We start from the raw sequence: 55,883 nt of genomic DNA on the forward strand, positions 1-55,883 counted from the left end.
GGCTGGGTGGCGCAGCCGCCGGTGAGGAGGTGTGAGCCTTCGGCCGCCTGCGGGAACCGTGGGCGGTGTGAAAGCTCCTGACTCCTCACCGGCTACGAGGCCGCGGAGCCGATTGGCTCAGTCGAAGAGGTCGTGCAGGAAACCGCGCCGCCGGTAGTGGCCGTGGTGGCCGTAACCGCGCCGGTAGTGGCCGTGGTGGCCGTAAGCCGGGACCGGCGGCGGATAGCCGTGCGGTGCCGGAGCCCCGTAAGGCGGCGGGGGCGGGGGCGCGTAACCGGGCTGGTGCATCGGCGGCGCGGGAGCGTGCGGCGCGTGGGGGGCGGGCGGCGGCGGAGGAGGCGCCTGGCCGCCGGACGGGGCGCGGTTGTAGCTCGCTTCGGCAGCGAACAGCTTCTCCAGCTCGCCGCGGTCAAGGAAGATGCCGCGGCACTCGCTGCACTGGTCGATCGTGACGCCGCTGCGCTCGTAGACCCGCATCTCGCCGTGGCACTTGGGACACGTCATATGCATTTCAATGACGGTACAAGGCCGTGTCATGCCGTGGGGCCGAAGAACCTGTGTCCTTGCTGAGTGCTGGGGCGAAAAGCAGCAAAGCGGCCGGGTAGAGCAGGTATCCGAATCGTGTCGTCGGCATCAGCAGGATCGCGGTCAGGAGTCCGTAGCCGCAGAAGAGGGCGGCGGAGGTCGCGGTACGCGGAGGGCGGCGCAGGAGCAGGAACCCGATGACCGCGGCGGCGAGTATCAGCAGGCCGGAGGCGATGTAGCGGCCGGCGGGCAGGGACTGGGCGATCAGGTAGCCGGGGAACGGGGACTGCGCGGGGCTGGTGACGAGACCGTGGCCCATGGGGAAGCGGAGCACGTTTTCGATCAGGGCGTCCGCGTCGACGAGCAGTGGCGGCAGCAGAGCCAGCAGGGGCAGGCCGACCGCGCCGGGGAGGAAACGCCGCCACGTTCCGGTGACCACGGAGTACACGATCAGGACGGCCACCACCGGCAGGGCGAAGAGTTTGCAGGCGGCGGCCGCTCCGACGGCTGTGCCGGACCAACCGGGGCGGCCGGTCGCGGCCAGGGCCAGGGCCAGCAGGCACAGGGCCAGGACCGGGATGTCGTCGCCACCGGTGGCCAGCGTCAACGCGGTCACCGGAAGGACGGTGGCAGCCTGGACGGCCCGGACGAGAGCCGGCGAGACCGGCGAAACGACAAGGGGTTCGGAGGAAGGACGGTCCGGATCGGGTGCTGATGCCGGGCCTACGGGGGCGGCCGGACGGATCCAGGCGAGAAAGGTACGCGGAGCCCGTATCACCGCTGGGTTTGGCAGGGACCGCAGAAGGGTGACGGCCGCGCCGAGGGTGACCACCGTGGCGATCGCGAACCAGATCCTCGCGTCGGTGAACCAGTGATCGCCCGCCAGAGCGCGCGGAACGCCGAACACGGACATCCCTGGCTGATAGGGGCGATAGCCCAGAAGCCGCTCGTCGAGCGGAATCGCCGCGATCTCGGTACGGCTCAGGTAGGGCGTGCCACTGCGCAGCAGCGACTCGCCCATGTGCTCGACGACCAGCACCTCCTCCTGGGCCCGATCGGTCCGCCCACCGGCCCGCTGGACGGCCTGAATGACCAGCGGCAGCAGGGCCACCGCCCCCCACGTCGCCCAGGCGAGCAGGTCACGGCGTTGGACCAGGTAGACCAGCAGCGCGGCGGCCAGATAGCCCCCGGCCGCCACCGCACCCCAGGCGCGGTGCGGCAGCAACGTCGAGGTCAGTGCGGTGACCAGCGCGAAGACCGCGGATAGGGCGTAGAGGGCCAGGTCCAGCTTCTTGGTCACGCGGGCAAGTTTGGCAGACGGCGCATAGGCAGGCGGACGACCGAACCCTCGTCGTGCAGGGCCGCCGCCAGCACACCGGGCCGGCCACCGGAGCCGCGCTGCAGCATGCCCAGGAAACGTGCCGCGGAGTACGGCCGGGCGAACAGGTGCCCCTGGCCGGCGACGCAGCCGAGAGCCCAGAGCGCACGGCGCTGCGGCTCGCTCTCCACCCCCTCGGCCACCACCGTCAGGTGCAGGTTACGGGCCAGGTCGACGGTGGTCCGGACGACGGCGGCGGACTCGGCCGACGTCTCCACCCCGGCCACGAACTCGCGGTCGATCTTGAGTTGGTGCACCGGGATGCGGGAGAGCACCGACAGTGACGAGACGCCGGTGCCGAAGTCGTCGATGGCCAGTCGCACCCCGGCGTTGCGCAGCTCGGCGAGGGTGCGCTCGACCACGTCGAGCTGACTGACAGTGAGGGTCTCGGTGAGTTCGAGGACGAGCCGGTCGGCGGCGACGTCGTGCCGGGCCAGCCGGGCCAGCACCGAGCCGGGGAAGGTCGGGTCGAGCAGGCTGCGTGGTGACACGTTGACCGCGACCGGCAGGTCGAAGCCGGCGTCGCGCCAGCTCTGCCGGGCGATGAGCGACTGCTCGAGGACCGCGTCGGCGAAGGCGGGCAGCTGTCCGGACCGCTCGACGGTCTCCAGGAACCGGACCGGGCTGAGACTGCCCTGGTCGGGGTGGTGCCAGCGGGCCAGCGCCTCGGCGGCCAGCACCTCGCCGGTGCCCAGGTCGACGATCGGCTGGAAGTCGACGGTGAACTCGTGCTCGGCGACGGCCCGGCGCAGCTCGCCGGTGAGCATCAGCCGTTCGAGGTCGGCGGTGTCGCGGGCGTGCGCGTAGACGACGATCTGCTCTCCGGCGCGTTTCGCCTGGTACATCGCGATGTCGGCGCGACGCATCAGCTCCTCGACGCTGCCGGTGCCGGCGGCCAGGGCGATGCCGCCGGCCGCCTCGATGGTCAGCCGCATGCCCTCGACCTCGATGATCGTGTCGAGGGTGGCGAGCATGCCGGTGGCCCGGTGCCCGGCCAGCGCGGGCGTCGGCAGGCCGGTCAGCAGGACCGCGAACTCGTCGCCGCCGAGCCGCGCCACCAGGTCACCGGGCTCGGCAGCGTCACGCAGACGGGTGGCCACCTCGCGCAGCACCTGGTCGCCGGCGGCGTGGCCGAGGGTGTCGTTCACCTCTTTGAAGTGGTTCAGGTCGATCAGCAGCAGGGCGAACAGGCCCTGACCGGTGGACCGGAACACCTGCTCGGCCCGCTCGTAGAGGCGACGGCGGTTGGCCAGGCCGGTGAGCGGATCGTGGGTGGCGGCGTGCGCGTTCTCGGCGGCTATCCGGGCCAGCTCGGCGTACGCCTGCGCGTTGCGGATGGCCGTGCACACCGCCGATGCGAAAGTCCGCAACTTGTACTGCTCGACCTCGGTGAGCCGGACCGTCCCGCCGAACCGCAGCCGCAGCACACCGACCCGGACACTGCCGTCGTGGGCGATCAGGTCGACCGAGGTCTCGTCGGCCGGGGTGATGCCCGCGGCCGGCCGCGGACCGTCGGTGAGGACCTGGGACGCGGTGGCGCGGACCGTGCGGCCGGTCAGGTCGATCGCGGACTCGGCGGCGGAGAAGATCTGCGCCGCCCGGGTCGTCGCCGAGTGCAGGACCTGGGTGAGGTCGACCGCGTTCAGCTCATCGGTGGCCTTGGCCAGGCGCTGCCAGGACTCCCGCTCCTCGCGGGTGCGGACGCTGCGGGACTGCCACAGGTGCATGCAGAGCACAACGAGCGGGACGACCAGCAGGAGCAGGACGCTCGCCCCGGTGGCGAGCACACCGACGACCAGCAGGGCGGTGGCGAGCTCACCGAGCCAGCAGATGACCTTGCTGGGCCAGTGGTGCAGCGCCACCTGACGGATGCCGGTGCCGGTCGCGACGGACAGGACCGGGGAGAAGACGGCGTGGTCGACGATCACGAAGGTGATGAGCGCCACGATGATCGGCAGGACCGGCAGGGTGGGGTCGGTCAGATCGGGGTGCACGCCGAAGGCGAGGAAGACGGCGGCGGCGGAACCGGCGGTCAGCGCCTCCTTGGCCACGCCGAACACGGATTTCTGTAAGCCGAGATGCTTCAGGCAACGGAGGACGGCCATCGCGATCACGGCGCAGAACACCACCCACGGCGCCGGGATCAGGGTCAGCCCGACCAGGACCGGGATCTCGCCCCAGGTGGTGCTGTCGGTGTTTGCCTTGACGCGGACCAGGACCTTCACCCGGTTGGCGATGATCAGGCTGCCGCAGAGGCCGGCCAGGACCAGCGGGTGCGGCGGCGGCTCGGCGAGCGTCAGCGCGTAGGCGGCGAAGCCGGCGACGACACAGAGCCCCAACACGACGACGAGACCGACGAGCAGTCGAAGCTGCCGATCGGTCGCGTTGTCGTCACTCTCGTCCGAAGACATGTCGTCCTTGTCGTTGCCGAGCGCGATCGGATCGTCGCTCAAGGCACAAACTACCGGTTTCAGCCCCACTCTTGGTTGTTGCGCATGGCGCATTCCCTCCCGGTTTGCCCTAAGTCGTCCTGACAGGAGAGAATTTAGATCCTGATAGGTGCCGGATTCCAGTGGATCCTGTCGCTATGCGCAGAATGCGACAATAGGGCGACGCGCCGCTACGGACAGTTTCTGAATGGAAACTCATCGCAATGAGAATCGCGTCATTCAGTCGCCGGCAATTCTATTTTCCAAGCTTGCCGCAGCATCGCTGAGCAGTGTGGACGGAGCGTGAAGCGAATACTGCAACGTTGCGAACTAAGCTCCCGGTATGCCCCAGGAAAGTCAGCTCACTCACGTCGATGAGAGCGGCGCCGCGCGCATGGTCGATGTATCGGCCAAAGCGGTGAGCGACCGTCGCGCCATCGCCGCCGGGCGGGTCCGCACCACCGCCGACGTCGTCGACCTGTTGCGCCGGGACGACCTCCCGAAGGGCGACGCCCTCGCGGTCGCCCGTCTCGCCGGGATCATGGGGGCGAAACGGACACCTGACCTGATTCCGCTGTGTCATCCGATCGGGCTGCACGGCGTCAAGGTCGAACTGGACCTCACCGCCGACACCGTCGAGATCACCGCGATCACCAAGACCGCCGACCGGACCGGCGTCGAGATGGAGGCACTCACCGCCGTTGCGACGGCCGGCCTCGCGATGATTGACATGATCAAGGCGGTCGACCCCGCGGCGAGCCTGGAAAACATCCGGGTGCTGCGCAAAGAGGGCGGCAAGACCGGCGATTGGGTACGCCCGGAGGACCGGCCGTGACCATCAGAGCACGTGTCGTCGTCGCCTCGAACCGGGCGGCGGCCGGTGTCTACGCCGACACCAGCGGGCCCCGTCTCGTCGCCGGTCTCCGGGAGCTCGGTTGTGACGTGGATGCGGAGCCGGTGGTCGTACCCGATGGGGATCCTGTAGCCGAAGCCCTCCGCGCCGCCGTCGCCGATGGTGTCGACGTCGTCCTGACCAGCGGCGGAACCGGAGTCACCCCGACCGACCGCACCCCCGAGGCCACCCGCGGCCTGCTCGACTTCGAGATCCCCGGCATCGCCGAGGCGATCCGCGCGCACAGCCGCGACAAGGTGCCGGCCGCGGCCCTGTCCCGGGGGCTCGCCGGAGTCGCCGGGCGCACCCTGATCGTCAACCTGCCCGGCTCCACCGGAGGCGCCAAGGACGGCCTGGCCGTGCTCGGTCCGCTGCTTGCCCACACGGTGGACCAGATCAGGGGTGGCGACCACTGAGCGCTAGGCTTTCCCGGTGACCGAGTCGACCCCTGTGGACTGGGAATTGGCGCGCACGCTCGCCTATCGGGCGGGGCGTGACGCGGTCGGCGGCGCGGAGACGATCCCGCTGGCCGTGGCCGACGGCCGGACCCTCGCGGAGCCGTTGCGCGCCCTCACCGATCTGCCCGCGTTTCCGACGTCGAGCATCGACGGCTGGGCCGTGCGCGGGATCGGTCCGTGGCGCCCGGTCGGCCGCGTCCTCGCCGGTGGCACCCCACCACCACTCACCGCTGACGGCGACTGCGTCGAGATCGCCACCGGCGCGATGGTTCCGGACAACGCGACCGCTCTGATCCGGGTCGAGGATTCGGTCACCGGCACCGATGGCCGTGTCTCCGGCGAGCCCCGCGCGATTCCCGACTGGCGGCTGCCCGGCGAGGAGGCCCGCCGTGGCGAGGAGCTCTTCCCGGCCGGCACGGCGGTCGATCCGGCGGTCGTCGGGGTCGCCGCCACCTGCGGTTACGAGTCGCTCGCGGTCCACCCGGTGCCCCGCGCGGCGCTGCTGGTCTTCGGTGACGAGCTGCTCACCGCCGGGCCACCGGGAGCGGGCCGGGTCCGCGACTCCCTCGGTCCGCAGGTGCCCGGCTGGCTGCGGCGTTACGGCGCGACCGTCGAGTCGGTGCACGGCCCGGTCAAGGACACCCTCGTCGCCCATCTCGACGCCATCCGGAGCGCCCTGGAGACCGCCGACCTGGTCTGCACCACCGGCGGCACGATGAACGGGCCGGTCGACCACCTGCATCCGGCGCTGGCCGAGCTCGGCGCGGAGTACATCGTGAACACCGTCGCCGTGCGCCCTGGTTTCCCGATGCTGCTGGCCCGCGTCCCCGGCCCGGACGGGCGGCCCCGTTTCCTGGCCGGCCTTCCCGGTAATCCGCAGTCCGCCGTGATCGCCCTGGTCACGCTGGTCGCTCCGCTGCTCGCCGGCCTGCGGGGCCGCGCTCTGCCGCCGCTGCCGTCGGTCACCGCGGGTGCCGACGTGGCGGGCCGTGGCGGCTTCACCCACCTGGCTCTGGCCGCTCTCGACGCCACCGGACGCACCGCCACCCCGGCCGGTCACGTCGGCTCGGCGATGCTTCGCGGCCTGGCCAACTCGCACGGTTTCGTCGTCGTCCGGCCCGGCACCCAGGCCGCCGACGGCGACACGGTGCCCTTCCTGCCCCTTCCTCTGACGCCCGGGGAGCGCCCATGACCACCTCCGACGCCGTTGCCGGACTGGTGGCACTGACCGCCGTCGTCGACGAGCCCCTGGACTTGGCCGCGCACGAGGCGGCCGTCGCCGACCCGCGGGCCGGTGCCGTCGTCTCCTTCCAGGGTGTGGTCCGCGACCACGATCACGGTCGCGGCGTCACCCTTCTCGAGTACGAGGGTCACCCGACCGCCGCCGCGATCCTGCGTGAGGTGGCCGAGGAGATCGCCGCCGACCCGGCCGTCTACGCGGTGGCCGTGTCCCACCGGATCGGCACGCTGGCGATCGGTGACGTGGCCCTGGTCGCCGCGGTCAGCACGGCGCACCGGGCGGCGGCCTTCGCCGCGTGCGGCCGGCTGGTCGACGAGGCGAAAGCGCGTCTGCCGATCTGGAAACGTCAGGTCTTCCTCGACGGCACCGAGGAGTGGGTCAACTGCCCCTGACCGTCCCACCGCGGGGCAGGGGGATCGCCGCCGGGCGGTGCGGTGCCGGCCGGATGGTCGGCAGCGCGGGTGAGCCCTGACGCCACGGCAGGGTGTTGACCAGCAGGATCAGGGTCAGCGCGGGCAGGTTCCAGCGCAGCGACCAGACCGGCGTGGTGATCAGGATCAGGTAACCGGCGGCCGCCATGGTCAGGTAGGCGGTCCCGGCCCGGCGTGTCGCCCGGGGCAGCCGGCTGCTGAGGCGACGGCGCAGCCCGGCGTCGGCCAGGATCAGGACGGCGGGGAGAAGCCACAGGCTCTCGGCAGCGGTGGTGACCGGGCCGGCGACGGCGATGGTCAGGCCGACCAGCGTGAAGGCGGCGACCTCATCGCCCTCGGTGTGGGCGGAGCGGGCGCGGATCAGGCCGACGGCCACCAGCAGGATGCCGAAGGAGAACCACACCAGAACCGGCGGGGCGGGGAAGCCGTACAGGCGGGCCATCACACCGGCCAGTGACTGGTTGTCGAGGTCGCTGACCGGGGCGGGCCGGGCGAGTTCCCACATCGTCGTCCCGTACCAGGCGAAGGTCTCGGCCGGAGCCACGACCAGGACACCGAGGGTGACCATCGTCGCGGTCGCCACGGCGGTGAGTGCGGCCCGGCGTTGCCGCGTGACCAGCAGGTAGACGACGAAGAGCAGGGCTGTCGCACTGAATGCGGTGGCCAGGCCGGTGCCGATGCCGGCCCAGGAGCCACCGGCCCAGATCCGGCGGAGGGTGCCGCCGCCGGTCTGGTCGACCTCGGAGCGCTTCGACGACTGCGACAAATCGCCTATATAGTCGGCGCGACGGAACGCTCGGGTCAGGCGGACGGCGATCGGCGCCCGGCCGCGAGGCGATCGGCGCGACCGCAGCAGCGCGGCCAGGGACCGGTGGCGGACCCGGGCCGCACGGCGCAGACCGACCAGATCCGCGGCGAGCAGAGCGAAGATCAGCAGCTCCGGACGGCCGAGGCCGACGGCGGCACGGACCGGCTCGGCGAGCAGCGCCAACGCGGCCGCGGCCAGCACGAACGGGCCGCGGCGGCGACCATGGCGACGGGCCACCGGGCCGGCCATGATAAGGGTGACGAGCAGCAGTGCGGCCAGGCCGGCGAGAGCGAGCAGCCATCCGGCTGCCACGAGCGGCAACAGGGTGAGGGGCGTGAGCAGCAGCGTCAGTGCGGGTGGCTGCGCGGCTCCGGCTTCATTCTCCGGAGAGCGGTACGCGTAGAGCCCGTCCCCGGCCAGCCAGCCCCGGATCGCCTCATGTTCGACGGCGAGGGTGCTCAGGCCGTACCGCCGCAGACAGAGGGTGATGATCGCGGCCGTGACCAGGACGCCCACGGCGACCAGTCCGGACCGCATGCGCGCAGCACTGAGCGCGATGTTCCTGATTGCCGGCATGGCGCGACCCCCGTCTCGTTCCCGGGCACGGCACGTCCTGCCGGTCGGCCCGCCCGCCGGCGCGACGAGCGCAACGGCCGGGAACGGCTGGCAGGGTGTCCGAGCGGAAGCGAGCTTAGAAGGCGCTGACCGACCGCGCGGCCCCTCGTCCGCTTTAACGCAAAGGCCGCAAGAAGGTTGTTAGCCGGGCAATTTACGCACAGCAACGGCGATCTTGGCGTCCCGCCGGGCGGTCCGCACCGCCCGGCGCACCGATCGCTGGCTCCGGTCGATCGCGTGCGATGTCCGATAATGAAGACCCGGACGGCCCTGGGTGTCGACCGCCGCGAGGAGTAGCCCGCCGAGCAGTCCGAGGTTGCGCAGCAGGTGGTCGGGATCGCCCTTCTCGGTCGCGGCGTGCGGGATCAGCCCGGCCGCCAGGACCGCCGCGGCCGGCCGGGTGAACCGTCCGGTGGCCAGCGCGAGCCCGGCCGCGACGTCGGCGACCGCCTTGATCCGGATCAGGGTGCGCGGGTCGGTGGGCAGGCGTGGATCGGTCCGCTCGAGCAGCGGGGTCACCCGGTCGGTGAGCGGGCGCACCGCCTCGACGCGCGAATCCGGCCGGGCCAGGGTGCGGATGCCGTCGACGACGAAGATCGACGCGAGCATCGCGCGGGCTGCGGAGCGTACGGGCCTCATCACCCGGTTATACCCGCATTGCCGCCCTCATACCGGCTGCGTTCTGAGGTAGCGGCCGAAGTGCGGGACGGTGAACGCCACCGTGCCACGCTCGCCCGAGTAGATGAGTCCTTTTTTGATCAGGGCGTCGCGGGCCGGGGAGAGACTGGCCGGCTTGCGGCCGAGAGAGATCGCGATCTCCGAGGTCGGCACGGCGGCGTCCATGTCGTTGCCCGGATCGTCGGAGAGCGCCGCCATCGCCCGCATGTACTCCCGCTCGGCCGGGGTGGCCCGCTCGAACCGGGAGCCGAAGAAGCCGACCGCCAGCTCACCCTCCGCCTCCGGCGCGGCCACCCGCACGTCGTCCGCGGTGATCGGCGTCTGCGGCGCGTGGTCCCAGGTCGCCTTCCCATAGGCCTGGACGAAGTACGGATACCCGCCCGACTTCTCGTAGAGCAGATCCAGCGCCTCCTGGTCGTAGTCCACACCCTCCCGCTCGGCGGGGACACCCAGCGCCAGGTCGGCGGCGTCCCGGTCGAGCCGGTCGATCCGCGCGTAGCGGAACAGGCGCTCGGAATACGACTTCGCCGCCGACAGCACGGCCGGCAGGTGCGGCAGCCCGGCACCCACCACGATCAGCGGCGCACCCAGCTGGGACAACTCGTGGCAGGCCGCGCAGAGAGCCGAGACGTCGGTCGCGCTCAGGTCCTGCATCTCGTCGATGAACAGGGCGATCCCGGTGCCCACGTCGGTGGCCAGGGAAGCGGCGTCGGTGAAGAGCTCGACCAGGTCGATCTCGATGTCGCCGGAGTCGGCGCGACCCCGGGCCGCCGGGACGTCGATACCGGGCGCCCACCGGTCGCGCAGTTTCGCGTTACCGTCGTTGGCCCGCAGCGCGAACGCCTTGAGCACGCCGAGCACCTCGTCCACCCGGTCCGGGTCGCGGTGGTGCGGGGCCAGCTCGCGGATCGCCATGTGCAGCGCGCCGGAGACCGGGCGGCGCAGCGACTGATCCGGCCGGGCCTCGATCTTGCCGGTGCCCCAGAGTCGCCCGATCGCCGCCGAGCGCAGGGTGTTGAGCAGCACCGTCTTGCCGACGCCGCGCAGACCGGTCAGGACCAGGCTGCGCTCCGGACGGCCCCGGGCCACCCGCTCCAGGACGATGTCGAAAGCGTCCAGCTCGCGGCCGCGACCGGCCAGCTCGGGCGGGCGCTGACCGGCGCCCGGAGCGTACGGGTTCCGCACCGGATCCATGACGTAGCACCGTATCGGGCTCTCTAGCGTCAGCGCTAGAGTCTGCTCGATATCATCCTCTAAGTGCGTCTAGCTGTGCTGCTAGAAAGTGCTAGACGGGCTCATACTCGCGCAGGCACAGGACGAAATCGACGTCGTCATACCCGGTGTCGTAGTAGTACCACTTGGTGTATTTAGGGATCGATGCGCACTTACGGATCGCGTCCCGCTCGCCGGTCGTCTTGCCGTCGATCCGCTTCAAGATCTCGTACGTGTTGGCCGTGCACACCACGATCCGCAGCTTCGGCTCCGTGTTCGAGCCCTCATTGCGGACGCACTGGCCCTTCGTCGCGAACCGCGCGTCCGCACTGGTCTGCGGGCGCGGCCCCGGAGCGGCGGCAGTCGTGGCAGCCGTCGTGGCGCCGGTCACCGGATCCTTCTTGCCACCCAGCGTGAACCAGGCCGCCGTCGCCACGCCGCCACCGATCAGCACACTCAGCGCCGCCACCGTCGCACCCATCGCGAACCCGCGCCGAGCCGGCGGCTTCTTCCACTCCGGTTTCTGCCACTCGGGTGGAGGGGCATAGGCCGACTGCTGCGGTAGCTCGTGCGCCTGCCCGCTCCAGGGATCCGAGGGCTCCGAGTATGGCTGCTCAGGGCTGCCGCTCGGCCATGAATGGCCAGGGTACGGCCCGTTCTGAGACATCGGGGGAACCTCCAGAAGCGGTCTACGCTGCCTGCCACCGTAGCGTGCGGCGGACAATCGGATACCTTTCACCTTCGTGTCGTCACAACTAGTGATCTTGTCGATGCTCTTCGGCGCGGCGGCCGGTGCCTTCGTGCCCCGGATCGCCCACCGGCTGACCGTCCCCTTCGGAGCCCCGGCCCGCAGCGACTGTGGACGGTGCGGGCGGGCGTACCCAGCGGGAGCAGCCGGCTGGATCCACGCTGGACCGTCCTGCGGCACCGGCGGACACTGGCCGCCGGTGGCGTTCGCGGTGATCGCCGGTCTGCTGGCGGCTGCCCTCGGACCGGTACCGGCACTGCCCGTATACCTGCTCGCCGCGGTCCCGGGAATCCTGCTGGCGATGATCGACCTCGGCTGCCTGCGGCTGCCCGATCGGCTGGTCGGCCTGTTCGCGGTCGCCGGCGGAGTTCCGACGGCACTGCTCGTCCCGGACCGGATCGTCCCAGCACTGACCGCGGGCGCACTGGTCGGCGCCGCCTATCTGGCGATCGCCCTGCTGCCCGGGCGTGGACTCGGCCTCGGCGACGTGAAACTGGGGGCGGCACTGGCGTTCCTGCTCGGGTTCGCGGGCTGGCCGGCGGTGGCCGTCTGCCTCGGCACCGCCCACCTGCTCAACGGCGCGATCGCCACCTGGTTGCTGGTGACCCGGAAGGGACGACCCCTTCCGTTCGGGCCGGCCCTCCTCGCCGGGTTCCTGCCGGCCGCCTTCACAGCCTTCTAGAGCAGTCTCAGCTGCCGGTCCTTCGGACGAGCCGGCATGGCCTCACCGAGCTTCTCGAAAAGTCCGGAATCGATCACATCGAGGAACGGGGTTGGTGACTGCTCCCGCTCACTGCCGTGCCGGAACCGCTTCGCCGAACTGCTCACGTACAGCCGGTCCTGGGCACGGGTCAGGCCCACGAAGAACAGTCGCCGCTCCTCGGCGACCTCCTCCTCCGACGGCGTCGAACCCGGCCAGCGCAGCGGCAGCAGCCCGTCCTCGCACCCGACCAGGAACACCACCGGGAACTCCAGGCCCTTCGCGGCGTGCAGGGTGAGCAGGTTGACCGCCTCGGCGCGCGGGTCCAGGGCGTCCACCTCGGCGCCCGTCGCCAGCTGCTGCAGGAAGAGCGGCAGGTCGTCACCGATCCGGTCGGCCAGCGGCAGCAGCAGCTCGGCGGCGAGCCGGACGTCCTCGGGGGCGAGCTGAACGCCGTCCAGGGTCGGGGCCGCACAGCGCTGGGCCAGTGCCTGAGCGGCCGCCTTCACCCGGGCGGGCAGCGGACCGCCCGCACCGCCGGCGTGCCGAAGCTCCCGGGCGATCTCCGGGACACCGGGCCGGTCGCGGAGCCGGTTGTGGGACCGCTTCTGCACCGGGATGCCGGCACGGGACAGCGCATCCATGATCGGGCCGGACTGGGCATCGGTGCGGTAGAGCACGGCGATGTCCGAGAACGACAGATTGCCGACCGCAGCCGTACGGGAGTCGACGCGGCCCGAGTCGAGCGACCGGTGCGACAGACCGCCGACCAGCTCGTCGATCGTCCGGACCACGAAGTCGGCCTCGTCGGCGACACTGCGGGCCGAGTAACGCCCGACCAGCGACGCCTCGGGATCGAGCCGGGCCGGATCCAGCCGGCGGCCGCTGACCAACGTCGTCGGAGCGATCGCCTGCACCGCGGCGGCCAGGATCGGCGCCGACGACCGGTAGTTGCGGGTCAGCCGGACCAGCCGGGCGTCCACGAAGTCGGCGTTGAACCGGAGGAAGTACTGCACGTCCGCGCCACGGAACGAGTAGATCGCCTGGTCCGGGTCACCGATCGCGCACAGGTTGCCGTCCGGTGGGCTGAGCAGGCGCAACAGCTCGTACTGCAGCTCGTCGACATCCTGGTACTCGTCCACGAAGATCCACTGCCAGCGCCTGCGGTATCGCTCGACCAGCGCCGGGTCCTCACGCAGCAGCGCGACCGGCACGCTGATCAGGTCGTCCAGGTCCACCAGCTCCTGCTGGCGCAGCAGCTTGCGGTACGCCGCGTCGTCGTCACCGGCCTGCTCCCGGGCCTGCGCCTGTTCCTGGTCGTCGGCGATCCGCCAGCTCGAACCGAGCCCGGCCGCCTTCGCGTTCTCCTTCAGAACGGTCAGGCCCAGGGAGTGGAACGTGCCCACGGTGATGTCCTCGGCCACGTCACCCAGCAACGCCTCCAGCCGCTCCTTCAGCTCGGCGGCAGCCCGCCGGGTGAACGTGATCGCCAGGCAGCGCTCGGGGAAGACACCCAGCTCGGCGCAGAGGTACGCCATCCGGTGCGTCAGGGTACGCGTCTTGCCGGTGCCCGGGCCCGCGACGATCAGCAGCGGACCGCCCGGCGCCGATGCGGCCACCCGCTGCATCGCGTCGAGACGGTCCAGCAGGCCGGTGCCGACCTCCTCCATCCCGGCGAGCATCGGCTCGAACGGCTCGTGCGGGCTGGGGGGCGGCGCCAGCGGCGGCGGGGCCGGCTTCTCCTTGGCCGGCTTGGCCTTCGGTTTCGCCTTCTCCTTCGTCGGCTCGACGCGAGGTTTCGGCTGTTCGGACGGGAAGTCGAAAAGCGTCTCGGTCTGCGGGGCGCTGTTGCGGTTGCGCAGCTCACCCGGGTCGAACAGGGTGATCACGCCGTACTCGCCGTCATACCCCGGCACCCGCCGCACGTCGCCGCGCCGCAGCCGCGTGATCGCCTCACGCAGCTCGTCGCCGCCGGCCTTGCCGATCTCGTCGACCGGAACCTTCCGCAGGATGTCCAGCTCGGCGCCGAGCGTCGCCACCAGGTGGTTCAACTGGGACTCGACGGTCTTCGACTTCGGGCCGACGCCGTGGATCTCGCCGATGATCTCGTGCAGCTGAATCAGGTGCTCGACATGGTCGTCGCGGTGGTAGCCCTCCGGGCGGTCGGCCAGATCCTCGACCCGGCTCAGCACGCCGACGGTCAGCGGACGGCCGCACTCCGGGCAGCGCCCGTTCGCCTCGCGGGTGCGAGCGGGCTCCCAGTTCACGCCGCAGGCCCGGTGGCCATCCGCGTGATACTTGCCCTCCTCGGGGAAGAACTCGAGCGTCCCGGCCAGGCCGATGCCGTCGCGCACCGCGAAGTAGTCGGGTGTGCCGGTGAACAGGGTGGCCTCGCGGGCCAGGGCAGCCGGCGAATGCGCGTCCGAGTTCGAGACCAGGCGGTACCGATCCAGGCTGGAGACCCGCCAGTTCATCCCCGGGTCCGACGAGAGGCCGGTCTCCACCGCCGTCACATGGTCGGCCAGGTCGGCGTAGCAGTCGGCGATCGCGTCGAATCCCGATTTCGAACCCAGGGCGGAGAACCACGGCGTCCAGATGTGCGCCGGGATCAGATAGCCGCCCGCCTCCAGGGTGATCTCCAGGAGGTTCCGCGAGTCCAGCCCCAGGATCGGCCGGCCGTCCGCGGTCAGGTTGCCGATCCGGCCCAGTGCCGTATTGATCTTCTCGACCGAAGCGAAGTCGGGTGCGTAGAGCAGGTGGTGGACCTTGCGGGTCTTGTCGTCGCGCTTGTAGATCGTCGAGATCTCCACGCTCAACATGAACCTGGCCGGCGTGGTGCCACGCAGCGAACCCGGCAGGCGCTTCGTCACCGGCGACTCGTCGGCGAGCCGGAACAGGCCGGGCTCGGCCGGCTCCAGGCTTTCCTTGAGGTGCTCGAACCAGGCCGGGTGGGTGAAGTCACCGGTGCCCAGCAGGGCGATGCCCTTGCGCCGGGCCCACCAGGCCAGATTGGGCAGCGTCAGATCGCGGCTACAGGCGCGCGAATAGCGCGAATGAATGTGCAGGTCCGCGACATATGTATCCGTGCTGACCTCCACACCCCGCATCCTGTCATGGCCGTCGGTCTCGCCTTGCTTCGCCACGCTCAAACACACTTACCGATCTTGATGGGTTATGCCACACGCAATTCGATGACCGTGACCTGCGGAGGCGCGCCCACCCGCACCGGTGGACCCCAGAAACCCGCGCCGTTGGTCACGTAAACCGGCACGCCGTCCACCTCCCCGAAGCCGGAGACTACCGGCTGCTGGAGTTTCACGAGCAGGTTGAACGGCGCCATCTGACCACCATGGGTGTGACCCGACACCTGAAGGTCCACCCCGAAGGGCGCCGCCTCCACCGCCGCCACCGGCTGATGGGCCATCAGCACCACCGGCCGGGCGGTGTCCCGGTCGCCCAGTGCACGGGCGAAATCCGGGGCGTCGCCCTGGTCCGCGCCGGACAGGTCGTTCACACCGGCGAGGTCCAGCCCGCCGATCGCCACCCGCTCGTTGCGCAACGGCCGGATACCCAGCCGGGACACCTCCTCGACCCACTCCTCCGCGCCCGAGTAGTACTCGTGGTTGCCGGTCACGAAGAACGCCCCGTGTCTCGACTCGATGCCGGCCAGCGGCGCGGCGAACCGGCCCAGCTCGGCCACACTGCCGTCGACCAGGTCGCCGACCACGCAGACCAGGTCTGCATTCGCCGAGTTGATCACCTGGACGATGCGCTGCGCGTGGTCGACCCCGGTCAGCGGGCCGATGTGAATATCCGAGACCACCGCGATCCGGGTACCGTCCATCGCTCGTGGGAGCTTGGCCATCCGCATCTGGAAACGGTCGATCTGTGGGGCGCTGGTGGCGGTCTTCACCCCGTAGCCGGTGATGCCGGCGGCGGTCAGGCCCGCGAAAATCGCGGTGCCACGGGCCAGCAGGAGCCGTCGGTCGATGCCCCGCTTCTCATCCTCGCCCGACCCGATCCCGACTGGCCCGTTCGCGTCCGGCCGGTTTCCAGCCGCTTCGTTGCCACCGGGCCCGTTTCCAGCCGGTCCGTTTTCGGTCAGCACGTTTTCGGTCGGTCCGATTCCGGCTGGGCGGTTGCTGGTTCGGCCGTCGTCGGCCGGCCTCTGCTTGGCTGGTCTGTCGCCGGATGTGGCCGGTGGCTCCTCGCCGATGACCGACGGCGTTGCGATTGCGGTTGCCGCACCTGTCGGCGCGCCGACGCTCGCCAGCTTCTCGTCGGCGATGCGGTCCGGCGCGGGTGCCACTTTCTCAGCGGTACCGACAGTGGTGCGCCGAGGGCCGGCCCACAGACGCATCAGCAGCAGTCGCGGAATCTCCAGCACCAGCAGCGTCACGAGCAGGTAGAACATCACGGCGATCCAGAGATAGCCGGGCCACGAGAGCCATTCGAAATACCCGGCGCGGACACCGATGAAGGTCAACGGCGTGAGGATGCCGAGCCCCACCGCCACGATCGTCCCGGCACGGCGGCCCCAACCCGGCCGCAGCGGGTCACGGACCAGCCGTTTCCACAGGTAGAAGTGGATCAAGCCGATCACGAGCAGAATCACCACGAAGAACAGCAACAAACCGAACCCTCCCCAGCCGTCCACTCACGTGGCAGCTCCCCCAACTTGCCCGACCAAGTGTCCCCGAACGCCCGATACTCCCGGCATCGGCGGCGCACCCGGTCCTCAGCGGTGTCTCAGCATCCATGTGCCTGTCACACAGGTCGGCACCGGAACACCGGATCTGCGACCCGGGCGGAGGACCTGGGACCCTGAGCGGATGGAACGGTTTCTGAGCCGACGCGAAGCCTCCGAAGCGGTCGGCGACCAGGGTTGGCGTTTCGTATTGGGGACTCTGCGCACCTCGGTAGCGGTCGGCTCCCTTGCCGAGGCCGCCGCGGCTGGGGCACGTGCCGTCGAGGCATGCGGCACCGACGCCGACGAGCACTTGCGCCTCGACCTCCGCCCCCATCACGTGAGCCTGACGTTGCGCCCCCGCGCGTTCGGTGGGGTGACCGCCCGCGATACCGAACTGGCCGTCGACATCACAACGGCTCTCCGGAAGGCCGGCCTGACGACGACTCCGGGCCCGCTCACCCCGGCCACCGACATCGGCCGGCCCACGCCCGTCCCGACCCTGCCGGACGGCACGCCCGTTCCGACCCTGCCGGACGGCACGCCCGTTCCGACCCTGCCGGGCGGCCTCAGCCCCGGGTCGGCTCCTCCGCGTGTTTCCGTGGATCAGCCGGCGGCGAGGTCGGTGCAGGAGTGGGAGGTCGCCATCGACGCGGTGGACATCGCTTCGATAAGACCGTTCTGGAAGGCGGTGCTCGGATACTCCGACGAGACGGGCAAACACGGGCCCGAGGACCGGCTCGTCGACCCGTTGCGTCAGGGGCCGGCCGTCTGGTTCCAGCGGATGACCGAGCCCCGTACACAGCGCAACCGCATCCACATCGACATCAGCGTCCCGCACGACGAGGCGCCCGGACGGATCGCCGCAGCGCTCTCCGCTGGTGGCCACGTGGTCTCCGACGAGCGTGCGCCGTCCTACTGTGTCCTGGCCGACCGCGAGGGCAACGAGGTCTGTGTGACCACCTGGCAGGGTCGCGACACCTGACCCGGCGGTGGCGGCACGGCTCACTCGTCGCGTCATCTCACTCGTCGCGTCATCGCCGGTCCGGACCTCGGGACGACTTCAGCTCCGCCGGCGCCTGGACCGACGGCACTCATGATGGCGCCTCGGCGGGCCAGTCGCCGGTCACGTGACGAGCGAGAAGTGCGGCGTGGGACAGCGGGCTCGATGTGTCGGCCGGGTCGCCGTTGGTGGTGTAGTCGAGCAGGACGAGCCCACCCCCGGCCAGATCATGGAGCCTGGCAACCAGATCGGCCAGCCGATGCTCCAGCACCCACCGATATGCCGGCAGGTAGATCTGCCGCCGGGCGGTCGGATAGTCCAGCAGCGCCTCACCGTGCAATCCGGCGCGGTGCCCGAGGACCGGCCCATAGCGGCGAACCGTGCGCTTCAACCCGGTCATCGAGGTCACCGCCAGTTTGGCCGGATCGACACCGGTCTGCTCGAAAACCTTGAGCGCCTGCCAGATGCCCTCGACCGACTCGGCGACGGCCCCTGGCGTCAACGGCACCGGAATCCCGCCGTGCGGAAAGAAGGGACTGAACCGGACCCATGGCTCAGGGCCTCGCGAGGTCACGTCGATGACGGTCGCACCGGGAAACGCCGCCCGGATCGACTCCGGTTTGCGCCGGCGACTCGCGACATGAACCAGCATCCCCATCCCCCTCAGGTCTCGCCGAACATGCTGCCCGAGGGGTACGACAAAAATGCTCTAGCTGGTCAGCCGCCGGCGAAGGGCGGCAGGACATCGACCGTGGCGCCGGCCGGCAAAGGGCTCGTGCGGTCGTGGCAGGTGAGGCCGTCGACCAGGAAGCTGGCCGCCTTCATCACCAGGGCGAGTCGCTCCCCATGACGATCAGCCAGCACCTGGGTCAACTCGTCGAGGCTCGCGGCAGCGACCGTCTCGCTGGACGCGCCGCCGGCGGCCGCTCGGGCTCCGGCGAAATAACGGACCGTGAGCAACGGGCTCAGCCTCCGATCGCGGACATGGGACGGGCGGGCTGGAGGAACGTCGGGTCGTCGATGCCGTGCCCAGCTCGCTTGCCCCACATGGCGGCACGCCATGCGTCGGCGATCTCCTCGTCGCCGGCGCCGCCGCGGACCAGTTTCCGTAGATCGCTCTCCTCGGTCGCGAAGAGGCAGTTGCGGACCTGGCCGTCGGCGGTGAGCCGGGTGCGGTCGCAGTCACCGCAGAACGGCCGGGTCACGCTCGCGATCACACCGACCCGGGCCGGCTCGCCGGCGGCATCGACATGTCCGGGGATCAGCCAGGTCTCGGCCGGCGCTGTTCCACGTGAAACATCGTCGGGCTGGAGACCGAACGGCTCGAGCGCGGCCAGGATCGCCTCGGCGGTGACCATCTCGTGTCGGTCCCACTGATGCTGGGGGTCGAGCGGCATCTGCTCGATGAACCGGAGTTGATAACCGTGATCGAGCGCGAACTGGAGCAACGCCGGCGCCTCGTCGTCGTTGACCCCGCGCATCAGGACCGTATTTATCTTCACCGGCGTGAGCCCGGCCTCGGCCGCCGCGCGCAGACCGGCCAGCACGTCGGAGTGCCGGTCACGCAACGTGAGCTGGTGGAACCGGGTCGGGTCGAGCGTGTCGAGCGAGACATTCACCCGGTGCAGGCCGGCCTCACGCAGGGGCACGGCTATCCGGTCCAGCCCGATCCCGTTGGTCGTGACCGACAGTCTGGGGCGTGGGTCGAGCCGTGCCGCGTCCTCGACGATGCCCACCAGGCCGCGCCGGATCAGCGGCTCGCCACCGGTGAACCGGACCTCGGTCACGCCGAGCCGCTCCACCGCGATCCGGACCAGCCGTTTCACCTCGTCGTCGGTGAGCTGCTGGGGCTGCGGCATCCACGCCAGGCCCTCGGCGGGCATGCAGTAGGTGCAGCGCAGATTGCACCGATCCGTGAGGGAGACACGGAGATCGGTGGCGATGCGACCGAAACGGTCGGCGAGCACGGTCACACGCGCCGCCTCAGCGGCTCGGCTGATCTCCGGGAGATGCGCACCAATCGAATCTAGCCGCTCGCAGGCCGCATCGCCCCTAGGCATATCGCCCTGTGGACAACGCGTCGGCTGCGGCCCGTACCCCCGATCGGTATCCGCTGCCGAAGGCCGCGGTGTGCACCAGCCAGAGATGCAACTGATGCAGCGGGATCCGCTCGCGCCAGCCGTCGGACAGGGGCCATTGCTCCCGATATGCGGCGACGATCGTGTCCAGGTGGGGTGCTCCGCCGAACAGAGCGAGCGTCGCCAGGTCGGTCTCACGATGGCCGCCGTGCGCCGCCGGGTCGACGAGCCAGGCACGGCCGTCGGCCGCCCACAGCAGATTTCCCGGCCACAGGTCACCGTGGATGCGTGCGGCGGGTTCGCTTCCACCGTACAAATGCATGGTTTTGATGATCTTCTCGACCGACGCGATGTCGGAGCCCTCGAGCGCTCCGCGATCGACGGACATCTTGAGGTACGGAATCAGGCGCCGTTCCGCGAACCACGACGTCCAGGAATCGCCGGTGGTGTTGTCCAGCGGTAGCGGACCGATGTATCCGGGCAGCTCAGCCCCGAAGGACCCGGCCCCGGACCGATGCAGCCGGGCCAGGTCGCGGCCGAATCGTTCGGCGGCTGAACGAGAGGGTTCGCCCGGTTCGACCCATTCCATCGCCAGGATCTCGGGAAGTGCGACCAGCACCTCCGGTACCGGAACGGTCCTCGCCTCACGCAGCCATCGCAGACCGGCCGCCTCAGCAGCGAACATGCCGGTCGGTGCGGGTCCGGAGGGCCAGGTCTTTGCGAAGATCGAAGCGCCGTCGTCGAGGGTCAGCCGGCTGGCGGTGCAGACGCCCGAGTGCACGGGAGTCTCGCGAATGCGTTGATGTGTGAGAAATGTCGGGAGGTGCTGGGGGTGCGTGCGCAGGTACGCCATGTCCACCCGGTTATCTTGCGCTTCCCGTGACGTACGTCTCCATTTCGAGGCAAGATGGCGACATGACCCCTGTCGTAGTGCGCTCGTACCGCCCGAGTGATCACTCCGCTGGCCGGCGTCTGTGGGCCGAGCTCTCCCGCCAGCACAACGAGATGTACGGCGAGCACAGGGACGACGGCGGCGCCGGTTTCGAGGAGTACCTGACCAGGCTGGACCTCTCCGGTCTGTGGGTGGCCGACCACGCCGACGACGGGGTCATCGGGATGGTCGGGCTGATCATGCGGGGCCGAGCCGGCGAGGTCGATCCGGTCGTCGTAACGATCACGCACCGGCACAAGGGCGTGGGCCGCAAGTTGCTCCAGCACGTCGCGGCCGAGGCCAAGCACCGCAACATGACAGCGCTGACCATCTCCCCCGAGTCGCGCAACATCGAGGCCATCCGCAGCCTGCACGCCGCCGGGTACGACGTGGTGTCGTCGATCGAGCTGACGATGGACCTGGAGCGCCACACCCACCCCTGGCACCACGGCCTGGAGCTGCACGAGTTGCCCTTCCGCTCCTGAAAGTCGCCTAGCAGCGCTTCTGCGGGCGCCCACTGTGGATGAACCGGCGTGTCGTCCACAGGAATAGGTCATGGCACGCGGCCGGACCCGCCGGAAGGCCACGCTGGCCGGCATGAGAGCCGAGACCAGCCTCGTCGTCCGCAACTCCGCCGATCTCATCGCTGCCCTGCCGTTCCTGATGGGCTACCACCCGCACGAGACCGTCGCCCTGGTCGGCATGCGCCGTGGCCTTCTCGACTTCTGCGGGAGCTTCGACCTCCCGCCGCCCGACCTCGGCGAGCCGGATCTACGGCTCGCCATCAGGGCGATGTCCGCCACGATGTTGCGGCAGGAGCCGGACCTCGTGGTGATCGTCGGCTACGGCCCGCGGGAGCGGATCACCCCGCTCGTCCTGCGGATCGCCGAGGCGCTGCAGGCCGTCGGGGTCCGGATCGACGACGTGCTGCGGGTCCACGAGGGTCGCTGGTGGTCGTATGTGTGTGACGACCAGGAGTGCTGCCCGGCCGAGGGCACACCCTGCCTCCCGCCGGACAGCGTGATCGCGGCCGAGGCCACCTTTCTCGGCCAGGTGGCCCTGCCCAGCCGCCGTGACCTGGTCGCCCAGGTGTCGCCGGTGGAGGGGCCGGCCCGGGTCGCGATGACCGCCGCCACCGAGCGGGCCCGTAGCCGTTTCGAAAGTCTTCTGGAGGGCGACGGCGCCACCAAACGGATCCGGCAGGCCGGCCGCCTCGCCGTCCGCGAGGCCGAGAAGCGTTACCGCTCCGGAGCGGTCCTCACCGACGCCGAGACGGCCTGGCTCGGGGTGCTGCTGGCCGACCTCGCGGTGGAGGACTACGCCGTCGACCGGACCGGCCCGCAGGAATGGCGGGCCGGCCTCTGGACCGATGTGCTGCGCCGGGTCGAGCCGGTCCACGTCCCGGCGCCCGCCTGCCTCCTCGGCTTCACCGCGTGGCAACTGGGCCGCGGCGCGCTGGCCCGGGTCGCGGTGGACCGGGCCTTGGACGTGGAGCCCGGTCACGAGCTTGCCGGCATGCTGCATCAACTGCTCGGGTTCGCCATCTCCCCCACGATGGTGCGGCGGTGGCGGCGGTGACCGGCGGCGCCTCAGGGGCGCTCGGTCTCCTGCCGGACGGTCTCCGCGCCGAGGTCCGCGGAGCGCAGCGTGGCGCCCGGCGTCGGGTTGTCCGCGATCTGGTGCAGGCCGGGCACCCGGTCCTCGATGACGAAGGTGGCCCGGGTGTGCGCCGCCGCGCCCGGCGTCGTGACGTAGGGCAGGACCACGAAATCGGCGGTCAGCGAGTCCCCGGTGATCCGCGTCCGGACATACCCGCGCTGGTTGTTGTAAAAGCGCAGGTGCGGGTTCCACGCCGCCCAGCTGTGGTTGCCGCTCGGCACGTCGGCCCCGTTGCCGCCCGAGGTGATCGACGAGCAGACCAGTTCGGTGCCGACGGTCCGGGAGGTCGGGTCGTTCCAGTCGAGCTTCAACTCGTCGGCCCAGTGCGCGTGCACGTCACCGGTGAGCACCACCGGGTTGCGGACTCCGGCGTCCACCCAGCCGCGGGTGATCCGGTCCCGCGAGCCCTGGTAACCGTCCCACGAGTCCATGCTGAGCACCTTCTGCGGTCCGGAGTTGTTGTCCCGCTGCCCGAAGAAGACCTGCTGGCCGAGGACGTCCCAGCGCGCGGTGGAGCGGCGGAAACCGTCGAGCAGCCACCGCTCCTGCTCGGTTCCGGTGATGCTGCGGGCCGGGTCGGACGCGGCGGGGCAGTCCTTGTACCCGTCGCCGCAGCCCTGGTCGTCCCGGTACTGCCGGGTGTCGAGCATGTGGAAGGTGGCCAGCCGTCCCCAGTGCAGGCGGCGGTAGAGCTGCATGTCGACGCCGGTCGGGACGGAGGTCCGGCGCAGCGGCATGTTCTCGTAGTACGCCTGGAACGCGGCGGCGCGGCGGGCCAGGAAGTTCGGGTCGGGTTGCTCGGGTACCTCGTCGGCCCAGTTGTTCTCGGTCTCGTGGTCGTCCCACACCACCGCCCACGGCGCGACCGCGTGTGCCGCCTGCAGGTCGAGGTCGGTCTTGTACTGGGCGTGCCGTTGACGGTAGTTCGCCAGGGTCACGGTTTCCGGGCCCTCGTGGTCACGCGGGTTGCCGCCGGGGATGTTGTAGGTGTCCGGCGCGTACTCGTACTGGTAGTCGCCGAGGTGCAGGATCAGGTCCGGGGCGTCCTCGGCCAGCCGGCGGTAGGCGGTGAAGTAACCGTGCTCGAACTGCGAGCAGGACACGAACGTCATCGCCAGTGCCGCCTCGCGGGCCCAGCGCGGCGGAGCGGTGCGGGTCCGGCCCACCGGCGAGATCCAGCGCTCGGCCCGGAAACGGTAGAAGAACTCGCGGCCCGGCGCGAGCCCGTCCAACTCGACGTGCACGCTGTGCGCGCGATCCGGCCGGGCGTGGACGACCCCTCGGCGGACCACCTTGCGGAACCGTTCGTCGGCGGCGAGTTCCCAGGTCACCGGCACGGTGCGGTACGGCATGCCGCCCAGACCGTCCTCGGCCAGCGGCGTCGGGGCGAGACGGGTCCACAGCACGAAACCGTCCGGGGCGGGGTCACCGGAGGCGACACCGAGGGTGAACGGGTCGGCCCGGAGCGGACCCCGGCTCGGCGTGACGGCGCCGGCCAGCGGGATGACGGTGGCGGCTCCGGCCGCCGAGGTCAGCAGGGTGCGGCGTGATATCGGCATACGTCGAAGCGTTGGCGACGCGGGTTAACGACAACTGGTCAGACGGTGACGCGATGAGCCGCGGAATAGATGTTCATCTTTGGTTCGCGGAGGAATCCGACAAGTGTCATGCCGGATTCCTCGGCCAGCTCCACTGCCAGAGTGCTCGGCGCGGACACCGCCGCCAGCATCGGCAACCCGGCCATCCAGGCCTTCTGCGTGAGCTCGAAACTGGCCCGCCCGGACACCAGCAGCACGTGCCCGGCCAGCGGCAGCCGGCCCTCCCGCAGTGCCCACCCGAGCACCTTGTCGACGGCGTTGTGCCGCCCCACGTCCTCCCGCAGCACCAGCAACTCGCCGGCCGCGGTGAACAGGCCGGCGGCGTGCAGGCCGCCCGTCCGGTCGAAGGTGCGCTGGGCCGACCGCAGCCGGGCCGGCAGGCCGGCAAGCGTCCGGGCCGGGATCTCCAGCGGATCCCCCGCGACGTCGAAACGCGACCTGGTCCGCACCGCGTCGATGCTGGCCTTGCCACACACCCCGCACGAGCTCGTGGTGTAGAAATTGCGGCTCGGATCGGTCACCGGCGGCGGCACGCCCGGGTCGAGGACCACATCCACCACGTTGTACGTGTTCGGCGTGTCCGTCCCGGCGCAGAGCTGGGCCGTCGTCACATCCGCGGCCTCGCCGATGACGCCCTCACTGAGCAGGAAGCCCATCGCGAGGTCGATGTCGTGGCCGGGTGTGCGCATGGTCACCGCGAGTGGCTTCTTCCGCACCCGGATCTCCAGCGGCTCCTCGGCGGCCAGGTGATCCTGACGACTCCGGCTCCCGGACGGCGCTGTGACATCGACGGTGACCACCGTGCGACGACCCGCGGACCTGCTCATAGCGGGAGCTTACGGGGTCCCTCGAAGGCGTCGAACCGAGCGCGTGGTCACACCCGACACCCGCTCGGGATACGGTACTCACGTGGGGGGATTCGCGGCGGTGGTCTTGGCCGGTGGTGCGGCACGGCGAATGGGCGGTGCCGACAAGCCGACCCTTACGGTGGCCGGCCAGTCCATGCTCACCCGGGTGCTGGCGGCGGTGCACGACGCCGACCCCCGGGTCGTGGTCGGGCGAATACCCGCCGACTTCCCCGTCCCGGTGCACGTCACCCGTGAGGAACCCGCTGGTGGAGGCCCTGTCGCGGCCGCCTCGGCAGGGCTGTCCCTGGTTCCCGCGCACGTCACCTTCACCGCTCTGCTCGCCGCTGATCTGCCGCTGTTGACCGGTGAGGCGATCGATGTCCTGCGGCTCACCCTGGAGTCGGCGCCGATGGAGGGCGCGGTCTACCGGGACACCGACGGGCACCTGCAGACGCTCTGTGGCGTGTGGCGGACCGCCGGGCTGCGGGCCGCTCTCGATCGGGTCGCCGAGGCGCGGGGCGGGCTGCACGGCGCTCCGGTCCGGGCGCTGCTGGAGCACGCCCGGGTGGCCGAGGTGTCCTGGCGACGGCCGGGGCCGCCGCCCTGGTTCGACTGCGACACCGATGACGATCTGCGGACCGCGGAGGAGTGGGCCCGATGAGCGAGATGGACGACTGGGTCGCCGAGGTCAGTGCCGAGTTGGGGCTGAGCGGGGCGGTCGTGCCGGTGAAGCAGGTGCTCGACGTGGCGCGGGATGTGGCACACAACGTTCTGCGGCCGGGGGCGCCGGTTTCGGCGTACCTCCTCGGGCTTGCCGTGGCCGGCGGCGCCGACCCCGCCGAGGCCGCCGCCAAGATCAGCACCCTGGCCCTCCGCCGAGCCGAAGCCTGACGCCGGACCCGAAGCCGAAGTCTGACGCCGGACCCGAAGCCGAAGTCTGACGCCGGACCCGAAGCCGAAGTTTGACGCCGGACCCGAAGCCAGGGCCTGACGCCGGGTCCGAAGTCAGTCCTGAAGCCAGGCCGAAGCCAGGCCGGAAACCGAGCCAGATCCGGGCGTCCACGGCCCGTCGTCGCTCGATAGGGTGACGGGAACGGAGGTGCGATCATGACGGCAGAAGGCGCCGCGGGCGAGACATACGAGGGCATGTTGCTCGACGAGCCGACCACGGCTGACCTACGGGCAAAGGTCACCCAGGCCTGGCGCGAGTTCGCCAGCGCGCTGGCCGGGCTGATGCCGACGCTGGCCCCCGGGTCGTATGTCGATATCACTCTCGATCCCACCGCCTCCGGCACCGGCACCGCCGTCTACTCGGTGAGCATCCGGGTCCTGGCCGACGGGGTCGTCGAGGCCCTCGCCGTCGGCAACGCCGCGCTTCCCCAGGAGTTCCGGATGGACCGGGCGGCCGTCGCCGACCTGGTCGCGCTCGGCTGGTCGCCGCCGGGTGTGCTGGCCGGCTCGGGTGACTCGTTCGGCATGCGCACCTCGCAGGACAAGGTGGGTTCGCTGGCCACCGCCGTCACGCGGACGCTGCGGGACGTCTACGGTGCGCCGCATCCGGCATTCCTGGTCTTTCTGGTGCACGACGAGGACGACGAGCCGATCGACACCAGCCCGCTGGGCACCGCCCGGCACGAGCCGAGCATCGAGCTCGCCCTCGACGCGCTCGACGACGAGGACGCCCTGGAGCGGGCGCTCGCCGGAGTCACCGAGGACGTGGTTCCGCTGGACGAGCGGGTGCGCACGGTCGTCGCCACCATGTCCAAGACCACGATCGACCAGCTCCAGGTGGACGCCGACGGTGACATCGGCATCCGGGCCGGCTCGGCGATGGTCTTCGTCCGGGTGCGCGACAACCCGCCGCTCGTCGACGTCTTCTCCCCGATCCTCACCGAGGTGGAGCCGACCGAGCAGCTCTACGTGAAGCTGTCCGAGCTGACCAACCGCATGCCGATCGGCCGTCTCTACTGCGCGCAGGACACGGTGTGGGCGTCGATCCCGGTGTTCGGCCGTAACTTCCAGCCGACCCACCTGATGCTGGCGGTGCAGGTGATGACCGGTCTCGCCGACGAGCTCGACGACCGGTTGCACGGCGAGTTCGGTGGCAAGCGGTTCTTCGGCGAGGGCGACAAGCCGGCCGCGCCCAAGGCCGAGGAGGACGAGGGCCACCGTCCCGGGATGTACCTGTAGGGAGACTCAGCCGGCGGGGGTGGCGGTCGCCGTCTCCACCAGCCGGGACAGCACCACCATGCTGCGGGTGGACGTGACGAACGGCTCTGCCCGCAGCCTCTCCAGCGCCTGTTCGAGGTGCCCGATGTCGGCGGCCCGCAGGTGCACGAGCGCGTCAGCCTGCCCGGAGACGGTGTATGCGCCGACGACTTCGGGGTGGCGGCGGGTGGCGACGGTGATCTGCGCCGGCGTGGTCCGCCCGGTGCAGAAGAGCTCCACGAACGCCTCGGTGGTCCAGCCGAGAGCGGACGGCTCGATGACGGCTGTGAATCCCTTGATGACCCCGCTGGAGCGGAGTCGATCGACACGTCTCTTCACCGCGGGCGCGGACAACGAGACCTTGGCGCCGATCTCGGCATACGAAGCACGGGCATCGGCGACGAGTAACGCAACGATTCGCTGGTCGACGGCGTCCATCTGCAACGATTCGCCTCCGAGGAGCAAGATTTAGAGCTGTTTGCTGCAACGCAGCCTACCTACTCTTTAACCTCATGAGCTACACGGAGCGCTTGCCGCGAAACAGGACATATCTGATGTGTCCCCCTGAGCATTTCACGGTCGAGTACGCCATCAACCCCTGGATGGACACCACTGTCACGGTCGACGCCGGCCTCGCGCTGAAGCAGTGGGAGCAGCTCCGCACCACCCTCACCGGCCTCGGGCACGTCGTGCATGTCCTCGACCCGGAGCCCGGCCTGCCGGACATGGTCTACTCGGCGAACGGCGCGTTCTCCGTGGACGGCACCGTCTACGGCGCCCGCTTCAAATATCCGCAGCGCACTGCCGAGGCGGTCGCGCACCAGGCGTTCTATCTGGCCGCCGAGAGCTGGAAGTTCGTTGCCCCGGAGCAGGTCAACGAGGGTGAGGGCGACTTCGCGTACCTTCCCGGCGCCTACGGCGGCATCGTCCTGGCCGGTTACGGTTTCCGCACCGACCCGGCCGCGCACGCCGAGGCGCAGGAGGTGCTCGGCCGCCCGGTGATCTCGCTGCGCCTGGTCGACCCGGCGTTCTACCACCTGGACACCGCGCTTGCCGCCCTCGACGACCGGCACGTCACCTACTACCCGGGGGCCTTCTCGCCGGCTTCCCAGCGGGTGCTGGCCCAGCTCTTCCCGGACGCGGTGCTCGCCGACCGGGAGGACGCCGAAGCCTTCGGCCTGAACCTGGTCAGTGACGGCCGGCACGTGATCCTCAACACCGAAGCGGTGGCCATGGGGCACAAGGTGCGAGAAGCCGGATATCTCCCGGTTCACGTGGACCTCTCCGAGCTCAAGCGCGGCGGCGGCAGCGTGAAGTGTGCCGTTGCCGAACTCCGGGCCTGAAGCCCACCGACCACACGAGCATCGCTCGGAGCCGTGCGCAAAGATGGATCGCATGACCGACGACACCCGCACCACTGAGCACAAGGAAGACGGCTCCGTCATCGTCGTGGGCCCCGACGGCCGCCCCATGGGCACGGTCGAAGCGGACGGCTCGCTCACGCCGGAGGAGCCGGGCAACCTCATCGAGCAGCCGGCGAAGGTCATGCGCATCGGCAGCATGATCAAGCAGCTGCTCGAGGAGGTGCGGGCCGCTCCGCTCGACGAGGCCAGCCGAGGCCGCCTGCGGGAGATCCACCAGCGTTCCATCGCCGAGCTCGAGGACGGTCTCGCCCCCGAGCTGCGCGAGGAGCTGGAGCGCCTTTCGCTGCCGTTCGAGGGGGAGACCCCGCCGAGCGAGGGGGAGCTGCGCATCGCTCAGGCCCAGCTCGTCGGCTGGCTGGAGGGCCTCTTCCACGGCATTCAGGCCGCCCTCGTCGCCCAGCAGATGGCCGCGCGCCTCCAGCTGGAGCAGATGCGCGGCGGCGTCCCGGGCCGCCCGGCCCTTCCGGTCGGCGGCGTCATCCCGGGCAAACAGGCGGGCCAGTCCGACATTCTCGGAAATACAGGTCAATACCTCTGATTTGGTACGGCCACATCGCCCGCCGAACCACGCCGTCCCGGAGCTACCTCGCGACGCAGGCGACACCAACGGCCCCAGGGCCACCCTCCGGGCTGTTGCCGTCCCCCACGCGGGCGCCCCAAGAGCACGCGGGGTGTTCCGGGGCGTAGGTGTAACCCCACACAGCGACCGTCAGAGCGTGAGCGGTGCCGTGTGGCGCTCTGCGGGGCGTAGGTCACCTCGGGTACGGGTGTGCAGTCAGGTGAGCCGTCGCATCAGCCCGGCGGTCGCGTTTCGGCCCGGAATGTCGCCTGCCCCGCGGGGAGCCACGGGACGGGGTGGTTCGGCGTCGGGCTGTCCGCCCCGTACCAAGAATCAGAGATCGAACAGCGACGACAGGTAATCGGCGACGCCGTCGGCATCGTTGGTGCCGGTGACGTCGTCGGCGACCGCGCGCAGCGCGGGATGGGCGTTGCCGACCGCGACGCCGCGACCCGCCCAGCTCAGCAACGGGATGTCGTTGGGCATGTCGCCGAAGGCGACGACCTGGTCGGCGGTGATGCCCTCGCGCTCGCAGAACCAGGCGAGGCCCGCCGCTTTCGTCACACCGGCCGCCGAGATCTCCACCAGGGCGGACGACGACGAACGTGTGGCCTCGGCCCGGTCACCCAGCGTCTGGCTGATCAGCGCGAGGAAGTCGTCGGGGTCGGCCGTCGACGACCGGGCCAACAACTTGACCGCCGGGACCGAGGTGAGCTCCTCAGGAGTGGCGATCACCCGCACCCGGTGGTCGTGCTCCCACCGGATGGTCCACGTCTCCTCGTGCAGGAAGGCGCGGCCGTCCTCGACCTCGACGGCCAGCGAGATGTCCGGCACGGTGTCGCGGAGACTTTTCGTCACCTCGAGCAGCAGGTCGACCGGGAGCGGCGACGCGCGCAGCACCTCGTCGGTGTGTGGGTCGTAGATGACCGCGCCGTTGGCGCACACCGCCGGCAGTGGGGCCGGCAACTGGTCGTAGAGCTGGGAGAGCCACCGCAGCGGCCGCCCGGTCACCACGACCACCGGCACCGGAACCCGGCCCAGGACGTCGAGCGTGCGTGGGCTGAGCGTGCGCTCACTGGTGATCAGCGTGCCGTCGATGTCGGACGCGACCAGCCGGAAGGAGCCGGACGCGGCCGGTCGGAAGGATCCCATCACCGCGACAATAGCCGGTCCAGGTAGACCGCCACCCCGTCCTGATCATTGGCGAGCGTCACATCATCGGCGACGGCCATCAGCTCCGGGTGCGCGTTGGCGACGGCGACCCGTCCCCAGCCCGCCCAGGCGAACATCGGCAGGTCGTTGGGCATGTCGCCGAAGACCAGGACGTCCGACGGGTCGACCCCGACGGCCTCGGCGACCACCGACAGCCCGCTGCCCTTGTCGACGCCGGACGGGCAGATCTCCACGTAGGCGAGCCCCGCCTGGGTGACGGTCGCCAGGTCGGCCGGCACCACCCGGCGGGCGAGCGCCAGCAACTCGTCGACGTCGAGCTGGAACGACCGGGCGAAGGCCTTGATCACCTCGCCGGTCAGGCACTCGGACCGGGTCCGGGACTCGACGGTGACCGGGTAGCGCCAGGTCGGGTCGTAGTCACCCCAGAGCGGGGAGTCGTCGTGCTCCAGGGCCTCGAACATGACCGACAGCGGGCCGGCCACCGACTCCAGAGCACCGAGCGCCTCACCGAGGGCCCGGCCGGGCAGGCGGGCCTGACGCAGGTAGCGGGAGTCCTCCAGGTCGAGCACCCACCCGCCCTGCGCCAGCACCAGGAAGTCGGCGACGCGGATGTCGTTGCGAGTGAGTGAGGTGAGGCGGGGGCCGCGGCCGGTGGCCGCGACGATCCGGATGCCGGCGGAGCGGACCCGCTCGAGGACCTCATGCGTGTACGCCGAGACGGTGTCGTCACTGCGGACGAGTGTGCCGTCCAGATCTGTGGCGATCAGCTTGGGGAGCCCAGGCTTCATCGAAACCTCCGTGGGTCGGCTGACCCCCGCGGAGGGCGGAAGGAGAACGGTACACCCGATCGGCTACCAGCATCTATGACAACTGGTAGCCGGTCGGTTGCCTCTTGATTAAGCGGGTTCGAGCACGTCCCGGCCACCGAGGAAGGGCTGGAGCGCCTTCGGCACGCGCACCGATCCGTCGGGCTGCTGGTGGTTCTCCAGGATCGGGATCAGCCAGCGGGTCGTCGCGAGCGTGCCGTTGAGGGTCGCGGCGATCTGCGGCTTGCCGTCGGCGTCCCGGTAGCGGATGTTGAGCCGCCGGGCCTGGAAGGTCGTGCAGTTCGACGTCGAGGTGACCTCGCGGTAGCGGCCCTGCGACGGCACCCAGGCCTCGCAGTCGAACTTGCGGACCGCACTCGACCCGAGGTCGCCGGCCGCCACGTCGATCACCCGATAGGGGATCTCGACCTTGGCGAGCATCTCCTCCTCCATGGCGAGCAGCCGCAGGTGCTCCTCGGCGGCCTGCTCGGGCGGGCAGAACGAGAACATCTCGACCTTGTCGAACTGGTGGACCCGCAGGATGCCGCGGACGTCCTTGCCGTGCGAGCCGGCCTCCCGGCGGTAGCACGACGACCAGCCGGCGAACCGCGACGGCCCGTTGCTCAGGTCGATGATCTCGTTCGAGTGGTAGGCGGCCAGGGCCACCTCCGACGTGCCCACCAGGTAGAGGTCGTCGGCCTCGAGCCGGTAGATCTCGCTGGCGTGGGCGCCCAGGAAGCCGGTGCCCTCCATCGACTCCGGCCGGACCAGCGTCGGCGTGATCGACGGCGTGAACCCGTGCTCGACCGCCTGCTGGATGGCCAGCTGCAGCATGCCGAGCTGGAGCAGCGCGCCCACACCGGTCAGGAAGTAGAACCGCGACCCGGACACCTTCGCACCACGCTCGGTGTCGATCGCGCGCAGCGCCTCACCGATCTCCAGGTGGTCCCTCGGCTGGGCGATGTCGGGCTTGTCGCCGACCTCGCGCAGCACGATGAAGTCGTCCTCACCACCGGCGGGTGCGCCGTCGACCACGTTGGGCACGGCGAGGTGCGCCCGCTTCAGCGCCTGCTCGGCCTCACCCGCGGCGGCCTCGGCCGCCTTCACTTCAACGGCGAGGTCTTTGGTACGGGCCAGCAGCGCCGCCCGCTCGTCCCCGGAAGCCTTGGCCACCTCTTTGCCGATGGATTTCTGCTCGGCCCGGACCGCCTCGAACCGCTGAGTGGCGGCCCGGCGCTCCTCGTCGGCACGCAGCAGCGCGTCCACGAGCTCGGTGGACTCACCGCGCAGCCGCTGGCTGGCGCGGATCAGGTCGGGGTCTTCACGAAGCAGACGCAGGTCAATCACGGTTGTCGAGCCTACCGGCGCGATGGTCCGATCAGCACACGGATATCCCCCGGTGTCACGATCGGTGCGGCTGGTCCAGCTCGCCGGGGTACGACGCGAACGGTGTCGTCGGCGCGATGGTCATGTCGAGCTCGTCGTGGACCTCGGTCACCTGCGGCTCGGCGGGGGCCGGCGCGGCCCGTGCGGGCAGCCACAACGCGATCAGGGCGAGCCCCACCGCGGCCAGCGCGCACCACACCCCGCGCCCCTGCGTCATCCGCAGCGTCCCCATGCCGGTGAAGTCGTAGATCGCCAGATATTTCGGAACCACCGTGCTCGCGTCGCCCAGCTCCTGCGCCAGCGACAACAGCAGCGCGGCCAGGACACCGCCGACGGCGAGACCGGCGACCCTCGCGTACGCCCGGCCGGGTGCCGGCCCGAACAGGACGAGGACGACCGCGACCACCAGCAGCAAGAGGCCGACCAGGTAGCCCGCGCCCAGCGCTCCGAGGTCGATGAGGCCGGAGAGCACGACCCGCTCCACCGGCACCTCCTCACCCTCGACGTTCAGATACGCGAGGGTGGTCTTCTGCCACTCGGAGAACAACGACCCGAAAGCCGCCACCGCGCCGAGACCGGCGACCAGAACCGGTAGCCGTCTGTCCCGCCCCAGGTCACGAAAGATCGCCCGCCGGGGCGTCTCGTCGCCGCCGAAGGTGATCACGGACTCCGCCATACCATCCATGATGACCCCTGGCCCGGTCTGCGGACCAACGGGCGGCATATCGGATAGCGTTCTGCACATGCCTATTCGTTCTTCTTCAGCCCGCTGGGAAGGGAACCTCATCGAGGGTTCCGGCACCGTCAAGACCGGCAAGGGTGGCCTCCAGGGCGCCTACTCCTTCAAGTCGCGATTCGAGGAGGGCGAGGGGACCAACCCCGAGGAACTGATCGCGGCCGCGCACGCCGGCTGCTACTCGATGGCCTTCTCGAAGGGCCTGGCCGACGCGGGGTTCACCCCCAGCTCGGTCGAGACCGTCGCGAAGGTCCACCTGGACAAGACCGACGCCGGTTTCGGCGTCTCCCGCATCGACCTGGAGACGGTCGGCGATGTCCCCGGCATCGACGACGCGAAGTTCCAGGAGCTCGCCGAGTCCGCCAAGGAGAACTGCCCGATCTCGCGGCTGCTGAAGCCGGGCGCCGAGATCAGCCTGGTCGCGAAGCTCGTCTGACGACGACCCGGCGCGGTCGTGAGCGGCCGCGCCGGGGACCCGGGCACAATGAGTGTGTGCCGGTCGATATGAGTCCTGAACGCTTCGAGGAGTTGGTGGGCGAGGCGCTCGACGAGGTGCCCGTCGAGTTGATGTCGCTCATGAGCAACGTGGTCTTCCTGGTCGAGGATCTGCCGCCGGGTGGTGGTGACGACCTCCTGGGGCTGTATGAGGGGACCGCCCTGACCGAGCGGGGCTGGGACTATGCGGGCGCGCTGCCCGACCGGATCACCATCTTCCGGTTGCCCACCCTCAAGATGTGCGACTCCGAGGAGGACGTGGTCGACGAGGTCGCCGTGACGGTGGTGCACGAGATCGCCCACCACTTCGGCATCGACGACCAGCGGCTGCACGACCTCGGCTGGGGCTGATTCGCCGGGTCGCACTTGTCGGCCGGATCTACCCTCGGGTCATGCGCAGCGATCTTTTCTCGGCCGAGAACCTGGAGAAAGAGCACAGCCAGCCGGGGCTCCGGCTGCAGAACGCGAAGCTCCTCAAGGCCGAGTTGAACGGTGAGTTCCTGGCCCGGACCGGGTCGATGGTCGCCTATCAGGGTCAGGTGACGTTCGAGGCGCTCGGCTCCGGCGGCCTCGGCAAGTTCCTCAAGCAGAAACTGACCGGCGAGGGTGTCCCGCTGATGCGGGTCCGTGGCAACGGTGACGTCTTCATCGCCGAAAATGCGGCCGACATCCACCTGATCGACCTGGAGCCCGGCGACGCCCTCTCCATCAACGGGGCGAATGTGCTGGCCTTCGACTCCACGCTGAACTACGACATCAAGATGGTCCAGGGTGCCGGCATGTTCTCCAGTGCCGGCCTGTTCAACTGCGTCTTCACCGGGCACGGCCGGATCGCGGTCACCACCCGGGGCACGCCCGTGGTGCTCAACGTCGACCAGCCCACCTACGTCGACCCCCAGGCCGCGATCGCCTGGTCGGCGAGCCTGCAGACCGGTTTCCACAAGGCGGAGCAGTTCGGTCTGGGCACGCTGCTGGGCCGGACCACGGGCGAGCGGTTCACGATGAGTTTCGCCGGTCAGGGCTTCGTCATCGTCCAGCCGTCCGAGGAACCGCCCGGCGGTCTGGTCCGTGTCGCCGAGAAGAAATCCGGCAGCAGCGGCGGCAGCATCCTGGGCGACCTCTTCGACGACTAGGCGCCGTCGCGCAACCGGGCCAGCCAGCTCGCGGAGTCGGCGAAGTCGCCGTCGGACAGGCCCGGCGGCGCGGCGACCGGTGGCTCCGGCTGGAGACGGTGTTTCGGATAGCTGCCGAGGAAGCGGACCTCGGCACAGATGCGCCGCAGGCCCTGCAGAGCCTCCCCGACGCGGGCCTCGGCGACGTGCCCGGTGCAGTCGAGGAAGAACACATACGTCCCGAGCTGCTCACCGGTCGGGCGCGACTCGATCCGGGACAGGTTGACGCCACGCACGGCCAGCTCGGTGAGCACGGCGAGGAGCGCGCCGACCTGGTCGTGCCGGATCGACACGGCCAGCGAGGTGACGTCGTCACCGGTCGGCGCGGCCGGCGGCCCGGGCCGGGTGAGCAGCGCGAAACGGGTGACCGCCTCGGCCCGGTCGGCGACCTTCTCGGCCAGCACGGTCAGGTTGTTGCGGCCCACCCCGATCGGGGCGCACAAGGCCGCGTCGTGCTCACCGGCGGCCGCGCTGATCGCCGCGGCGGCGTTGGAGAGCACGTCGACGACGATCGCGTCCGGCACGTTGGCCTGGAGCCAGTGCCGGCACTGGGCGGAGGCCTGCGGGTGCGCGGCGACCGAGCGGATCGTGGCGAGCGGCGTCAGCGCACGGGCGGCCAGCACGAACTCGACCGGCAGCAGCACCTCCCGCGTGATCATCAGAGGGCTGCCGGTGATCAGCTCGTCGAGGGTGACCGGGACGGCGCCTCCCACCGAGTTCTCCAACGGGACGAGCGCGGCGTCGGCGTCACCGGCACGCACCGCCTCGAGGGCCTCGGGCACACTGCGCGCGGGGGTACGGATCCCGCGCTCAGCCGCGGTAATGGTGCGCAGGGCCGCCTCCGTGAAGGTGCCCTCGGGACCGAGATAGGCGAAGCGGGTGGGCGGCGTACCGGGCATTTTCGAAAGTCTAGTCGCAAGGCCCGCTCAGGAACCGCAGGCCATCGCCCGGATCCCCGCCGGGGCCTGTGCCTTCACCGTCGGGTTGCACACGTCGGTGCCGACCGTGACGAGGGTCAGCGAGGCACCCGTGCCGGTCGCGATAACGGACAGCGGCTCGGCGCCGGTCATCCCGATCGTGGTGAAGCTCCAGCCGGCCGCGCAGTACGGCCCGTCCAGGACACTCACGTCCTTGTCGGGCACGGCGGGGCTCGTCTTGGCCAGCGTGATGATCTGCGGCCCGGTCGGCTCGCCCGTGCACCGTGGAGCGTAGGACGGCGCCGGCCCGGCCGGTGTGGTGGTGGTCGGCGGAGTCGTCGTCGGCCGGGTGGTGATCGTGACCGGGGGCAGTGTCGGGTACGTGTAGGTCGGGGTGACCGCGGTCGGCGGCGTGTAGATCATCGACGGTGCCGGGCCGCCGGCGGAGGGCTGGCTGCCGGTGGGACGTGGCAGCGGCGGTGAGGTCGGCAGAGCCTCGGGTGGGGCGCCGCAGGCACTCAGGAGCAGCAGGCCGACGGCCGGCACGAGGAGGCGTGTGCGGGGGGACACGCGCTCATGGTAGGAGCTGGATCGTCAACTGGCGATACGGTGCCCGGCCGCGGTGAGCGTGTTGACCGCCTCGGTCAGCCGCACCGTGGGAACGAGCAGGTAATCCGTGTCATACGTCGAGAAGGTCACGATGTTGACCCGGGCCTCGGCGAGCGGTCCGACCAGCGACGCGAGCACGCCGGTCATGGCCAGGTTGAGGTCGGCGACCCGCAGACATCGCCAGGCCGTGTCGGCGACCGCGTCGGCGGGCACCCGGTCGTTGGGGCAGATGACCGAGAGCTCGTCGACACCCCAGGTCACCGAGATGACGCTCTTGTCGTCCGGACCTGCGGTCAGCGTGGCGGGCAGGGTAGAGCCGGCCGGAAGCCGACACACCGCGTATTCACCCGGTAACAGGTCTAGATCGAGCATGTTCGCAGACTACGTTGCGGATCTGTAACGTCCAACGGTTGCCGCGTGCGGTAAACGACACACCTTAGCGAACAAATAGGACGTCAGTACCGTACCGGGGACAGGAAGGTCAGCGTCCCGCCGATGCGGTCGCCGGCCGTCAGCGGTGTCGAGATCGCGTCGATCGTCAGCGGAGCCTCGCCCTCACCCGGAAGCACCCGCATCAGCCCGCGGGCCAGCCGCTCACTGCGCAGCGCGAGCAGCGGCGGAATGTTCTCCGCCTCCGGGTCCTCCAGGCGGCCGCCGCCCGCGGTGAAGTCGATGAGATGCACCGCGGCGTTCAGGCGCCGGCCGACCGCGTCGGCGGGCTTGCCCAGCCCGAGCAGCTCGCTCCCGGACGGGGAGACCGCGACTATCGAGCCCTCGGCGTCGATCACCAGGCAGGGCTCCTCGGCCGTCGCGACCGTCATCGTCCAGCGCTCGACGCCGGTGATGAACTCGGCCTCCGACGGTGTCCGGGCCTGGGGGACGAACGCTCCCGAGAGGGAGAGCTCAACATGCGCCACCGGCTCCTCCTCGCTCCTCATGACATCGCAGGGCCGACGCGGAACGCCGGCCCACGATGGCGTCGCAAGGAACGTTACCGGCGGCTCAGCCGCTTGTCAGCGGCCGTCTGTCCGTTGCTGTAGGAAGAGTAGTTCGACCAGGTGCCCGGGTGGTGGGCGACCGCGGACAGCTTGTTGGCCGTCGACGGGGAGATCTTCGCACCACCGGCGATGAGCAGGCGGTCGAGCTCCTTGTCGGTGGAGACCAGACAGTCCTTGGGCAGGCCGTGGACGCTGATCACGCCGTTGCCCACGAACGTGAGCACCGCGGTCACCGGCACGTTGAGCCCGACGACGGTGGTCAGCGCCTTGGCTGCGCGGCGGGCGTCCTTGCGGGCCTCCACCACGTACTCCGGGCGCTTTCCGTTGATCTGGACCACGTCACCGGCGATCAGGACGCGGGCGCGACCGTGATCGACGACCGTGACGGCGTAGACGCCACCCGGGCCGATCGCGAGGAATCCGGCGCGCTCGTCGGCCGGGTTCGGCTCGTAGTAGGCCTGCGAGACATCGGTCCGAGGCCAGTCCACGATGTGCCAGTTGGGCCCGAGTCGGTCGAGCCTGGTGAGTGCGCGTGCTCCGGCTGCCTCCAGGCGGCGGACACCACGCTCGGCGCGACGACGGCGCGCCCACTCGGTGGGTGTGATGATGCGCGGCGGCTCGTCCACGAGAGAGGACGGATGCCTTCGGTCCACGGCTGTGGACGTTTGAGACGGCATGGGCAGCGCGGGGCGGGCGGGGAAGACAGTCACTGCGACCTCCGGCAAAAGGTCAGTCGGGCTCTCTTTTCCAACTACCGTACGTGCTCGTGTCCCTACGGAACAGGGTGACGGGTGGGAAAGAAAGGGGAATGAGTATGGATGAATGCCGCATTCACGACAGCATCTTCTTTCGGATGGTGCATGTGCACCTTCCCAAGCTATCCCCCGCCCCTTGCTGATGCATGGCCGTCCCAAGATCTAGTCACAACGTCACGGCCCGATAGCGCTCGGTACCGGCTAACGTCGATCGGGTGTACGTCGACAGTGAAGTCAGCCGCCTCCGTACCGTACTGCTGCACCGCCCGTCAGCGGAACTCGCACGCCTCACCCCCAGGAACAATGACTCGTTGCTCTTCGATGGGATCCCCTGGGTCAGCAGGGCGCAGGAGGAACACGACGCGTTCGCCGAGGCGCTGCGCGGCCGTGGCGTCGAGGTGCTCTACCTCGGAGACCTGCTGGCCGAGACGCTGACGCTGCCGGAGGCGCGCGCCGAGCTGACCGCCGGAGTCCTGTCGGCCCGTCGCCTCGGCGACTCGCTGCGTGCCGTCGTGGCCGGCTACCTGGCCGATCAGGAGCCGGACCGGCTGGGCGAGATCCTGGTCGCGGGCCTGGCCCATGAGGAGATCAAGTCGAGTGGTGGCGGCCTCGTCTACGAGATGATGGACCGGCACGACTTCGTCATCGATCCACTGCCCAACCTGCTGTTCACCCGTGACTCGTCGGTCTGGGTGCGCGACCGGGTGGCGGTCACCAGCCTCGCCATGCGGGCCCGCCGGCGCGAGACCACGCTCACCCACGCCATCTACCGGCACCATCCCCGGTTCGCCGGTGCCGAGTTGCTCTTCGACCCGTCGCTGGAGCATGTCGAGGGCGGTGACGTGCTGGTCCTGGCCCCGGAGGTCCTCGCCATCGGCGTCGGCGAGCGGACCACCCCGGCCGGTGCCGAGCGGCTCGCCCAGCGGGTCATCGCGGCCGGTCTCGCGCACACCGTGCTGGCCGTGCCGATCGCTCAGGAACGCGCCACCATGCACCTGGACACCGTCTGCACCATGGTGGACGTCGACGCCGTGGTGATGTATCCGAATCTCGCCGACAGCCTGCGGGCGTGGACGGTCACGGCCGGTCCCGGCGGCGAGCTGACGGTCCGGCCACCACGCCCGTTCCTGGAGGCCGCGGCCGAGGCGATGGGCATCGACCGGCTCCGGGTCATCGACACCGGCCTCGATCCGGTCACCGCCGAGCGCGAGCAGTGGGACGACGGCAACAACACCCTCGCCATCGCGCCACGGCTCTGCGTCGCCTACGAACGCAACGTCGAGACCAACGCGCAGCTGGAGCGGGCCGGCATCGAGGTGGTCCGGATCAGCGGTTCCGAGCTGGGCTCGGGCCGTGGGGGGCCACGCTGCATGAGCTGCCCCATCCAGCGTGACCCGTTGAGGCCGGCGGCAACCGTCTAGCGCAGCGTGAGCTGACGGCCGATCAAACCCTGCTTCGCGCGCCGGGCGGCCGCGTCCAGGGGCTCGTCGACGGCCAGGGTGTCGGTGTAGCGCTTCACGAAGTCGGCCAGCGCCGCCTCGAACTCGGTGCCCTCCGGCTCACCCGGCACATCCCACACCGGGACGAGCAGGCCGTGCGCCCGGAACATGCCGGCGAACTTGGTGTCCTCGCCGAGCAGCAGGTCACCCGAGGCGGACAGCCGGGACAGGGCGTCCAGGGCCTTGTCCTCCGGGTCGCCGAGCACCCAGCGGACGTGGCTCTTGTCCGGGGCGACCCGGCACCAGTAGGCGGCCTTGGCCGCGGCCAGCCGCACGGTGGGGTAGATCGAGGCGTTCGCCCGCTCCAGCGACGCCTTCACGGTGACGTCCTGCATCTGCTCGGGGTCCAGCCAGTACTCGAAGCCCTCGTGCATGGTGATCTCGAGCGGGCTGTCGACCAGGATGTCCTGGAGGCGCGGGCCCTCACCGGGCAGGGACGGTACCGACACCGTGGTTCCGGGCTCGGTCCGCAGCGCGTTGAGGATCGCCACGGCCAGGTCGCGGGACACGTCACCGGACTGGACGTGCCGCTGGAGGCCGATGAAGACCTTCCCGTCACGGCGGGACATGGCCGGCCACGCCATCGGAAGCACCGTCGACAGGGCCACCGGACGGTCCCCGTACTCCTCGACGATCTCCGGCTTGAGGATCAGCGGCGCGGACGCGGCCGGGACCAGCTCGCGGAGAGCGATCCATTCCGGCTCGTCGGCCAGGCCCTCGAACGGGCGGGCGACGAAGATGTCGCGCACCTTCGTCTTCGGTGCGGTTTCGCGGGACTTGCGACGCTTGCTCACGGGGAACCAGGGTAAGCGGTCATTCCCGCGAACCGGTGACATGGGCCACCCCATGTCGCTCGGCAGTGCGCTCGGACTCGGGAAGTGCCCGGGGGAGCCGGACCTCGGCGACCGTGCCGCCGCCCTCCCTCGGGCGCAGCGACACCCACCCGTTCTGCCGCTCGACCAGGCGCCGGACCAGGTAGAGACCGAGCCCGGCACCGGCCCGGTGGTGACCCGAATCGGCCTGCCAGTACCGGTCGAAGGCGTGCTCCACGTGCTCGGGCGCGATGCCGTCACCCCGGTCGGAGACCCGGAAGCGGAGCGTGTCGTCGTCGGCCCCGGCACACACCTCGACCGTGGTGTCCGGATCCGAATACTTCTCGGCGTTGGTGGTCAGCTCGGTCAGTATGGTGGCGATCGAGCCGCGGGAACCGTACGCCTCGGGCAGGTCCTCCGGCATCTCCGACAGCCGCAGCCGGGCGCGCACGTCGGCGGGGAGCGTGCCGGCGGCCTCACGCAACGCCTCGACCAGGTCGAACGGGCCGGCCGGGGTGCTGCCGAGCGCACCGTCCTGCTCGCTCGCTGCGGAGAGCAGCCGGTCCACCAGACGGGCCAGCTCACCAGCCCGCGTGCCGATCACGCGGACCGCCTCGCGCCGGCCCGGCTCGCCCAGGCTGTCCCAGTGATTGGTGAGCGTGTCCGCATACCCCTTGATCACGGTGACCGGGGTACGCAGCTCGTGGCTGGTGACCGCGACCCACAGATCCCGGTCGGTGTCGGGTTTCTTCTCATCGTGGGCCGGTAGGCCGGTGTTCAGCCCGTACAGCCGGCCGACCAGGCCGGCCAGCAGCTCCAGCACGACGCCGAACTCCGGGTCGGGCGCGTCGTCGAGACAGACGTGCAGCGAACCGACCGGCCGGCCGCGGTGCTCGCACCGGATGCCCAGGACGTGGCGCGGGTCGACACCCTCGACGAGATCGGAGACCGGGTCGGGCCGCAGGTCGACCCGGCGGCCCAGCGCCGGCTCCCAGACCCCGGTGGCCACGATGATGCGGCCGTGGTCGGCGGCGGCCTCCGCGAAGGCGGCGCCTCGGGCGCCCAGTGACTCCTCGGCCAGCCGCACGAGTTGCTGGAGCACCGACAGGCCCGCCTCGCCTGAGTTGAGGCGGCCGAGAACCGCGACCTGACCACGGGTCAGGGCCGCGTAGTCGGGGCGGTCCGGCATGTCTGCGAGTTTGCCTCGCCTGAGAGGTTTTGGGCAGATGAACCTAAGCGAATCCTGGGGTCGACCGGCACTCAGTGGTGCACGTCACATCCGATCGAGTTGGTCGAGCACGAACCGGGGACGGTCGGTGATCACTCCGTCGACACGGTGCTCCAGCACCAGACTCAGATCGGCCTCGTCGTTGACCGTCCAGACGTACACCTGATGTCCGGCCGCCTTGATCGCCGGCAACAGTGACGGGCGCGCTCTGATCAGCTCGACGCCGGGCCCGGCGGTCCGGGCGCCGAACGGCAGCCGGCCCCGGCCGGCGCCCGGCGGCACGAACTCCATCAGGTAGACCGTGGGCAGAGCGGGTGCCTGGGCGCGGATGCGCCGCAGCGCGAGCGCCGCGAAGGACATCACGGTGACCTGTACGTCGTCGTCCGGTTTCGGATCGGCCAGGCCGTAGTGACGCAGCATCCGGACCAGGCGGCGCTCGACCTCGGCACCGTACCGGGACGGGTGTTTCGTCTCGATGAGCAGCCGCACCGGACGGCCGCAGGAGCGCACCGCCTCCAGCAAGCGCTCCAGCGTGAGCAGACGAGCCAGATCGGGCAGCTCGGCGTCGGCCGGGTAGCCGGGGTGCCAGGAGCCGTAGTTCAGGCTGTCCAGCTCGGCCAGGGTCTTCGAGCTGACCCGGCCCCGGCCGTCGCTGGTCCGGTCGAGCTTGCTGTCGTGCACACAGACCAGGTGGCCATCCCGGGTCAGCCGGACGTCGCACTCCAGACCGTCCGCACCCTCCTCGAGCGCCCGCAGATAGGCGCCGAGCGTGTGCTCGGGCAGTGCGTCGGCGCCACCGCGGTGGGCGAAGACCAGTGGGCGGTACCCGGTACTCACAGCACGCGGGCCGGCTGCCCGTTGTCGGTGACCACGTCCTTGCCGAGGGCGGCCCACGACTGCATGCCGCCGTCGAGGTTGCGCACGTTGTCCCACCCGTTGTTCATCAGGTAGGCCACGACCTGCCCGGATCGCCCGCCGGCCCGGCACACCACGACCACCTCGCCGTCGGTCGGGACCTCGGCCATCCGGGCCGGGATCTCCATCATCGGCAGGTGATGGGCGCCGGGCGCGTGGCCGGCCTCCCACTCGTCGGGCTCGCGCACGTCGAGCAGGTAGACGGCGGGGTCGACTTGATCAGCGGTGACGCTGGGAACCTGAGGTCCGAACACCCGATCAGCGTAAAGGGCGTTCACTTCTCGTTCGCCACGACCTCGGGGTGATCGAGGACGAACTGGGCCAGCTGGTCCTTCTTCGCCGCTTCGAACATCTCCAGGCTGATCTCCCGGAACTGCTCCCGCCCGCTGCCGTTGCTGGAGAACGTGCCGCTGTTGGTCCGCAGCAGCACCATGTCGTTGGCCGCGACGTCCTTCATGCCGAGCGCGAAGTCGGCCAGCTCGATGTCGCCGAGGTCCAGGGTGAAGGCGCTGCCCGCCGACTTGATCAGCGAACTGATCTTCAACGGGTTGGTCATCACGCCGCTCTCCGACGCCTTCTTGGCCATCGCCTTGAGCAGCTGCTGCTGGTGGCGCTGCCGGTCGTAGTCGCCGTTCTTGAGCCCGTACCGCTGGCGGGCGTAGTCGAGCGCCTCCCAGCCCTCCATCTGCCGACAGCCCACCTTGTGCACCACCGGCTTCGCGGTCAAGCCTTCCTTCTTGGCGTCGGTGAGATAGACCGGTTTGCCGTCGACGAGACCCAGATGCTTCGAGGTGACCTCCTGGTCGACGCACATGTCCACGCCACCGAGCTCGTCGATCACGCCCTTGAAACCGTTGAAGTTGATGATCGCGGCGCCGTCGAAGCTGATCCCGGTCATGTTCTTGAGGGTCTTGGCCAGCAGCTGAGCACCGCCGGCCGCTCCGGCGCCGTTCTGCGCGCCCCAGTAGAACGCCTCGGTCGCCTTGACCGTGCCGCCCTCCCACTTGCTCTTCGGGAACGCCGGCGCCTCGACCTCGGTGTCCCGCGGGACGGAGATCAGGAACGCCTGGTCGTGGGTGGCCGGGATGTGCAGGATGATGATCGTGTCCGAGTGCAGGGTGTCATCGGACCAGCTGGCCCGCTTGTCGACACCCATCAGCAGCAGGTCGATCGGGCCCTCGATGGTGGTGCCGCCACCCTCCTCGACCGTCTTCTTCGCGTCACCGGTGAGGTCCTGGACCTCGATCGTCTCGGTGGTCTGGCTGATCAGCATCTTGCCGCCGACGATGCCGCCACCGCTTGCGATCAGCAGCACCGCTCCGGCCGTGGCGGAGAGCCGCGCCCAGAGCGGTGACCGGCGCTTGCGTGGTTTCCCTGGTGGAGACGGTGGCACGACAGATGGCGACGGCCGTTGCGCCGTGACGGTCATGCAGCACTCCAAGGGGGGAGATCGGGGGCTGCATCACCTTACGGACAGCTCATGCACCAGCTGAAGGTCTTTCGGGTTTCAAGATGAAGTCATAGCTCACTGACAGCCGGCGCTTACTTCTTGACCGGGTTGGCCGCCAGCCACTCGTCCATCTTGTCGTCGGCCACCGCCTTGTAGAGCGCCAGCGCCTTCTCCCGGTCGGCGACCACGACCGACTGGCCGTCGATGGTGTCGCTGCCCTTGTTGGGGCTGGTGATGAAGGTGAGGTTCTCGCCGCGCAGGTTGCGGAACTGGACCGCCATGTCGGTCAGCGAGAACGTCTCGTCGACGGTGACCGCCTCGGTCACCGAACCGAGGAAGGCGTTCAGCTTCGTGGGGCTGGTCAGCGTGCCGCTGCTGGCCGCCTTGTCCATGATCGCCTTCAGGAAGTCCTGCTGGTGCTGCATGCGGGCGAAGTCGCCGCGGGCGAACTGCTTGCGCTGCCGCACCCAGTCCAGGGCCTGCGCCCCGTTCATGTGCATCGTGCCCTTCTTGAACTCGCGGAAGGGCTTGTGGATGGACGTGATGTCCTGCTCCACCTTCAGGTCCACGCCTCCGAGCGCGTCGGTGACCTCTTTGAAGCCACTGAAGTCGATGGTCATGACGTGGTCGATGCGCACGTCGGTCATGCACTCCACGGTCCGGACGGCGCGCGGGATGCCACCGAACGCGAACGCGGCGTTGATCTTCGCCCGGCTGCTGTCGCTGCACGGCGCGTTGTCCCCGGTCGGGATGCTCACCCACAGGTCACGAGGGATCGAGACGAGCTGGGCCGAGTTGTGGTCGTCCGGCACGTGCATCAGGATCAGCGTGTCGGCGCGCCACTGGTTCGCCTTGTCCTGCACGGCGTCCGGGTCACGCGAGTCGGTGCCGATCAGCAGGATGTTGAAGGCGCCCTCGACGGTCTTGCCGGGCCGGTCCGCGGTGATCCCGGAGAAGGCGTCGGTCCGCTTCAGGTTGTCGTCGAGGCCGGAGAAGTAGCCGTACGCCGATATGCCGGCGACGATCGCGATGACCAGGACGATGCCGCCGGCGACCATGGCGATGCGGCCCCACTTGGGCCGGAGCCGGGGACGACGGCCGCCGCCGCCGTAGGAGCGGCCGGTGCCGCCGGGCGGGCGCGGCCCACGGGGGCCGGCCGGTTGGAAGTCGCCACCACTGTGTGAGGAGCCGTTGTAGTCGCCGCGCGGGGGCTGGCCCGGCCCGGGCACGGACGCTCGTCCGGAGGAGTTGCCGCTGGGAGAGGTGGTGGCAGACATGTCACCCAGGTTACGTAGTGTCCGCCGGTGTTCCGTGCCGTCGCCGGTGCTTCGGCACGAAGGTGGGAGGAGTGACGACACGGACACGGACCGGTGCTGGCGACTGCACCGGTCCGTGGCACTGCTGAGAAGAGATCAGTGGGCTCCGTGGCCGGTCAGCGACCGGACCTCCAGCTCCGCGTACTTCTCCGGGTCGGTCTCCTTGCTGAGGACCGTGCCGAGCCAGCCGAAGAAGAAGCCGAGCGGGATCGAGATGATGCCCGGGTTGGACAGCGGGAAGAAGTGCCAGTCCTCGTTCGGGAACATCGCGGTGGCCGAGCCGGACACCACCGGCGAGAAGAACACCAGGAGCACCGCGGAGGCCAGGCCGCCGTAGATGGACCAGAGCGCGCCCGCGGTGTTGAACCGGCGCCAGAACAGGCTGTAGAGGATCGCCGGCAGGTTCGCCGACGCCGCCACCGCGAACGCGAGTGCCACCAGGAAGGCGACGTTCAGGCTCTGCGCGAAGATCGACAGGGCGATCGCCAGCGCGCCGATGACCAGGGCGGCGATTCGGGCGACCCGGACCTCCTCCCGCTCCGACGCGTTGCCCCGCTTGATCACGCTGGCGTAGAAGTCGTGCGCGAGGCTCGACGACGAGGCCAGCGTGAGACCGGCGACCACGGCCAGGATGGTGGCGAAGGCGACCGCCGCGATCACGGCCAGCATGATCGCGCCACCGGTCTCGCCGCCGAGGTAGTCGATGCCGAGCTGCTGGGCGAGCTGCGGGGCCGCGGTGTTGCCGGCCTTGTCCTGAGCGGTGATGTTCGCGCCGCCCACCAGAGCCGCCGCGCCGAAGCCCAGAGCCAGGGTGAACAGGTAGAACGTGCCGATGATGCCGATCGCCCAGAGCACGCTCTTACGTGCGATCCGGCTGGTCGGGACGGTGTAGAACCGGGTCAGGATGTGCGGCAGGCCGGCGGTGCCGAGGACCAGCGCGAGACCCAGCGAGAGCAGGTCCATCTTGCTGTAGAACGTCTTGGCCGCGTCGCCCGCGGTCTCGACGCCGTAGCGCAGGCCCGGCTCCAGGAAGGCCGATCCCTTGCCGGATCGTGCGGCGGCGTCACCGAGCAGCGCTGACAGGTTGAACTTGTAGTGCGCCAGCACCATCAGCACCATGATCAGCGCGCCGCCCATCAGCATGAACGCCTTGACGATCTGCACGTAGGTGGTGCCCTTCATGCCGCCGACCGTCACGTAGATGATCATCAGGGCGCCGACCAGGATGATCGTGGCGACCTTGGCGGTGCTCGCGTCCATACCCAGGAACGTGGCGCCCGGCTTGATACCGAGCAGCAGCGAGACCAGGGCGCCGGCGCCGACCATCTGGGCGATCAGGTAGAAGATCGACACCACGATGGTGGAGACACTGGCGGCGGTACGGACCGGGCGCTGACGCATCCGGAAGGCGAGCACGTCGGCCATCGTGAACCGGCCCGAGTTACGCAGGAACTCGGCGACCAGCAGCAGCGCCACCAGCCAGGCGACCAGGAAGCCGATCGAGTAGAGGAAGCCGTCGTAGCCGTACAGGGCGATGATGCCGGCGATGCCGAGGAACGACGCCGCGGACATGTAGTCGCCGCCGATGGCCATGCCGTTCTGGAAACCGGAGAACTGCCGGCCGCCGGCGTAGAAGTCGGTGGCCGTCTTGGTCTGCCGGCTGGCCCAGATCGTGATGCCCAGCGTGATCGCCACGAAGATCAGGAACAGCGTGATGGTGAGCGAGCGGGAACCGGCGGCCGCCTCGGCCGCGAGGATCTGCGGAGCCATCAGGAGTTGCCCCCCTCGGTGGCCGCGGCCGCGGGCTCGGCGGCGGGGCCGTTCTCCAGCTCGTTGTAGATGTCGTCGGCGAGCGGGTCGAGCTTCTGCGCGGCGTACCGCGAGTAATGCCAGGCGATCCCGAACGTCGAGACGAACTGGAGGACGCCGAAGATCAGCGCCACGTTGATGTTGCCGATCACCTTGATGGCCATGAAGTCCCGCGCGTACGCGGAGAGCAGCACGTAGAGCGAGTACCAGACGATGAAGGCGACCGTCGTCGGGAAGATGTAGCTGCGCAGTCGATGACGTAGTTGAGCGAACTCCTCGGAGCGCTGCACTTCGAGGTATCTCTCGGCGGATGCCGGCACGGGATTCACCACCTTCGTGGGGGATGACTTTCCGGCACCGTACGAAGGAGTGAGCCGTGTCACCGTCCGCCGGTCGGGGTCTGCGCTGAGTGGTGGTCTGACTGCGCTGAGCGGCAAACGGCAGGCGGTCAGGTCAGTTCGGTGTACCGACCCCGGTAGTGGATCAGAGGGGACCCCGCCGAACCGGCCCGGACGGTCTCGATCACTCCGTCGAGTAGCACCGCCCACCCGCACGGGCGGCTGCCGTCGAGGACGCACCCGGCCCAGGTGGCGGCATGTGCCGGGACCGGGCCGTAGTCGGTCTGCTGCCACTCGCCGGCCGCGAACAGTCCGCCCGGCGCCGGGAAGAGGCCGGCGAACCGGTCGGCGAGCCGGCGGTCGTCCGGGGTCAGCGGGGTGACGGCGAACCGCCCGGCCGCCGCGACCGCCTCCCAGAAGTCGCTCTCCTCGTCGATCAGGCCGAGCACCCGGCCCGGGTCGCCGTCGGCGATCATTGTGGAGGAGACGGTCAGGCCGGCCGGACCGGGCGCCGTCCACAGCGTCACGGTCGCGGCGAACCGGCCGCGCAGGCGCCGCACCTGGGACTTCTCCGTCTCCGGAACAGCGAACGGATCGGTGGAGTGGATGCGGCCACCCGGCTCGTCGGTCGTCATCCGATCATTGTGCCGATTACAGATTGCGCATGCGGCTACCCATTTTGATTGATCAACAACTATTTTCTAGTGATGATGCTGCGGGCCGGGGACGTCGTTCACGTCGGCCCGGAGGCGAGCGTCCAGTTCTCCGGCGACCGCGCGCTGACCCTCCGGATCATCCGGGTCGACCCGCGGGCCACCTACGACGGCTGGATCTGGCTGGAGGGCTACGTCCTCGACCCGACCGGCAGCGCACTTCAACGCCGCCGCATCTTCGTCCGCCGCGACGGCCTGCGTCACCTGCGTTAGCGCGGGGTCACCGCCGCCAGCAGCTCGGGCATCCGGCGGTCCAGCATCGTGCCGGCCAGATGCGCGCCGAGCAGATAGGCGCCGATGCCGTAGGCCAGACCCACCGGCAGCCCGAGCCACGGCCAGGTCAGGGTGAGGATCAGCACCGGGACACCGCCGAGCATCGCACCGAAGAGCGCACCCAGGCCGGGCAGCGTCTTGCTGAACCCGCCGCCCGACGACAACGAGAACGGCCCGGTCGTGTCCGGCAGCGCATACGCGGCCCGCACCGAGATCGGCAACACCAGCGCGAGACCCACGCCGTAGGTGGCCAGCAGTGTGCCCAACTGTGCCGCGACCTGTCCCGGGCCTCCGTCCACGAGACCCGTCACCACCGCCACGAGCAGCAGTAACGGGACGGTGAACAGGGCGTGCGCGGCGGCCCGGGAGTGCACCTCCAGACGCCCCGGGACCCCGGTCGCCAGATTGGTGGCGTAGGCGCTCCCCTCGTACCCGAACTGATTCGCCAAACCGATCGGTGCGATGGCGCCGACGATGAACGCCAGGCCCGCCGCACTGCCGCCGCCGCCCGCGAAAGCGGTCGAGAGCGGCAGGAAGACGCCGGCCATGCCGAGAGTGACCAGCGCGGCGCGCCGCCGCGTCTCCCGCCACCAGTAGCGGATCTCCCGCGCGGTCAGCGCACCGAAACGATTCCGCGGCGACCAGCGCAGCAGGAGCTGATCGACCGGGCCGCGATCGTCCGGCACACCGGCCCGGCCACGACCCGGACCGCCAGCCGCGCCGACCATCGCCTGCTCCAGCGTGCGGCTCCACCACCAGAGCAGACCGCCGATGGCGGCGAGGAGGATCAGGATCTTCAGGGGTACGGCCCACGCGCGGCCCGCCACGACATCGAGACCCATCGTGTACGGCGCACCGAGCGGAGTCCACCCGGTCACCTGGGCGATCGACTCGACCGACTCCCAATCGGCCCGGTTCAGCACCCCGAGCAGTGTCAACTCCAGTGGCCCGACCGAGGCGGCCACCACCGCGAGCATGATGGTGGCCAGGTCGCGGGCCCGCCGCGAACGCAGCGCGGTGGCGAACGCGCTGATCACCGCCCGGCTCAGCACCACGCAGAACAGCAGCCCCAGCACCACACCGGCCAGCCCGGCCAGGGCTGCCCCGGCCCCGCCGAGCTGGGCCGCCGACGTCACCATCCCGAGCGTGGCGGCCAGCGTGGCCAGCGCCGGAAGACCGGCCAGAGCGGCCGCGCCCAGCCCGGTGATCAGGGTGCGGCGGCGCAGTGGCAGCAGCGCGAACTGCGCCGGATCGAGCGTGTTGTCGACGCCGAAGAAGAGCAGTGGCAGGAACACCCAGCCGAGGATCAGCACCGCCCCGCCGAACGGGAACAGGATCTCGCCCGCGTCCGGCCGATCCAGCAGACCGGGAATTGCGAAGACGGCGTGACCGATGACCGCGAAGAAACAGGCGGAGACCAGGCCGAGCACGAACATGGCGATCCGGGCCGGGCGTCCGCGCAGGCTGTTCGCGGTGATCCGCAGCTTGAGCCGGACGAACGCCCGGACCCCGACCCGTCCGCCGGTGGGCGTCAGAGCCACGCGAGCTCCGACCCGGTGGCCACCCGGCCACCGACGACCTGCACGAACACGTCCTGCAAGGATCGGCCGCCGCGCACCTGCTCCAGCGTCCCGCACAGCCGCAGCACCCCGTCCGACATGATCGCGACGTGTGAGCAGAGGCGCTCCACCACCTCCAGCACGTGACTGGAGAAGACGACGGTGCCGCCTCCCGCCACGTACCGCTGCAGGATGTCGCGGATCAGCGCCGCCGACACCGGGTCGACCGCCTCGAACGGCTCGTCCAGCACCAGCAGCCGGGGCGCGTGCAACAGGGCGCACGCCAGGCCGATCTTCTTCTTCATGCCGGCCGAGTAGTCGACCACCAGGGTGCGGTTGCCACTCCCGAGCTCCAGCACGTCGAGCAGGTCACGGGCACGCTGGTCGACGACGTCGGCGGGCATGCCCCGCAGCAGGCCGTGATAGGCGAGCAGCTCCGGGCCGCTCAGCCGGTCGAACATCCGCACTCCGTCGGGCAGCACCCCGACCAGTGCCTTCGCCTCGGTGGGGGAGCGCCAGACGTCGTACCCCAGAAGGGAGATCTCGCCCTGGTCGGGCCGTAGGAGGCCGACCGCCATGGAGAGGGTGGTGGTCTTGCCGGCCCCGTTGGGGCCGAGCAGGCCGAAGAACGAACCGGCCGGCACCTCCAGGCTCACCCCGGAGACCGCCAGCCGTGTGTCGAAGTGTTTGACGAGCCCGCGCAGCGACATCGCCGCCGTGGCGTCCGCAGGGGGACGCTGTGCCGGAACGCTCATGAAAAGAACGTATCGGGCCACCGGGCGGTCCGGGAACACCCGGACCGCCCGAACCGATCAACCGACCCGCTCGATGACGGCCCGCCGGATCAGGAACTTGCCCGGCTCGCGGACCTCCTCGAAGGCGGCGTTGTTGAGCAGGATGCAGCTGCCCGAGACGCTGGCCACCTTGACCGTGATGCTCTTGTTGTTGTCCAGGTTCCGGACCCGCAGCGTGGTGCCGATCGGGAAGGTCCCGCTGGACGCGGCCGGGGCGCCGCCCTCGCCGGAGAGCGTGACGGTCGAGCCGGGGCAGACGACCTCGCCGCCCGCGTTGCCGCCGCCTGTGTTGCCGTTGTTCGCCGGCGGCTGGGTGGGTGGCTTGGTGGCCTGGGCCGGCGGCTTGGTGGCCTGCTGTGCGGGCGGGGTGGTCGCCTGCTGGGCCGGTGGGGCGGCGACGGCGCCGCTGCATCCGGCCTGCTTCTTCTGCACGTTGATCAGGTCGATCACGGCCTGTCGGTTGGCGATGATCGCCTCGGTCTGCGAGGTCGGGTTGGCGCGCTGCGCGGCGATGAACTGCTGGTTGTTGCGGATCGCCTGATCCATTCCGTCACAGACGGAGGAAGCGCTGCTCAGGCCGGTACCGACGGCGATACCGCCACCGACCACGGCGGCCACGACGAGCCCGATCACGATCTTGCGGTTGCTCCCGGTCTGGCCCGGGCGGCGGTATGTGCGTCTCATGCCCACGATTACGAGCACGCTCTGCCGCGCGGCCGGGGATCGAACATTAAAGATCCTTAAATCAATGATCGGGTACGCCGGACGCCCTCGGTGCCTGAACTCGGCCGATTCACCACCGGTTCCGATGGTGTGGCGCTCAGGATCGGCGGGGTTCAGGTCCGGAGGGCCTCGGGGGCGTGCAGACGCAGCATCGTCGCACCGACGTCCGGCGGGACCCGGCGGCCGGTGGCCAGCGAGACACCGACCATGACCAGGAACGCCAGCGGCACCGTCCAGGCGGCCGGCTGCCCGACGATCTCGGCCGCCCAGCCGGTCAACGGCGGCCCCAGAACGGTCACCAGCACCGCCGCCATCGCCGCACCGCCGCCGGCGACCAGGCCGGCGATCGCGCCCACGTCGGTGAGCCGCCGCCACCAGATGCCGAGGACCAGCAGCGGGCAGAAACTCGACGCGGCCACCGCGAACGCCAGACCTACGACGCGGGAGACGTCCATGTCGGACACGTACAGGGCGAGCCCGGTCGGGACCGCGGCGGCGAGCAGGGTGGCGATGCGGAAGTCACGGATCGAACCGTTGCGGCCGGGCCGCAGCACGTCCGTGAAGATCACCCCGGCGACACTGGTGAGCAGGCCGGACGACGTGGAGAGGAACGCCGCGAGCGCGCCTGCGGTGACCAGGGCGCCGAGCAGCCGTCCCAGATGTCCGTCACCGAGCGCGGCCTCGGGCAGCAGCAGGACCACGGCATCGGTGTTGCCGGTCATCAGCAGCTGCGGTGTGTAGATCCGGCCGAGCACCCCGTAGACGGTCGGGAGCAGGTAGAACAGACCGACCATGGCGAGCACGACGAGGGTGGTGCGGCGGGCCGAGGCGCCGTCGGGGTTGGTGTAGAACCGCACGAGCACATGGGGGAGCCCCATCGTCCCGAGGAACGTCGCCAGGATCAGCGAATACGTCGAGAAGAGCGTGGTCTTGTCGGGCAGCAGCCACGCGTCACCGAACTCGCTGTCCACAGTACTCACCCGCGGGACCGTCTCACCGGCGGCGAAGTGCAGCTCCTGGCCCTCCTCGACGCGCAGCGTGCCGTCCAGGACGGCGTCCTGCTGGATGGTCACGGTGGTGGCGGCGGGGAAGACCGCGCCCGGCGGCGGGGTCACCGCGGGGCGGCCGTCGGCCTGCCATTGCAGGATCAAGAAGATGATGGGTACGGCCAGAGCGGTCAGTTTCAGCCAGTACTGGAACGCCTGCACGAAGGTGATGGCCCGCATCCCGCCGAACGCCACGTTCGCCGTCACCACCACGGCCACCACCAGAGCTCCCCAGGCGTACGACCCACCGGTCAGCGTGGCGAACGTGAGGCCCGCCCCCTGCAGTTGGGGCAGCAGGTAGAGGCAGCCGATGAACAGCACGAACGCGGTGGCCAGCCGGCGCAGGGTGGCCGACCGGAGCCGCACCTGGCAGAAGTCGGGCAGTGTGAACGCCCCGGAGCGGCGCAGCGGGGCGGCCACGAACAGCAGCAGGGCCAGATAGCCGGCGGCGAACCCGACCGGGTACCAGAGCACGTCCACCCCGTACCGCAGGACGAGCCCGGCCACCCCGAGGAAGGACGCCGCGGAGAGATACTCGCCGCTGATCGCCGCCGCGTTCCAGGACGGGCTCACCGACCGGGAGGCGACCAGGAAGTCCGATGTGGTCCGGGCGAAACGCAGCCCGTACGCCCCGATCGCCACCGTCAGCAGCAGGACCAGGACCAGGCCGGGCGCCAGGTACGGGTTCACTGCTCCGGCCTGCGGATGAGGGCCGCGAAGTCCTGCTCGTTGCGCTCGGCCCAGCGCACGTAGGCCGCGCCGACCAGGACCAGGAACGGGAACGACAGCACCCCGAGCAGCACCCAGGGCAGGTGCACCCCGAAGACCTTGACCTCGCCGACGGCCGGTGCGACCGCGAACAGCAGTGGCAGGGTGCCCAGCCCGGCCGCGACCACCAGCGCGAGCCGCAGCGCGAGCGCCAGCTGGGCCCGGACCAGGCCCTTGACGAGCGCCTCACCGACCGGGGTCTGCTCGGTGAGGTCGGTGCTGCCGTGGTCGGCCGTGCCGCGCCGGGAGGCGGCGTCGGCCAGCACGACCGTCACGCGCGGGCGCGGGGGCGGATCGTCGACGGCCATGTCCGGCAGTCTGTCCGCCCCCGGCCGAATGTCAATACCGGTACCACATCTGGGCGCAGGCGCTGGGGCTGACCGGCGGGTACTTCGCGATCAGCGCACGGGCCGACTCCCGGGCCTGGTTGTAGCCGCGCCAGTCGTCGGCGGGCATGCCGGCGCCGATCGCGTCCAGCAGGCAGGCGCGGCGGTCGGCGTCGTCGAGACCGGCGAGCGCGGGTACGGCGTCCGGGGAGAGGTCGGCCAGGTACTGAAAGTCGATCTTCTGGGTGCGCTCGAACCGCTGGACGTGGTTCTCCGCGATCAGCCCGTCCGGGTTGGCTCCGGTCAGCCCGAGCAGGGCCAGCACACCGGCCGCGATCGCCACGCGGGGTAGCCAGGACGCCCGGATCCGGATGCCGGCGACCAGCACCATCACGAGCACCAGCCCGAACCAGCCCTCGCAGAAGGCGACGAGCAGCCGGAGCCGGGTCAGGCCGTATGTCTCGGTGTAGAGGTTCATCCGGTGCAGTGCCGACCCGACGATCACCAGTGTCAGCGTTGCCAGGGCGCCGAGCACCACGCGCAGCAGAATCCGGTCGGCGCGCTCGGTCCGCGGTGCCCAGCGGGCCGCGCCGGCGAGCACCACCAGGGTCAGCGCGGTGACGACGCAGAGCTGCCAGAAGCCGCCGCGGGCGTACTCCGCGTAGGTCAGGCCCTCGGTCTCCACCACGTGCTGCGCGCCTCCGAAGAGGACGGCCAGCTGGATCGCCACGAATGCGGCGAAGAGCATCACCAGCAGGCCGAGCGGGATCGCCCACTCCAGGCGGCCGACCTTGCGGCCCTCGGTGTGGTCCAGCCGGCCCGGCGTGGGCGGAGCGGCCCGTAGGAAGGCCCCGGCGGTCAGCAGCGGGGCGGCGACCAGCGTGACGAAGACCCACCGGACGATGGTGACCGGGCTCAGGTCGGGGATGGCGGCCTCGAAGAACCGGGCGAACGCGGCGTCCGCCGACACGAAGAGCGCACCGAAGACGACGAGCAGCACCACCGACACCGCCACGGTGGCCATCACCCGCATCGCGTCACCGCCGCGTCCCGGGCCGCGCAGTCGTGCGGCGCCACGGGCCATCCACAGGCCGCCCCGGCTCGCGGCGATCGGGACCAGCGCGTAGGTGACGACGATCGACCGCAGCGAGCGGCCGGAGGAGAGGGCCAGCGCGGTGGTCAGTGTCGCGGTGAGCAGGCAGAGCACGAAGAGCCAGCCGGCCGCCCGGAACGTGCCGGTCGCGAGCAGTGCGACGGTCGCGGCGGCCCAGAAGTACCGGTCCGGGGTGCCGGTGCCGGCGCGGTGACCGACCAGGGCGGGAACCGCCTCGGGTGCCCGGACGACCCGGGCCGCGATCAGGGCGGCGGTCCCGGCCAGCGCGGTGACGAACCAGCCGAGGCCGGCCCGGTCCAGCGGGACGCTGAGGGCGGTGACCAGGGTGGCGGCGAGTACGGCGACGACGGTGGCGGGCGAGGCCGGGCGGCCGGGTCCCGGCCAATGCCGGCTCCAGGGGTTCGCGGCCGGCCACGGGCCATGGAGAAGTCCTATTTGTCCGTTCGTAGGTTGCGTGGTGGCTATGGACATGACGGTGTTCCCCCCTCAGACCGCTCGAAGCGGAAGTCGTACCTGGATGTGGCATCCGCGCCGGTCGTCCGGTTCGACCACGGCGATGGTGCCCCGGTGCAGCTGCACCACCCAGCGGGCGATCGCCAGGCCCAGCCCGGTACCACCGCCGGTGGCGCGCTCGCCACGCGTGAAACGCTCGAAGACCCGCTCGCGCTCCGCGGCGGGGATGCCGTCGCCCTGATCCACGACGGCCAGCACCACGTGATCGTCGTGCCGCTCGGCCCGGACCGTGACGACACCACCGGCCGGGCTGTGCCGGGCCGCGTTGTCCAGCAGGTTCGCGAAGACCTGGTGCAGGCGCTCCCGGTCGCCGGGCACCACGAGCCGCGGCGCCGACACCTCGAACCGGACATCGTGGCCGGTGCCGCCGGCGTTCACCGTCGCCTCCCGCGCGACCCGCTCCAGGAAGTCCGGCACGTCGATCGGCTCGTGCCGCATCGGCACCACACCGGCGTCCAGCCGGGACAGGTCCAGCAGGTCGGTGACCAGGCGGCTCAGTCGCTCGGTCTGGGCCAGGGCCGTCTCCATCGT

Annotated in this window: 59 protein-coding genes (1 of these 59 running past the window's edge); 18 read left to right on the plus strand and 41 right to left on the minus strand. The window is 70.3% G+C overall.

Translation table 11 applies throughout. The annotated features are described in order from the left end of the window. Positions 1-117 precede the first annotated feature (117 nt). Genes ACFO0C_RS17870 through ACFO0C_RS17880 form a run of 3 tightly spaced genes read right to left on the minus strand, consistent with a single transcriptional unit; the run spans position 118 to position 4,314 of the window. Positions 118-510, minus strand: coding sequence for a TFIIB-type zinc ribbon-containing protein (locus ACFO0C_RS17870; protein WP_378067785.1), 393 nt, complete (start codon positions 508-510; stop codon positions 118-120). Between the two features lies 1 nt (position 511). Then, entirely contained in the window at positions 512-1,825 is a 1,314-nt protein-coding gene (locus ACFO0C_RS17875) for a glycosyltransferase family 87 protein (RefSeq protein WP_378067786.1), read from the minus strand. Then, positions 1,822-4,314, minus strand: coding sequence for a putative bifunctional diguanylate cyclase/phosphodiesterase (locus ACFO0C_RS17880; protein WP_378068497.1), 2,493 nt, complete (start codon positions 4,312-4,314; stop codon positions 1,822-1,824). The genes ACFO0C_RS17875 and ACFO0C_RS17880 overlap by 4 nt, the downstream gene beginning before the upstream one ends. 361 nt (positions 4,315-4,675) lie before the next feature. Between ACFO0C_RS17880 and moaC the strand changes: the two genes are divergently transcribed. Genes moaC through ACFO0C_RS17900 form a run of 4 tightly spaced genes read left to right on the plus strand, consistent with a single transcriptional unit; the run spans position 4,676 to position 7,314 of the window. Further along, positions 4,676-5,167 (plus strand): cyclic pyranopterin monophosphate synthase MoaC, encoded by a 492-nt coding sequence (moaC, locus tag ACFO0C_RS17885; RefSeq protein ID WP_378067787.1) that lies wholly within the window; start codon positions 4,676-4,678, stop codon positions 5,165-5,167. Then, the gene (locus tag ACFO0C_RS17890) at positions 5,140-5,640 is read left to right on the plus strand and encodes a MogA/MoaB family molybdenum cofactor biosynthesis protein (RefSeq protein ID WP_378067788.1); all 501 of its coding nucleotides are present in this window, start codon (positions 5,140-5,142) and stop codon (positions 5,638-5,640) included. Before moaC ends, ACFO0C_RS17890 begins: the two co-directional genes overlap by 28 nt. Positions 5,641-5,656: 16 nt before the next feature. Continuing rightward, positions 5,657-6,874 (plus strand): molybdopterin molybdotransferase MoeA, encoded by a 1,218-nt coding sequence (locus ACFO0C_RS17895; protein ID WP_378067789.1) that lies wholly within the window; start codon positions 5,657-5,659, stop codon positions 6,872-6,874. Next, positions 6,871-7,314: a molybdenum cofactor biosynthesis protein MoaE gene (locus ACFO0C_RS17900; protein WP_378067790.1), complete on the plus strand. Its 444-nt coding sequence runs from the start codon at positions 6,871-6,873 to the stop codon at positions 7,312-7,314. Before ACFO0C_RS17895 ends, ACFO0C_RS17900 begins: the two co-directional genes overlap by 4 nt. Here the strand turns inward: ACFO0C_RS17900 and ACFO0C_RS17905 are convergent. The 4 genes from ACFO0C_RS17905 to ACFO0C_RS17920 all read right to left on the minus strand — a co-directional run bounded on the left by ACFO0C_RS17905 (position 7,301) and on the right by ACFO0C_RS17920 (position 11,135). Continuing rightward, positions 7,301-8,737 carry a glycosyltransferase family 87 protein gene (locus ACFO0C_RS17905; RefSeq protein WP_378067791.1) on the minus strand — a complete coding sequence of 479 codons (1,437 nt, stop codon included), beginning with the start codon at positions 8,735-8,737 and terminating at the stop codon, positions 7,301-7,303. The two genes, ACFO0C_RS17900 and ACFO0C_RS17905, sit on opposite strands and share 14 nt — an antisense overlap. A 180-nt stretch (positions 8,738-8,917) precedes the next feature. Beyond that, a complete protein-coding gene (locus ACFO0C_RS17910) occupies positions 8,918-9,415 on the minus strand; it encodes a DoxX family protein (RefSeq protein WP_378067792.1) in 498 nt (165 codons plus the stop codon). A 27-nt stretch (positions 9,416-9,442) separates the two neighbouring features. Next, positions 9,443-10,648: an AAA family ATPase gene (locus ACFO0C_RS17915; RefSeq protein ID WP_378067793.1), complete on the minus strand. Its 1,206-nt coding sequence runs from the start codon at positions 10,646-10,648 to the stop codon at positions 9,443-9,445. A gap of 91 nt (positions 10,649-10,739) precedes the next feature. Further along, positions 10,740-11,135 carry an LppU/SCO3897 family protein gene (locus ACFO0C_RS17920; RefSeq protein WP_378067794.1) on the minus strand — a complete coding sequence of 132 codons (396 nt, stop codon included), beginning with the start codon at positions 11,133-11,135 and terminating at the stop codon, positions 10,740-10,742. Positions 11,136-11,409: 274 nt separating this feature from the next. On the opposite strand from ACFO0C_RS17920, the gene ACFO0C_RS17925 reads away from it, so the two are divergent. Further along, a complete protein-coding gene (locus ACFO0C_RS17925) occupies positions 11,410-12,096 on the plus strand; it encodes a prepilin peptidase (protein WP_378067795.1) in 687 nt (228 codons plus the stop codon). Here the strand turns inward: ACFO0C_RS17925 and ACFO0C_RS17930 are convergent. Beyond that, positions 12,093-15,221 carry a UvrD-helicase domain-containing protein gene (locus tag ACFO0C_RS17930; protein ID WP_378068498.1) on the minus strand — a complete coding sequence of 1,043 codons (3,129 nt, stop codon included), beginning with the start codon at positions 15,219-15,221 and terminating at the stop codon, positions 12,093-12,095. The genes ACFO0C_RS17925 and ACFO0C_RS17930 overlap by 4 nt on opposite strands. Positions 15,222-15,286: 65 nt before the next feature. Beyond that, positions 15,287-16,771 carry a metallophosphoesterase gene (locus tag ACFO0C_RS17935; protein WP_378067796.1) on the minus strand — a complete coding sequence of 495 codons (1,485 nt, stop codon included), beginning with the start codon at positions 16,769-16,771 and terminating at the stop codon, positions 15,287-15,289. A gap of 175 nt (positions 16,772-16,946) precedes the next feature. On the opposite strand from ACFO0C_RS17935, the gene ACFO0C_RS17940 reads away from it, so the two are divergent. Further along, complete coding sequence (locus tag ACFO0C_RS17940) at positions 16,947-17,786, plus strand: VOC family protein (protein WP_378067797.1); 840 nt, start codon at positions 16,947-16,949, stop codon at positions 17,784-17,786. Between the two features lie 109 nt (positions 17,787-17,895). Here ACFO0C_RS17940 and ACFO0C_RS17945 read toward each other — a convergent pair whose 3' ends face one another. The 4 genes from ACFO0C_RS17945 to ACFO0C_RS17960 form a co-directional block, all read right to left on the minus strand. Further along, positions 17,896-18,456 (minus strand): DUF6939 family protein, encoded by a 561-nt coding sequence (locus ACFO0C_RS17945; protein ID WP_378067798.1) that lies wholly within the window; start codon positions 18,454-18,456, stop codon positions 17,896-17,898. A 65-nt stretch (positions 18,457-18,521) separates the two neighbouring features. Further along, positions 18,522-18,764, minus strand: coding sequence for a MoaD/ThiS family protein (locus ACFO0C_RS17950; protein WP_378067799.1), 243 nt, complete (start codon positions 18,762-18,764; stop codon positions 18,522-18,524). Between the two features lie 5 nt (positions 18,765-18,769). After that, positions 18,770-19,777 carry a GTP 3',8-cyclase MoaA gene (gene moaA / locus ACFO0C_RS17955; protein ID WP_378067800.1) on the minus strand — a complete coding sequence of 336 codons (1,008 nt, stop codon included), beginning with the start codon at positions 19,775-19,777 and terminating at the stop codon, positions 18,770-18,772. 79 nt (positions 19,778-19,856) lie between these two features. Continuing rightward, positions 19,857-20,741, minus strand: coding sequence for a fructosamine kinase family protein (locus ACFO0C_RS17960; protein ID WP_378067801.1), 885 nt, complete (start codon positions 20,739-20,741; stop codon positions 19,857-19,859). A gap of 56 nt (positions 20,742-20,797) precedes the next feature. Here ACFO0C_RS17960 and ACFO0C_RS17965 point away from each other — a divergent pair, with 56 nt between their 5' ends. Further along, complete coding sequence (locus tag ACFO0C_RS17965) at positions 20,798-21,298, plus strand: GNAT family N-acetyltransferase (RefSeq protein WP_378067802.1); 501 nt, start codon at positions 20,798-20,800, stop codon at positions 21,296-21,298. Between the two features lie 112 nt (positions 21,299-21,410). Beyond that, positions 21,411-22,391 carry a DUF4192 domain-containing protein gene (locus ACFO0C_RS17970; protein WP_378067803.1) on the plus strand — a complete coding sequence of 327 codons (981 nt, stop codon included), beginning with the start codon at positions 21,411-21,413 and terminating at the stop codon, positions 22,389-22,391. 11 nt (positions 22,392-22,402) lie between these two features. On the opposite strand, the gene ACFO0C_RS17975 is transcribed toward ACFO0C_RS17970, so the two are convergent. Next, a complete protein-coding gene (locus ACFO0C_RS17975; protein ID WP_378067804.1) occupies positions 22,403-24,031 on the minus strand; it encodes an alkaline phosphatase D family protein in 1,629 nt (542 codons plus the stop codon). A 38-nt stretch (positions 24,032-24,069) separates the two neighbouring features. After that, positions 24,070-24,897, minus strand: coding sequence for a formate dehydrogenase accessory sulfurtransferase FdhD (gene fdhD, locus ACFO0C_RS17980; protein ID WP_378067805.1), 828 nt, complete (start codon positions 24,895-24,897; stop codon positions 24,070-24,072). A gap of 82 nt (positions 24,898-24,979) precedes the next feature. On the opposite strand from fdhD, the gene mobA reads away from it, so the two are divergent. The 3 genes from mobA to ACFO0C_RS17995 all read left to right on the plus strand — a co-directional run bounded on the left by mobA (position 24,980) and on the right by ACFO0C_RS17995 (position 27,108). Then, positions 24,980-25,579, plus strand: a complete 600-nt coding sequence (gene mobA, locus ACFO0C_RS17985) for a molybdenum cofactor guanylyltransferase (protein WP_378067806.1) — start codon at positions 24,980-24,982, stop codon at positions 25,577-25,579. Next, positions 25,576-25,809, plus strand: coding sequence for a DUF6457 domain-containing protein (locus ACFO0C_RS17990; protein ID WP_378067807.1), 234 nt, complete (start codon positions 25,576-25,578; stop codon positions 25,807-25,809). The genes mobA and ACFO0C_RS17990 overlap by 4 nt, the downstream gene beginning before the upstream one ends. A gap of 216 nt (positions 25,810-26,025) precedes the next feature. Continuing rightward, entirely contained in the window at positions 26,026-27,108 is a 1,083-nt protein-coding gene (locus ACFO0C_RS17995) for a T3SS (YopN, CesT) and YbjN peptide-binding chaperone 1 (RefSeq protein WP_378067808.1), read from the plus strand. 6 nt (positions 27,109-27,114) lie between these two features. On the opposite strand, the gene ACFO0C_RS18000 is transcribed toward ACFO0C_RS17995, so the two are convergent. Further along, positions 27,115-27,570 carry an Lrp/AsnC family transcriptional regulator gene (locus ACFO0C_RS18000; protein ID WP_378067809.1) on the minus strand — a complete coding sequence of 152 codons (456 nt, stop codon included), beginning with the start codon at positions 27,568-27,570 and terminating at the stop codon, positions 27,115-27,117. Between the two features lie 68 nt (positions 27,571-27,638). On the opposite strand from ACFO0C_RS18000, the gene ddaH reads away from it, so the two are divergent. Beyond that, a complete protein-coding gene (ddaH, locus tag ACFO0C_RS18005; RefSeq protein ID WP_378067810.1) occupies positions 27,639-28,469 on the plus strand; it encodes a dimethylargininase in 831 nt (276 codons plus the stop codon). A 52-nt stretch (positions 28,470-28,521) separates the two neighbouring features. Continuing rightward, a complete protein-coding gene (locus ACFO0C_RS18010) occupies positions 28,522-29,088 on the plus strand; it encodes a bacterial proteasome activator family protein (protein ID WP_378067811.1) in 567 nt (188 codons plus the stop codon). Positions 29,089-29,442: 354 nt separating this feature from the next. Here the strand turns inward: ACFO0C_RS18010 and ACFO0C_RS18015 are convergent, their stop codons facing one another. The 4 genes from ACFO0C_RS18015 to ACFO0C_RS18030 form a co-directional block, all read right to left on the minus strand. Beyond that, on the minus strand, positions 29,443-30,261 hold the full coding sequence (locus ACFO0C_RS18015) for an HAD family hydrolase (protein WP_378067812.1): 819 nt from the start codon (positions 30,259-30,261) through the stop codon (positions 29,443-29,445). Continuing rightward, positions 30,261-31,070, minus strand: coding sequence for an HAD family hydrolase (locus tag ACFO0C_RS18020; RefSeq protein WP_378067813.1), 810 nt, complete (start codon positions 31,068-31,070; stop codon positions 30,261-30,263). Before ACFO0C_RS18020 ends, ACFO0C_RS18015 begins: the two co-directional genes overlap by 1 nt. Positions 31,071-31,178: 108 nt before the next feature. Next, on the minus strand, positions 31,179-32,435 hold the full coding sequence (serS, locus tag ACFO0C_RS18025; protein WP_378067814.1) for a serine--tRNA ligase: 1,257 nt from the start codon (positions 32,433-32,435) through the stop codon (positions 31,179-31,181). A 55-nt stretch (positions 32,436-32,490) separates the two neighbouring features. After that, a complete protein-coding gene (locus tag ACFO0C_RS18030) occupies positions 32,491-33,150 on the minus strand; it encodes a hypothetical protein (RefSeq protein WP_378067815.1) in 660 nt (219 codons plus the stop codon). A 67-nt stretch (positions 33,151-33,217) separates the two neighbouring features. Between ACFO0C_RS18030 and ACFO0C_RS18035 the strand changes: the two genes are divergently transcribed. The 3 genes from ACFO0C_RS18035 to ACFO0C_RS18045 all read left to right on the plus strand — a co-directional run bounded on the left by ACFO0C_RS18035 (position 33,218) and on the right by ACFO0C_RS18045 (position 34,838). Then, positions 33,218-33,646 (plus strand): OsmC family protein, encoded by a 429-nt coding sequence (locus ACFO0C_RS18035; protein ID WP_378067816.1) that lies wholly within the window; start codon positions 33,218-33,220, stop codon positions 33,644-33,646. 68 nt (positions 33,647-33,714) lie between these two features. Next, the gene (locus tag ACFO0C_RS18040; RefSeq protein WP_378068499.1) at positions 33,715-34,056 is read left to right on the plus strand and encodes a metallopeptidase family protein; all 342 of its coding nucleotides are present in this window, start codon (positions 33,715-33,717) and stop codon (positions 34,054-34,056) included. Between the two features lie 41 nt (positions 34,057-34,097). Then, a complete protein-coding gene (locus tag ACFO0C_RS18045; RefSeq protein ID WP_378067817.1) occupies positions 34,098-34,838 on the plus strand; it encodes an AIM24 family protein in 741 nt (246 codons plus the stop codon). Here the strand turns inward: ACFO0C_RS18045 and pheA are convergent. The 5 genes from pheA to ACFO0C_RS18070 form a co-directional block, all read right to left on the minus strand. Then, the gene (gene pheA, locus ACFO0C_RS18050; protein WP_378067818.1) at positions 34,835-35,776 is read right to left on the minus strand and encodes a prephenate dehydratase; all 942 of its coding nucleotides are present in this window, start codon (positions 35,774-35,776) and stop codon (positions 34,835-34,837) included. The two genes, ACFO0C_RS18045 and pheA, sit on opposite strands and share 4 nt — an antisense overlap. Positions 35,777-35,803: 27 nt before the next feature. Beyond that, on the minus strand, positions 35,804-36,364 hold the full coding sequence (locus ACFO0C_RS18055) for a hypothetical protein (protein ID WP_378067819.1): 561 nt from the start codon (positions 36,362-36,364) through the stop codon (positions 35,804-35,806). Positions 36,365-36,388: 24 nt separating this feature from the next. Beyond that, positions 36,389-36,775: an ACT domain-containing protein gene (locus tag ACFO0C_RS18060; protein ID WP_378067820.1), complete on the minus strand. Its 387-nt coding sequence runs from the start codon at positions 36,773-36,775 to the stop codon at positions 36,389-36,391. A gap of 83 nt (positions 36,776-36,858) precedes the next feature. Next, a complete protein-coding gene (locus ACFO0C_RS18065) occupies positions 36,859-37,320 on the minus strand; it encodes a hypothetical protein (RefSeq protein WP_378067821.1) in 462 nt (153 codons plus the stop codon). 74 nt (positions 37,321-37,394) lie between these two features. Then, positions 37,395-38,111, minus strand: a complete 717-nt coding sequence (locus tag ACFO0C_RS18070; protein WP_378067822.1) for a hypothetical protein — start codon at positions 38,109-38,111, stop codon at positions 37,395-37,397. Positions 38,112-38,371: 260 nt separating this feature from the next. Between ACFO0C_RS18070 and ACFO0C_RS18075 the strand changes: the two genes are divergently transcribed. Beyond that, positions 38,372-39,577 carry an arginine deiminase gene (locus ACFO0C_RS18075; RefSeq protein ID WP_378067823.1) on the plus strand — a complete coding sequence of 402 codons (1,206 nt, stop codon included), beginning with the start codon at positions 38,372-38,374 and terminating at the stop codon, positions 39,575-39,577. On the opposite strand, the gene ACFO0C_RS18080 is transcribed toward ACFO0C_RS18075, so the two are convergent. The 9 genes from ACFO0C_RS18080 to ACFO0C_RS18120 form a co-directional block, all read right to left on the minus strand. Next, entirely contained in the window at positions 39,574-40,491 is a 918-nt protein-coding gene (locus ACFO0C_RS18080; protein ID WP_378067824.1) for a DUF5926 family protein, read from the minus strand. The two genes, ACFO0C_RS18075 and ACFO0C_RS18080, sit on opposite strands and share 4 nt — an antisense overlap. Beyond that, positions 40,469-41,656, minus strand: coding sequence for a sensor histidine kinase (locus ACFO0C_RS18085; RefSeq protein WP_378067825.1), 1,188 nt, complete (start codon positions 41,654-41,656; stop codon positions 40,469-40,471). The genes ACFO0C_RS18080 and ACFO0C_RS18085 overlap by 23 nt, the downstream gene beginning before the upstream one ends. A gap of 84 nt (positions 41,657-41,740) precedes the next feature. Beyond that, positions 41,741-42,532, minus strand: coding sequence for a glycerophosphodiester phosphodiesterase (locus ACFO0C_RS18090; RefSeq protein ID WP_378067826.1), 792 nt, complete (start codon positions 42,530-42,532; stop codon positions 41,741-41,743). Continuing rightward, entirely contained in the window at positions 42,529-42,864 is a 336-nt protein-coding gene (locus tag ACFO0C_RS18095; RefSeq protein WP_378067827.1) for a rhodanese-like domain-containing protein, read from the minus strand. Before ACFO0C_RS18095 ends, ACFO0C_RS18090 begins: the two co-directional genes overlap by 4 nt. Positions 42,865-42,884: 20 nt before the next feature. Then, positions 42,885-43,925 carry an LCP family protein gene (locus ACFO0C_RS18100; RefSeq protein ID WP_378067828.1) on the minus strand — a complete coding sequence of 347 codons (1,041 nt, stop codon included), beginning with the start codon at positions 43,923-43,925 and terminating at the stop codon, positions 42,885-42,887. 227 nt (positions 43,926-44,152) lie between these two features. After that, on the minus strand, positions 44,153-45,337 hold the full coding sequence (locus tag ACFO0C_RS18105) for an LCP family protein (RefSeq protein WP_378067829.1): 1,185 nt from the start codon (positions 45,335-45,337) through the stop codon (positions 44,153-44,155). Between the two features lie 135 nt (positions 45,338-45,472). After that, the gene (locus ACFO0C_RS18110) at positions 45,473-47,146 is read right to left on the minus strand and encodes a solute symporter family protein (protein WP_378067830.1); all 1,674 of its coding nucleotides are present in this window, start codon (positions 47,144-47,146) and stop codon (positions 45,473-45,475) included. Beyond that, positions 47,146-47,505, minus strand: a complete 360-nt coding sequence (locus ACFO0C_RS18115) for a DUF485 domain-containing protein (RefSeq protein ID WP_378067831.1) — start codon at positions 47,503-47,505, stop codon at positions 47,146-47,148. Before ACFO0C_RS18115 ends, ACFO0C_RS18110 begins: the two co-directional genes overlap by 1 nt. 128 nt (positions 47,506-47,633) lie before the next feature. Further along, the gene (locus tag ACFO0C_RS18120; RefSeq protein WP_378067832.1) at positions 47,634-48,158 is read right to left on the minus strand and encodes a flavin reductase family protein; all 525 of its coding nucleotides are present in this window, start codon (positions 48,156-48,158) and stop codon (positions 47,634-47,636) included. Between the two features lie 48 nt (positions 48,159-48,206). Between ACFO0C_RS18120 and ACFO0C_RS18125 the strand changes: the two genes are divergently transcribed. Then, a complete protein-coding gene (locus tag ACFO0C_RS18125) occupies positions 48,207-48,449 on the plus strand; it encodes a hypothetical protein (RefSeq protein ID WP_378067833.1) in 243 nt (80 codons plus the stop codon). Here the strand turns inward: ACFO0C_RS18125 and ACFO0C_RS18130 are convergent. The 7 genes from ACFO0C_RS18130 to ACFO0C_RS18160 form a co-directional block, all read right to left on the minus strand. After that, on the minus strand, positions 48,446-50,050 hold the full coding sequence (locus ACFO0C_RS18130; RefSeq protein WP_378067834.1) for an ABC transporter permease: 1,605 nt from the start codon (positions 50,048-50,050) through the stop codon (positions 48,446-48,448). The two genes, ACFO0C_RS18125 and ACFO0C_RS18130, sit on opposite strands and share 4 nt — an antisense overlap. Beyond that, positions 50,041-50,823, minus strand: coding sequence for an ABC transporter ATP-binding protein (locus ACFO0C_RS18135; RefSeq protein ID WP_378067835.1), 783 nt, complete (start codon positions 50,821-50,823; stop codon positions 50,041-50,043). Before ACFO0C_RS18135 ends, ACFO0C_RS18130 begins: the two co-directional genes overlap by 10 nt. A gap of 57 nt (positions 50,824-50,880) precedes the next feature. Beyond that, positions 50,881-51,546, minus strand: coding sequence for a hypothetical protein (locus ACFO0C_RS18140; RefSeq protein ID WP_378067836.1), 666 nt, complete (start codon positions 51,544-51,546; stop codon positions 50,881-50,883). Between the two features lie 152 nt (positions 51,547-51,698). Beyond that, complete coding sequence (locus tag ACFO0C_RS18145) at positions 51,699-53,321, minus strand: sodium/solute symporter (RefSeq protein WP_378067837.1); 1,623 nt, start codon at positions 53,319-53,321, stop codon at positions 51,699-51,701. Further along, the gene (locus tag ACFO0C_RS18150; RefSeq protein WP_378067838.1) at positions 53,318-53,707 is read right to left on the minus strand and encodes a hypothetical protein; all 390 of its coding nucleotides are present in this window, start codon (positions 53,705-53,707) and stop codon (positions 53,318-53,320) included. Before ACFO0C_RS18150 ends, ACFO0C_RS18145 begins: the two co-directional genes overlap by 4 nt. Before the next feature lie 31 nt (positions 53,708-53,738). Continuing rightward, positions 53,739-55,310, minus strand: coding sequence for a DUF4153 domain-containing protein (locus ACFO0C_RS18155; RefSeq protein ID WP_378067839.1), 1,572 nt, complete (start codon positions 55,308-55,310; stop codon positions 53,739-53,741). 15 nt (positions 55,311-55,325) lie between these two features. Further along, positions 55,326-55,883, minus strand: the 3' portion of a protein-coding gene (locus tag ACFO0C_RS18160; RefSeq protein ID WP_378068500.1) for a HAMP domain-containing sensor histidine kinase. Its footprint extends 489 nt past the window's final position; only the last 558 of its 1,047 coding nucleotides appear in the window; its start codon lies beyond the right edge, outside the window; it ends in the stop codon at positions 55,326-55,328.

It is taken from the genome of Actinoplanes subglobosus (assembly GCF_042650585.1).
Taxonomy (GTDB): domain Bacteria; phylum Actinomycetota; class Actinomycetes; order Mycobacteriales; family Micromonosporaceae; genus Actinoplanes; species Actinoplanes subglobosus.

Coding starts and splice junctions, on each gene's coding strand:
- ACFO0C_RS17930 (WP_378068498.1), bottom strand. CDS start 15,221: ATGCGGGGTGTGGAGGTCAGCACGGATACATATGTCGCGGACCTGCAC.
- ACFO0C_RS18135 (WP_378067835.1), bottom strand. CDS start 50,823: ATGAGCGTTCCGGCACAGCGTCCCCCTGCGGACGCCACGGCGGCGATG.
- pheA (WP_378067818.1), bottom strand. CDS start 35,776: ATGCCCGGTACGCCGCCCACCCGCTTCGCCTATCTCGGTCCCGAGGGC.
- ACFO0C_RS17990 (WP_378067807.1), top strand. CDS start 25,576: ATGAGCGAGATGGACGACTGGGTCGCCGAGGTCAGTGCCGAGTTGGGG.
- ACFO0C_RS18120 (WP_378067832.1), bottom strand. CDS start 48,158: ATGACGACCGACGAGCCGGGTGGCCGCATCCACTCCACCGATCCGTTC.
- ACFO0C_RS18085 (WP_378067825.1), bottom strand. CDS start 41,656: ATGCCGGACCGCCCCGACTACGCGGCCCTGACCCGTGGTCAGGTCGCG.
- ACFO0C_RS18020 (WP_378067813.1), bottom strand. CDS start 31,070: ATGAAGCCTGGGCTCCCCAAGCTGATCGCCACAGATCTGGACGGCACA.
- ACFO0C_RS18010 (WP_378067811.1), top strand. CDS start 28,522: ATGACCGACGACACCCGCACCACTGAGCACAAGGAAGACGGCTCCGTC.
- ACFO0C_RS18035 (WP_378067816.1), top strand. CDS start 33,218: ATGCCTATTCGTTCTTCTTCAGCCCGCTGGGAAGGGAACCTCATCGAG.
- ACFO0C_RS17905 (WP_378067791.1), bottom strand. CDS start 8,737: ATGCCGGCAATCAGGAACATCGCGCTCAGTGCTGCGCGCATGCGGTCC.
- ACFO0C_RS17880 (WP_378068497.1), bottom strand. CDS start 4,314: ATGTCTTCGGACGAGAGTGACGACAACGCGACCGATCGGCAGCTTCGA.
- moaC (WP_378067787.1), top strand. CDS start 4,676: ATGCCCCAGGAAAGTCAGCTCACTCACGTCGATGAGAGCGGCGCCGCG.
- ACFO0C_RS18015 (WP_378067812.1), bottom strand. CDS start 30,261: ATGGGATCCTTCCGACCGGCCGCGTCCGGCTCCTTCCGGCTGGTCGCG.
- ACFO0C_RS17965 (WP_378067802.1), top strand. CDS start 20,798: ATGACCCCTGTCGTAGTGCGCTCGTACCGCCCGAGTGATCACTCCGCT.
- ACFO0C_RS17975 (WP_378067804.1), bottom strand. CDS start 24,031: ATGCCGATATCACGCCGCACCCTGCTGACCTCGGCGGCCGGAGCCGCC.
- ACFO0C_RS18045 (WP_378067817.1), top strand. CDS start 34,098: ATGCGCAGCGATCTTTTCTCGGCCGAGAACCTGGAGAAAGAGCACAGC.
- ACFO0C_RS18105 (WP_378067829.1), bottom strand. CDS start 45,337: ATGTCTGCCACCACCTCTCCCAGCGGCAACTCCTCCGGACGAGCGTCC.
- ACFO0C_RS18155 (WP_378067839.1), bottom strand. CDS start 55,310: ATGTCCATAGCCACCACGCAACCTACGAACGGACAAATAGGACTTCTC.
- ACFO0C_RS18110 (WP_378067830.1), bottom strand. CDS start 47,146: ATGGCTCCGCAGATCCTCGCGGCCGAGGCGGCCGCCGGTTCCCGCTCG.
- ACFO0C_RS18030 (WP_378067815.1), bottom strand. CDS start 33,150: ATGGCGGAGTCCGTGATCACCTTCGGCGGCGACGAGACGCCCCGGCGG.
- ACFO0C_RS18080 (WP_378067824.1), bottom strand. CDS start 40,491: ATGTCACCGGTTCGCGGGAATGACCGCTTACCCTGGTTCCCCGTGAGC.
- ddaH (WP_378067810.1), top strand. CDS start 27,639: ATGAGCTACACGGAGCGCTTGCCGCGAAACAGGACATATCTGATGTGT.
- ACFO0C_RS17910 (WP_378067792.1), bottom strand. CDS start 9,415: ATGAGGCCCGTACGCTCCGCAGCCCGCGCGATGCTCGCGTCGATCTTC.
- ACFO0C_RS17870 (WP_378067785.1), bottom strand. CDS start 510: ATGCATATGACGTGTCCCAAGTGCCACGGCGAGATGCGGGTCTACGAG.
- ACFO0C_RS17970 (WP_378067803.1), top strand. CDS start 21,411: ATGAGAGCCGAGACCAGCCTCGTCGTCCGCAACTCCGCCGATCTCATC.
- ACFO0C_RS17900 (WP_378067790.1), top strand. CDS start 6,871: ATGACCACCTCCGACGCCGTTGCCGGACTGGTGGCACTGACCGCCGTC.
- ACFO0C_RS18040 (WP_378068499.1), top strand. CDS start 33,715: ATGAGTCCTGAACGCTTCGAGGAGTTGGTGGGCGAGGCGCTCGACGAG.
- ACFO0C_RS17945 (WP_378067798.1), bottom strand. CDS start 18,456: ATGCTGGTTCATGTCGCGAGTCGCCGGCGCAAACCGGAGTCGATCCGG.
- fdhD (WP_378067805.1), bottom strand. CDS start 24,897: ATGAGCAGGTCCGCGGGTCGTCGCACGGTGGTCACCGTCGATGTCACA.
- ACFO0C_RS18150 (WP_378067838.1), bottom strand. CDS start 53,707: ATGGCCGTCGACGATCCGCCCCCGCGCCCGCGCGTGACGGTCGTGCTG.
- ACFO0C_RS17915 (WP_378067793.1), bottom strand. CDS start 10,648: ATGGATCCGGTGCGGAACCCGTACGCTCCGGGCGCCGGTCAGCGCCCG.
- ACFO0C_RS17995 (WP_378067808.1), top strand. CDS start 26,026: ATGACGGCAGAAGGCGCCGCGGGCGAGACATACGAGGGCATGTTGCTC.
- ACFO0C_RS18060 (WP_378067820.1), bottom strand. CDS start 36,775: ATGCTCGATCTAGACCTGTTACCGGGTGAATACGCGGTGTGTCGGCTT.
- ACFO0C_RS17940 (WP_378067797.1), top strand. CDS start 16,947: ATGGAACGGTTTCTGAGCCGACGCGAAGCCTCCGAAGCGGTCGGCGAC.
- ACFO0C_RS18140 (WP_378067836.1), bottom strand. CDS start 51,546: ATGAGACGCACATACCGCCGCCCGGGCCAGACCGGGAGCAACCGCAAG.